General features: G+C 39.1%; 41 protein-coding genes and 1 riboswitch. Of the genes, 2 read left to right on the top strand and 39 right to left on the bottom strand.

Annotated elements, in window-relative coordinates; translation table 11 throughout:
* Nucleotides 1-110: 110 nt before the first annotated feature.
* From V7266_RS16645 to V7266_RS16460, 38 genes are all read right to left on the bottom strand, one after another.
* A complete protein-coding gene (locus V7266_RS16645; protein ID WP_335469203.1) occupies nucleotides 111-1,007 on the bottom strand; it encodes a carbohydrate ABC transporter permease in 897 nt (298 codons plus the stop codon).
* 18 nt (nucleotides 1,008-1,025) lie between these two features.
* Complete coding sequence (locus V7266_RS16640) at nucleotides 1,026-1,901, bottom strand: carbohydrate ABC transporter permease (protein WP_335469202.1); 876 nt, start codon at nucleotides 1,899-1,901, stop codon at nucleotides 1,026-1,028.
* Nucleotides 1,902-2,023: 122 nt separating this feature from the next.
* On the bottom strand, nucleotides 2,024-3,322 hold the full coding sequence (locus V7266_RS16635; RefSeq protein WP_335469211.1) for an extracellular solute-binding protein: 1,299 nt from the start codon (nucleotides 3,320-3,322) through the stop codon (nucleotides 2,024-2,026).
* Nucleotides 3,323-3,460: 138 nt separating this feature from the next.
* On the bottom strand, nucleotides 3,461-4,246 hold the full coding sequence (locus V7266_RS16630; protein ID WP_335469201.1) for a response regulator transcription factor: 786 nt from the start codon (nucleotides 4,244-4,246) through the stop codon (nucleotides 3,461-3,463).
* Nucleotides 4,239-5,987, bottom strand: a complete 1,749-nt coding sequence (locus V7266_RS16625) for a sensor histidine kinase (protein ID WP_335469198.1) — start codon at nucleotides 5,985-5,987, stop codon at nucleotides 4,239-4,241. Before V7266_RS16625 ends, V7266_RS16630 begins: the two co-directional genes overlap by 8 nt.
* Before the next feature lie 142 nt (nucleotides 5,988-6,129).
* Entirely contained in the window at nucleotides 6,130-6,741 is a 612-nt protein-coding gene (locus tag V7266_RS16620; RefSeq protein WP_335469210.1) for a polysaccharide deacetylase family protein, read from the bottom strand.
* Between the two features lie 90 nt (nucleotides 6,742-6,831).
* Nucleotides 6,832-7,815 carry an aldo/keto reductase gene (locus V7266_RS16615; RefSeq protein ID WP_335469196.1) on the bottom strand — a complete coding sequence of 328 codons (984 nt, stop codon included), beginning with the start codon at nucleotides 7,813-7,815 and terminating at the stop codon, nucleotides 6,832-6,834.
* 52 nt (nucleotides 7,816-7,867) lie between these two features.
* Nucleotides 7,868-8,524, bottom strand: a complete 657-nt coding sequence (locus tag V7266_RS16610) for an SGNH/GDSL hydrolase family protein (RefSeq protein ID WP_335469193.1) — start codon at nucleotides 8,522-8,524, stop codon at nucleotides 7,868-7,870.
* A 58-nt stretch (nucleotides 8,525-8,582) separates the two neighbouring features.
* Nucleotides 8,583-12,002, bottom strand: coding sequence for a glycoside hydrolase family 2 TIM barrel-domain containing protein (locus V7266_RS16605; RefSeq protein WP_335469191.1), 3,420 nt, complete (start codon nucleotides 12,000-12,002; stop codon nucleotides 8,583-8,585).
* 98 nt (nucleotides 12,003-12,100) lie between these two features.
* The gene (locus tag V7266_RS16600; protein WP_335469189.1) at nucleotides 12,101-12,796 is read right to left on the bottom strand and encodes an SDR family NAD(P)-dependent oxidoreductase; all 696 of its coding nucleotides are present in this window, start codon (nucleotides 12,794-12,796) and stop codon (nucleotides 12,101-12,103) included.
* Nucleotides 12,797-12,888: 92 nt separating this feature from the next.
* The gene (locus V7266_RS16595; protein ID WP_335469187.1) at nucleotides 12,889-13,950 is read right to left on the bottom strand and encodes an NAD(P)-dependent alcohol dehydrogenase; all 1,062 of its coding nucleotides are present in this window, start codon (nucleotides 13,948-13,950) and stop codon (nucleotides 12,889-12,891) included.
* A gap of 27 nt (nucleotides 13,951-13,977) precedes the next feature.
* Nucleotides 13,978-15,588, bottom strand: a complete 1,611-nt coding sequence (locus V7266_RS16590) for a glycoside hydrolase family 43 protein (protein ID WP_335469185.1) — start codon at nucleotides 15,586-15,588, stop codon at nucleotides 13,978-13,980.
* Nucleotides 15,589-15,729: 141 nt separating this feature from the next.
* Nucleotides 15,730-16,731: a Gfo/Idh/MocA family protein gene (locus V7266_RS16585; RefSeq protein WP_335469183.1), complete on the bottom strand. Its 1,002-nt coding sequence runs from the start codon at nucleotides 16,729-16,731 to the stop codon at nucleotides 15,730-15,732.
* A gap of 95 nt (nucleotides 16,732-16,826) precedes the next feature.
* The gene (locus tag V7266_RS16580; protein WP_335469180.1) at nucleotides 16,827-18,200 is read right to left on the bottom strand and encodes an MATE family efflux transporter; all 1,374 of its coding nucleotides are present in this window, start codon (nucleotides 18,198-18,200) and stop codon (nucleotides 16,827-16,829) included.
* A 47-nt stretch (nucleotides 18,201-18,247) separates the two neighbouring features.
* A complete protein-coding gene (locus tag V7266_RS16575; RefSeq protein ID WP_335469178.1) occupies nucleotides 18,248-20,356 on the bottom strand; it encodes an alpha-glucuronidase family glycosyl hydrolase in 2,109 nt (702 codons plus the stop codon).
* A 65-nt stretch (nucleotides 20,357-20,421) separates the two neighbouring features.
* Nucleotides 20,422-21,477, bottom strand: coding sequence for a mannonate dehydratase (gene uxuA / locus V7266_RS16570; protein WP_335469176.1), 1,056 nt, complete (start codon nucleotides 21,475-21,477; stop codon nucleotides 20,422-20,424).
* 14 nt (nucleotides 21,478-21,491) lie between these two features.
* Nucleotides 21,492-22,187, bottom strand: a complete 696-nt coding sequence (locus V7266_RS16565; protein WP_335469173.1) for a YesL family protein — start codon at nucleotides 22,185-22,187, stop codon at nucleotides 21,492-21,494.
* A gap of 195 nt (nucleotides 22,188-22,382) precedes the next feature.
* Nucleotides 22,383-24,041, bottom strand: a complete 1,659-nt coding sequence (locus V7266_RS16560) for an ABC transporter substrate-binding protein (RefSeq protein ID WP_335469170.1) — start codon at nucleotides 24,039-24,041, stop codon at nucleotides 22,383-22,385.
* 59 nt (nucleotides 24,042-24,100) lie between these two features.
* Nucleotides 24,101-24,973 (bottom strand): carbohydrate ABC transporter permease, encoded by an 873-nt coding sequence (locus tag V7266_RS16555; protein ID WP_335469168.1) that lies wholly within the window; start codon nucleotides 24,971-24,973, stop codon nucleotides 24,101-24,103.
* 14 nt (nucleotides 24,974-24,987) lie between these two features.
* Complete coding sequence (locus V7266_RS16550; RefSeq protein ID WP_420491428.1) at nucleotides 24,988-25,950, bottom strand: ABC transporter permease; 963 nt, start codon at nucleotides 25,948-25,950, stop codon at nucleotides 24,988-24,990.
* Between the two features lie 293 nt (nucleotides 25,951-26,243).
* Nucleotides 26,244-27,038, bottom strand: a complete 795-nt coding sequence (locus V7266_RS16545; RefSeq protein ID WP_335469165.1) for a Nif3-like dinuclear metal center hexameric protein — start codon at nucleotides 27,036-27,038, stop codon at nucleotides 26,244-26,246.
* A gap of 63 nt (nucleotides 27,039-27,101) precedes the next feature.
* Nucleotides 27,102-28,208 (bottom strand): Gfo/Idh/MocA family protein, encoded by a 1,107-nt coding sequence (locus V7266_RS16540; protein WP_335469162.1) that lies wholly within the window; start codon nucleotides 28,206-28,208, stop codon nucleotides 27,102-27,104.
* A gap of 22 nt (nucleotides 28,209-28,230) precedes the next feature.
* Nucleotides 28,231-29,385 carry a Gfo/Idh/MocA family protein gene (locus V7266_RS16535; RefSeq protein ID WP_335469159.1) on the bottom strand — a complete coding sequence of 385 codons (1,155 nt, stop codon included), beginning with the start codon at nucleotides 29,383-29,385 and terminating at the stop codon, nucleotides 28,231-28,233.
* A 47-nt stretch (nucleotides 29,386-29,432) separates the two neighbouring features.
* Nucleotides 29,433-30,278, bottom strand: a complete 846-nt coding sequence (locus V7266_RS16530; protein ID WP_335469158.1) for an SDR family oxidoreductase — start codon at nucleotides 30,276-30,278, stop codon at nucleotides 29,433-29,435.
* Nucleotides 30,279-30,346: 68 nt separating this feature from the next.
* The gene (locus tag V7266_RS16525; protein WP_335469156.1) at nucleotides 30,347-31,351 is read right to left on the bottom strand and encodes an endo-1,4-beta-xylanase; all 1,005 of its coding nucleotides are present in this window, start codon (nucleotides 31,349-31,351) and stop codon (nucleotides 30,347-30,349) included.
* A 257-nt stretch (nucleotides 31,352-31,608) separates the two neighbouring features.
* Complete coding sequence (locus V7266_RS16520) at nucleotides 31,609-33,270, bottom strand: ABC transporter substrate-binding protein (protein ID WP_335469154.1); 1,662 nt, start codon at nucleotides 33,268-33,270, stop codon at nucleotides 31,609-31,611.
* Nucleotides 33,271-33,528: 258 nt separating this feature from the next.
* Nucleotides 33,529-35,079, bottom strand: a complete 1,551-nt coding sequence (locus tag V7266_RS16515; protein WP_420491426.1) for an alpha-N-arabinofuranosidase — start codon at nucleotides 35,077-35,079, stop codon at nucleotides 33,529-33,531.
* Nucleotides 35,080-35,237: 158 nt separating this feature from the next.
* On the bottom strand, nucleotides 35,238-37,214 hold the full coding sequence (locus tag V7266_RS16510; protein ID WP_335469151.1) for a glycosyl hydrolase family 28-related protein: 1,977 nt from the start codon (nucleotides 37,212-37,214) through the stop codon (nucleotides 35,238-35,240).
* A gap of 115 nt (nucleotides 37,215-37,329) precedes the next feature.
* Nucleotides 37,330-38,259, bottom strand: coding sequence for a carbohydrate ABC transporter permease (locus V7266_RS16505; protein ID WP_335469148.1), 930 nt, complete (start codon nucleotides 38,257-38,259; stop codon nucleotides 37,330-37,332).
* A gap of 11 nt (nucleotides 38,260-38,270) precedes the next feature.
* Nucleotides 38,271-39,140, bottom strand: a complete 870-nt coding sequence (locus V7266_RS16500) for an ABC transporter permease (RefSeq protein ID WP_335469205.1) — start codon at nucleotides 39,138-39,140, stop codon at nucleotides 38,271-38,273.
* 254 nt (nucleotides 39,141-39,394) lie between these two features.
* The gene (locus tag V7266_RS16495; RefSeq protein ID WP_335469144.1) at nucleotides 39,395-41,053 is read right to left on the bottom strand and encodes an ABC transporter substrate-binding protein; all 1,659 of its coding nucleotides are present in this window, start codon (nucleotides 41,051-41,053) and stop codon (nucleotides 39,395-39,397) included.
* 82 nt (nucleotides 41,054-41,135) lie between these two features.
* Nucleotides 41,136-42,935: a sensor histidine kinase gene (locus tag V7266_RS16490; RefSeq protein WP_335469141.1), complete on the bottom strand. Its 1,800-nt coding sequence runs from the start codon at nucleotides 42,933-42,935 to the stop codon at nucleotides 41,136-41,138.
* 5 nt (nucleotides 42,936-42,940) lie between these two features.
* On the bottom strand, nucleotides 42,941-44,527 hold the full coding sequence (locus V7266_RS16485) for a response regulator transcription factor (RefSeq protein ID WP_335469140.1): 1,587 nt from the start codon (nucleotides 44,525-44,527) through the stop codon (nucleotides 42,941-42,943).
* 366 nt (nucleotides 44,528-44,893) lie between these two features.
* A complete protein-coding gene (locus V7266_RS16480) occupies nucleotides 44,894-46,042 on the bottom strand; it encodes a glycosyl hydrolase family 8 (RefSeq protein WP_335469137.1) in 1,149 nt (382 codons plus the stop codon).
* A 28-nt stretch (nucleotides 46,043-46,070) separates the two neighbouring features.
* Nucleotides 46,071-47,570, bottom strand: a complete 1,500-nt coding sequence (xylB, locus tag V7266_RS16475; protein WP_335469134.1) for a xylulokinase — start codon at nucleotides 47,568-47,570, stop codon at nucleotides 46,071-46,073.
* 87 nt (nucleotides 47,571-47,657) lie between these two features.
* Entirely contained in the window at nucleotides 47,658-48,992 is a 1,335-nt protein-coding gene (xylA, locus tag V7266_RS16470) for a xylose isomerase (protein ID WP_335469132.1), read from the bottom strand.
* Between the two features lie 224 nt (nucleotides 48,993-49,216).
* Complete coding sequence (locus V7266_RS16465; protein WP_335469131.1) at nucleotides 49,217-49,855, bottom strand: YesL family protein; 639 nt, start codon at nucleotides 49,853-49,855, stop codon at nucleotides 49,217-49,219.
* Nucleotides 49,856-49,961: 106 nt separating this feature from the next.
* Complete coding sequence (locus tag V7266_RS16460) at nucleotides 49,962-52,112, bottom strand: glycoside hydrolase family 52 protein (protein WP_335469128.1); 2,151 nt, start codon at nucleotides 52,110-52,112, stop codon at nucleotides 49,962-49,964.
* A 228-nt stretch (nucleotides 52,113-52,340) separates the two neighbouring features.
* On the opposite strand from V7266_RS16460, the gene V7266_RS16455 reads away from it, so the two are divergent.
* Together V7266_RS16455 and V7266_RS16450 are read left to right on the top strand one after the other, a co-directional pair.
* On the top strand, nucleotides 52,341-53,501 hold the full coding sequence (locus tag V7266_RS16455) for an ROK family protein (protein WP_335469127.1): 1,161 nt from the start codon (nucleotides 52,341-52,343) through the stop codon (nucleotides 53,499-53,501).
* Between the two features lie 119 nt (nucleotides 53,502-53,620).
* Nucleotides 53,621-54,670, top strand: a complete 1,050-nt coding sequence (locus V7266_RS16450; RefSeq protein WP_335469124.1) for a lactonase family protein — start codon at nucleotides 53,621-53,623, stop codon at nucleotides 54,668-54,670.
* A 227-nt stretch (nucleotides 54,671-54,897) separates the two neighbouring features.
* Here the strand turns inward: V7266_RS16450 and V7266_RS16445 are convergent, their stop codons facing one another.
* The gene (locus V7266_RS16445; protein WP_335469123.1) at nucleotides 54,898-55,020 is read right to left on the bottom strand and encodes an anti-repressor SinI family protein; all 123 of its coding nucleotides are present in this window, start codon (nucleotides 55,018-55,020) and stop codon (nucleotides 54,898-54,900) included.
* Between the two features lie 28 nt (nucleotides 55,021-55,048).
* Nucleotides 55,049-55,132, bottom strand: a riboswitch (cyclic di-GMP riboswitch).
* Between the last annotated feature and the right edge of the window lie 86 nt (nucleotides 55,133-55,218).

Genomic DNA, 55,218 nt, shown 5'->3' with positions numbered 1-55,218 from the left:
AATAATAGACACTCATTTTTCTATACTCAGAAAAGCAAGTGTCTATTATTTATAGAAATTCTTCTGTATGCTTATGTTTTTATTTCACGAATTAAAGCAGGAAGTTTTAATTATCCTTTCACAGATCCAGCCGCAATGCCTTCCACAATTCTGTCACTAAGAATAAAGAAAGCTATAAGAACTGGAATAATACTAATCATCAAGGTTGCACCAATCGCGCCCCAATCAGTTAAATATTGTCCTACAAAGTTATTAACTCCAACCGTGATCGTCTTCCACTTATCAGAACTCAAGAAGGTATTAACAAAGACGAATTCATTCCAGTTGTAAATCATGTTAATGATAACCGTTGTTGAAAGTACAGGTACGGTCATTGGAAGTGTAATCTGGAAAAAGATACGATGAATTGAACAGCCATCAATTACAGCTGCTTCTTCTACCTCTCTTGGAAGTGATTTGTAAAATCCACTTAGGATCATGATGGTAATCGGTAAATTGAACGCTACATAGGATAATATGACTGAAATAGGATTATCTATTAAATGGACTGTTTTAAAGGTATTAAATAACGGAATTAATGTTGAGTGAAGTGGAATCATATATCCCGCCATAAACAAACCTAGAACTAACCGGCTAAGCTTCCATTGCATTCTTGTAATCGCGAATGTTACAAAGCTAGCTAGAATAACAGTTAAAACAACAGCTACTACGGTGTAAATTACACTATTTAAAAAGTAAGCATCGATGTGCCCGGCATTCCAAGCTTTTAGATAGTTGCCCCACTGTGGATGTTGAGGCAATGAGAATGGGGACATGCCAAAGACCTCTTGATTGGTTTTTAAGGAAAAAAGGAATAACCATATAAGTGGATAAATCTGGATAATAGCAATAATTCCCAGAATTAAATAGAGAATTCCGTAGCCAATTTTTTTTCCAAGCGTATTACTAGTTTTATATGAAGCAGATAGGGTCGTATGTGTTTGATTTTCATATGCCACTTTGCTCATCTTATTCACTCCCCTTTGTTAGTAATCCACATCTTTAGTAGACAGTAGTTTTTGAATCAACCAGGTCATCAGCATACAGATAACTAATAAACCAAATCCAATCGCACTTCCGTAACCAAAATTATATTTAGTAAATGCTTCTGTGTACATGTAGGACGCCATAACTTCACTCGCATGGTTAGGGCCGCCGCCAGTCAAGACGAAAATCAAGTCAAAATACTTTAATGAACCAACGATAGCCAAAATGACCATCACTTTTATGACCCCTGCAATCAGAGGAACTTTAATTTTATAAGCAATTTGAATCGCTGTGGCTCCGTCGATTTTCGCCGCTTCGATCAGTTCTTCTGGAACATTTTTTAAAGCAGCATAGAAAATGATGATATAAAAACCAGCGTACTGCCAAACGATTGGAATAAACAGGGCATATAAAACGATGTTCGAATCCGCTAACCAAAGCGGCGGATTTTCCACACCAAATGTCATTAACAATCGGTTGATCATTCCGTTTGATGGATCAAAAATTTTGGCCCATAACTGTGCAATGGCAACGGATGATAACAACATCGGAATGAGATAAATCTTTCTTAAAAGGTTAGCACCTTTTATCTTACTTGCTAAGATCAACGATAAAATTAAGTAACCAATCAAGCTTATTGTGGAAAAAATACCGAGAAGTAAGGAATGCCATGTACTCTGCCAAAACATTTTGTCGTGGATTAGATTTTTGTAGTTCTCTAAACCAATAAACTTCATCTTACCGATGCCGTTCCAGTCCATTAATCCATAATAACCGGTCTGAAAGATTGGGATATAAATTAAAAATAGAACAAGAAGTAACGCGGGAAGTACATAAAGGGTGATGGCTAACTTGTTCGACATTACGTTTTTCATTTTTTATACTCCCTTCATTAAAAGCGTAAGCGCCTCGTTCAGGCGCTGAAGCTGGATAGTCTAAATTTATAGAGGGCATAACTTGTATGCCCTCTATGTTTAAGAGAATGAATTACACTAAATTACTTTTGTTCTTTTGCAAGAGCGTCTGCTTGTTGCTTAACAAAATCTTTCGGCGTAACTTGTTTTCCAAATAGAGCTGTAACTAAATCATGGTGTAATTCGGAGACAGCTGGGCTAGATTGTGTATCAAAATAAGTCGTAACGTTTGATGCTTCACTCAAATCCTTCAAAATATCAATGTACATTGGAGAAAGTTTCAAATTAGATGTGTCTACTTTCGTTGCCGGAATAACACCAGCATCTGTAACTGATTTTTTACCCCATTCTTTAACTAAGAATCCAACGAAATCTTTTGCTTCTTTCTTCACTTTAGAATCTTTCGCTACGAATAAACCAACACCAGGACCACCAACATAGCTGTTGATATCAGTTCCTTTTCCGCCTTCATAAGTTGGGAACTTAAAATAACCAACCTTATCTTTAAAGTCCTGTTTTACATCAGGGCTTGTTGTATAGTTCGGCAATTCCCAAGTAGCTGTTAAGAACATCGCAGCTTTTTCATTCATGAAATAACCTTTAGCATCATCATTGGATAATGCGCTTGAACCTTTAACAAAACCGCCCATGTTTACTAGGTTTTGTACTTCTTGTGCTGCTTTAACAATAGCTGGGTCGGTCATTTTGGCTTTTCCATGAATAACATCAGTTAAAATCGTAGGGCCGCCGATACGGTCTGCTAGATACATAAACCAGAATGAGGCTGGCCAGCCGTCTTTTGCTCCTACAGTAGCAGGGATAACGCCATTTTTCGCTAATGTTTTCACGACATTTTTATATTCCTCAAATGTTTTTGGAACTTCAAGATTATATTTCTTGAAAATTTCTTTGTTGTAGAAAACGTATGAAATGTTCAACTCTAATGGTAAACCATATGTTTTCCCATTAACTGCATAAGATTCTTTTACACCTGGGATAAAAGCATCTTTAAGAGCTGGATCTCCATTTACGATATCGTCTAATGGCTCTAACATGTCACCTTCTACGTAAGGCTTGATAAAACCGTCTGACCAAGTCATACCAATATCCGGTAATTCATTAGATGAAGCTAAAACTTTTAGCTTGTCTCTGTATTGATCTGGGTTTAAGATTTCTGTTTCAATTTTTACATCTGGATGTTGTTTTTCGTAATCACTGATGATATTTTTTACGATGGAAAACTGTGCATTTGAACTGCCTTCCGGCCATAAATGCATAAATTTAATGACTTTCTTGCCGCCGCTTGAAGCGCTTTCTTCACTAGACGAACTTGATGAAGAACAGCCAGCAAGTGCTAATGCAGCTAGCAATACTAAGGACATTAAGACTGAAATCGTTTTCTTTTTAAACAATTGTTATTCCCCCTATGACCTTTTATTCTGTGTTTGTTTACATTTATAGCTTAACATTCTGATAGTTTTGAAAATAGGTCACAATGATTAGGAAAAATACCACTTTTTTTAGAAAGCCCTTTCATGGTTATTTTTACGATAAGAACTAGGTGTGATCCCCTCAATTTCTTTGAAAATTTTAATAAAATATTTGGCGGTTTTGTACCCAGATTCCTCAGCAATATCATTGATTGGCAAATTAGTAGAGACCAACAATTCCTTTGAACGTTGAATTCTTCGTCTAGTAACATATTCACTGAAGGTGAGCTTGACATGTTCTTTAAATAAGACACTTAAGTAGCTTGGGTTTAAGTGAACATGGTCCGCAACTTCCTTTTGAGTTAATTCATTCTTTAGATTATTATTGATATAATCAAGTGCTTCACGGATGGGGACCCGATTGGAAGGATTTTGAGCACTTACATCCACGAGTTTGGTATCCACGACTTTTTCAATCATCCCTGCCCGCTCTTGTTTTTCGACAGTTTTCAATGCATCTTCCACCGCTTCGATGAGATCTTTTTTACTAATCGGTTTTAGTAAATAATCAATAACCCCTAACCGAAGTGCCTCATGGGCATACTCGAATTCTGAGTATGCCGAAATAACGATAATAACCGGAGACATATTTTGCTCCTTTATTATTTTTAGCAGCTGTAAACCCGTCATTTCCGGCATTCGGATATCAGTTAACAGGATATGCACCTTATGCTCCTGCATGAGTTGGATTGTTTCTGCCCCGTTAGAAGCCGTGATAATTTGGTATTTCCCGTTCGCCCATGTATCTAATGTCTTCTTAAGTCCTTGCCGTGTTCTTGGTTCATCATCAACAATTAAAATCGTTTTGCTATACATGGCTGTTCTCCTCCGAATTCATAGGTATTTCAAAAGAAATGGTTGTACCCATATTCACTTCACTAGTAATTGTTAATCCTCTTTTTAACCGTTCATGATAAAATAATTGGAGCCTTTTATATACATTGGCTATGGCCATTCCATTTCCCTTTACAGAAGTGCCGCCTCCTGCTTGCATAGACTGTCTTACATAATTCAACTTTTCTTGATCCATCCCTGGACCATCATCGTTAACAAGTATCTCTAAATACCCATTATCCATTGAGGGCTGAATCGCAACAGTAACCGTGCATGGATGGACCGTATTCCCGGCACCATGCAGAACCGCATTCTCTACTAAAGGCTGGATCAATAATTTTGGTATTTTTACATGTTCTAACTCGGATGATAAATTTAAATTCCAGTTTAATTGATCACCAAAGCGCATTTTCATAATTTCCATATAGTCCTGAATATGTTTAACTTCCTCATTAATTGGTACCCAATCACTATCCGCTTGTTTTGTAATGGTATAACGGAATAGATTTGACATCGCAATGACGAGCTCTGCTAGTTCCTCTTCCTCTTTATCATCAAGCGACCATCTGAGTGCATCTAATGTATTAAAAAGAAAATGTGGATTAATTTGCGCTTGAAGTGCTTTTAATTCACTCTGGCTGCGAATAATCTCTTTTTGGTAAACCATTTTGATTAGATGATTGGTTTCTTTAACCAATTGATTATAGGTACTATTCAATTCCTTAATTTCATTGACCGTTGGGACATAGGGATTCAGCGTTAAGGAGCCTTCGCTTGCTTTTTGCATGGTTTTTGTCAACTTTATAATTGGTCTAGTAATAATCGTTGATAGAAAAAATGAACTAATAAAAAAGATGAAAAATCCGATAATTCCCGAAATAATAATTCCCATCCGCAACATACTTAATCCATTAGTAAGCGCTTTTACTGGCGTTAAAATAATCACTGTCCATCCAGTATCTTTAGAAGACTGTTTCGTAACCATATAATCCTTGTGGTGTAATGAAATATAGGCACCGGCATTGTTGATAATAGGTTTTAAAGGGCTCTTATAGTTTGATAAAATAGGCTTTAAATCCTTATCTAATAGCATTGAATATTGATTTGTATTGTTATCCTGGTTAGCGAACTGGAAATAGTTATGATAAATCCTAACTAAAAGATAACCGCCATTAGCGAAACCATGATTCATTAAATTTACACGTCTTAGAGCTAAAACATAATCGGAATTGCTAGGGTCTTCTCCGATCCAGACTAGACGCCCCTTTGCTTCATTCGCTTGTTCGATCCACTGCTTGTCAATTCGAGTAGTTAAACTCGTGTCATCAAATGGTAATAAGCGGTTAAGCTGTGGTGTAAAAAGCTCAAATGAAAAAATTCCTTCCGTATTTGCTTGAAGAGTATTAACATTTCCCTTTGCTTTCTGCAGATCAGCAAAGGTTACTTTTCTTCCTATATAATTGTTTGTCAAGATTTCCTGAATGGCATCATTTGTCATGACAAGTTTGGAAGCTGTGTTAATTTGTTCATATAATGATTCAAGTCTTCCATTTGCTTCAATGGCAGTCTGCTGGATTTGTTTTTCTCCATTATTTTTCAACATATTGGAGACTTGTTTAAAAGTTAGAATGCTAACAATCAATAAAACAATCGCCATTACGATTAAAAATACAACTAAGATTTGATTTCTTAACGTGTTCCATTTTTGTAATTTTGAGATCATTTATGCCGCCTTCTATCTAAGGAGAGTATTTTACTAATATAACTCATTTTTTCAGAAAAATTAATACGTTTTCATAGAAAAGCAAAAAAAGGAAATCCCAATCTACCAAGGTGTGATTTCCTTTTTTCTATTTACTCTCCTGTCATTCAGGAGCTGACAGCTTTAATAATTCACTAACAGTTAGTAATTGATAGCCTTCGGATATTAACCAAGAAACAAGTTCCTTGACTGCTTGGATAGTTTGAGATCGATCACCAAAACCATCATGGAAAATTAAAATACTTCCATTTCTCACACAGTTCCTTGAGATGGTTAGAATATGTTCCACTCCCGGCTGCTCCCAGTCTTGGGCCTCTAAATTTAGTGCTCCGATCATAGAATAACCCTTATCACTTACGATTGAAATAGTGTCATTATTATAATCGAGGTAAGGAGGCCGAAAGACTCCTGGAGTTTGTCCAATCAGTTCCTGGATGATTTTTTCATTTTGTTCAATCTCCGTTAAACAATCAGCAGGAGTTATCTCGGATAATTTGGGATGTGAATAGGTATGATTGCCGATTTCATGTCCTTGTTCTGCCACTAGTTTGACAAGATCAGGATGAAGATTCATTTGCTCACCAATCATAAAAAATGTCGCTTTTCCTTCTGCCTCTGAAAAAATCTCTAACACTTCTGGTGTATAAGTCGGGTTCGGTCCATCATCAAACGTAATGGCTACAGCTTTTTTGAATGTTGAAATTTCGTTAATCATTGTTAGCTCGGACAATTGGATTCACTCCTACTAGAAAGTTATAAACAAGGGAAGCCCCTAGTGAAGTATAATCACTTGGGGCTTAATAGATTAATAAGGTCCTCTAATATAGTTCCTTACTTTTTCCTGGTAGAAGCTTTGAAGCTTTTGCATTTCTTCTACAGTGAATGGTTTTGTATCCAAGGCTGATAAATTGTCCTCGACTTGTTTCACGTTTTTAAATCCAGGGATGATACAAGTAATCTCTTTCTGGTCTAAAATCCAGCGCAGTGCCGCACTGGCCATTGATTTCCTTCCTTCACCAATCCATTTTAATTGATCAGCTAATTCCACACCTTTTTGGAAACCAAGTCCGGCAAATGTTTCTCCTACATTGAAGGCCTCACCATTTTCATTAAAGCGGCGGTGGTCGTCTGCTTCAAACATATGGTTACTTGTGAATTTTCCAGTAAGCAGGCCGCTTGCAAGTGGTAACCTAACAAGAAGTCCTACTCCTTTTTTATACGCTTCTGGGATTAACTCTTCTAATGGCTTCTGACGGAAAATATTAAAAATGATCTGGAGGCTTTTTACGTTAGGATATTCCAAACAAATAAGGCCTTCTTCCACCGTTTCCACACTAACTCCGTATTGCTTGATCTTTCCTTCCTGCTTCAAACGATCAAGTACTTCAAATACACTGCCATCCCGTAAGATATCTGTTGCCGGGCAATGAATTTGGTATAAATCAATCGCTTCCCGTTTTAAGCGGCGGAGGCTGTTTTCACAATAGGCACTAACCTTTTCATAGCTATAATTCTGCGGGTCAAAAATATCCCCTTGACGGCAGAACTTTGTAGCGATATGGATTTGATCTTCCTTCCCTTTTGTCGCTTTTGCCAACAGCTCTTCACTATGACCGTCCCCATATACATCAGCTGTATCAAAGAAGTTAACACCTTGTCCAATCGCATAGTCAAGGGATTTCAAGGCCGCTTCGTCACTAGTCTTCCCCCAAGAGCCGCCAATCGCCCATGTTCCAAAACTAACTTCACTGATTTTAATTCCTGTATTTCCTAATTCACGATAGTTCATGTTAATCTCTCCCCCCAAAATGTGATTGAATTGATTAGACTTAGGTTTAAACTTAAGAGCGGTCCCACTCAAATCCGATTGCCTTCAGAAATGCTCTTGCCAAAACCATATGTCCTGCAGCAGATGGATGAACACGATCCCAGGCGATAGTTGCAGGATACAGTTCCGTTAATACCTGATTAAAAGCCACTTGTGTATCAACAAATATACAACCAGTCTCTTCTGCAATTTTTCGAACGATTTGGCCATATTGATCCATCGTTTGCCGCATCCGATCCTGTTCGTTGCTTTCTAAATAAAATGGAGTCATGAGGACAAGCCCCTTTGTGAGAGGCTTCGTTTCTGATACCAACTTCCGAAGTGTTTCTTCATATTCGTTTGCATACACATGCCATTCTTTAATGAAAGGCGTATCATACTGCCGCCAAACATCGTTGATGCCAATCATAATCGATAACCAATCTGGCTCTTGCGTGATGACATCTTCTTGCCATCTATTTTTTAAATCACGAACCGTATTTCCGCTGATTCCTTTATTCACCACCCGAATGCCAAACTCCGGATAGACAGTCTGCAACAGTGCCTCAACGTAGGACACATAGCCCTTCCCAAGAGCACCAAATAATCCTTCTCCTTCAGGTTTCGCTCTCTCACAATCCGTTACAGAATCACCAATAAATAATAGTTTCTGTGCTTTTTCAAGCTTCATTTATTTTCTCTCCGCATCCATTAAAATGATTGACTAAAAAATTTGAGGGCGTCATACTCTACCTTTCAAAACGGAACCAGCCAAAATCAAAATTACTTCCCGGCAGGAAGATAAAGGTTACTTTTTGGATTCCAGTGATTCTTTCCAATTCAAAAACTCGCTCTTCATAGTTATCTGATTGCGTGAATTCGACGAGTTGATTAGATTCTCCAGCTTCGTTTGCAAAGCGGATATGAATGGTATTTTTATCAATCGACGACCTTCCAAAAACGACCAGTTTCGTTGCCCCTTCACCATTAAAATCCAGCTGTTCAAACTCTAACGAAACATTATTTCCGATTCCTTCAACTTTATTTTCATTTACTGTAAACGTATCCCCATAGATATGGTCACTTTCCGCAGCAAGATTTCTTTCAAAGGCTCTATTCTGCTTTTCAAAAGAAAATCCTTTAATATGAACCTTCTTTTGTAGGACAAAACAAATGGAAGTAATGCCTCGAAGTCGCTTGGACAAGCGATACGTTTCTTCTTGATACACATTCCACTTGGATTCTTTTTGATAAATAACATCCGCCAGTAACTCACTTCCAGCTTCATCAGGCATTCCTTCCCAAATTTGCAAGGAATACTCTTCACTTGATAAGGCAAAAATCGGAATCGTTATCGTATCAGATCCATACGTTCCAAAGTCAATTCCTCGAAACCCTACCTGAGTTTCACCATCTCTAGCTGTCGCCACTCCTCTTTCGTTTCCGTTTCCAACTTCACCTTTACTATAATCATAGAGTCCTGCTGAGATAAATCCATATGGATCTTTATAGGCAGTCCCAAGGCCCTCAACCATAAACTCCAGCTGAGAGATTAGTTTTGTCTTGTCTGTTCCATTCTTACTTGTACAACGGACGCGGAATTCTCCGTCTCCTAATGCTGTAATCTTTGCTTTCTGACCAAACGCTTCGACTTTGGCAATATTGGACTCAATACCGGTTTCATTGACTACGCTCCACTCAACTTCTTGATAAGAAGTATTTTCCGGGAATAATCTTGCTCTTACGATCATCTCTTTTTTTGATTCATTAAACACTTGTCCTTCTTCGCTGAGGATTTCAATCTTACGAAGAGGGACATCTTCGCTCTTACCCATTACAATCGGCAGCTCCTGATTCCTCGTACGAGCAGAGATTCCTTCGACTCTTCCCTCTTTTATTGGTAAGGATTCAAAGTCTACTTTCTGGCTATCTAAACCTACGGAGGACACTTCAAGTTGAATCGCTCCAGGTTCTAATGTGGCTCCGATAATGGCCATTAATTTACCACTGAACAATTTTCTGCTTACGCCTTTATACTGGTCATAATCGGTGCTGTCCCCATTATCAAGGCCAATCAAGCGGCCTGCTCCGCTCACATCCACACGTACACGATTGTTGGCATTATCCACCGGAGTTCCATTCTCATCTTCCATGGTAATTTCAACAAAAATTAAGTCTATACCATTTGCAATTAACTGTTTCTTATCCGCATGCAACCTGATTCTTTTAGCATCTCCAAATGATTTCTTTACATCCGTTGCAATAATGCGGTCTTTTTCATCATAGGCGATTGCTGTTAATTCCCCTTCTTCATAAGGAATCTTCCACCAGCCAACAAGCTGTGTCCCATTTTCATGATCAATTTCATGAGTTCCGATGGTCATCCCATTGAATTGAAGTTCAATTTTCGGTGCATTCGAGCACACTCGCACATCAACCATTTGTCCGGTATTAAAATCCCAATAAGGCAAAATATGAACCATTGGCTTTGTTTTGTAATCTGTCCATGCTGATTGATAAATGAAATAGGAATCCTTCTTAAATGTAGCCGTATCAATCTGACCAAAATAGGAGTTCTTCGTATGGTAGGGTGTAGGTTCCCCGATATAATCAAATCCCGTCCAAATAAATTGACCAAGGGAGAATGGTGTATCCCTTTCGGCTAGAATACAGGCTTCCGCTGACTTAGCCCCCCAGCTCGTTGAACTATTTCCAAGGGCGGAACATTGTTCGTCATCATCTGCTAGAATCGACTTTTCAAATGGGAAATGATAGATTCCTCTGCTTTGAACGACAGAGGCAGTCTCGCTGCCATAGATGATCCAATCCGGATATTCCTCATGATGGTTTTGATAATATTTTTCCGCATAATTATAGCCAGCCACTTTCACCAAATCTGCACATTTTTGAGCATTTTCCCACGGCATATAATTCGATCCGATGGTTATTTTGGCATTTTCGTTTGGATCATATTTTCGTACTTCATCCATGAGCATTTTTGTTACTTCTTGCCCTCTTTCATCTGCATGGGTGTCATATATTTCATTTCCAATACTCCACATTAAGAGACTCGGATGATTTCGGTCACGCCTGACCCAGCTTTTTACATCAATTGCCGCCCAAGCTTTAAAAAACCTTGCGTAATCATACGATGTCTTAGATCTTTCCCACATATCAAATGCTTCTGAGACGATCAGAAACCCCATCTCATCGGCTAAGTCCATCAGTTCTTTTGCGGGCATATTGTGAGCCGTTCGGATCGCATTTACGCCCATTTCTTTTAATATCACGAATCTTCTTTTCAAGGCCGTTTTGTTGAAGGCTGCACCCAAAGCCCCTAAATCATGATGTTCACAAACACCATTTAATTTCATTTTTTTACCGTTCAATATGAACCCTTGCTTAGTGTCAAGGGTAATCGTACGAAACCCGATATTTTGAGAAACAGACTCGATTTCCTCATTTGTTTGAACTAGTTTTAATTGAGTGATCAGCTGATAAAGATTTGGCTCTTCCGTACACCAAACAGCCGGATTTTCTACAAACAGCCTTTGTTGATTATGTAAACTGTAGTCATTTCCTCTAACCATCTTCTCTGAAGAAGCAGCTATGATATTATCCTTATACATGATCGTATGTGAAAGCTCCGCATCTTCGTAGAGGTTGATTTCTGCGTTAACTTCAACTTGCCAGCCATTCAAGTTTGGTTTTGTTGTGACGTAGATTCCATCCGTTACAATATGATTTACATCTCTTGTTTTTAGCCAGACATTCCGATAAATGCCGGCACCAGAGTACCATCGGCTATTCGGACTTTGATGCACGACTTTGACAAGAATTTCATTTTTCCCTTCCACGAGGAAGTCTGTAATATCATGTTCAAAAGAAGAATATCCGTATTTCCATTCCCCTGCAAACTGTTGATTCACATAAAGAGAAGAATCCATATAGACACCATCAAAGCACAAGAGAATCTGCTTTTCTTCTTGAGTATAGGAAAAATTCTTCCGATACCAGCCAATACTGTTTTCATAAAGATTCAGTGAATTATAGATAAGCCAGTCATGCGGAAGATCAACAGGTTCAAACTCAAGAACAGAGCTATCTTGAACAGCTAAGCTACTTTTGGCAAATTCCCATCCATCATTAAAAAGTATTTTCGTATTCATATTTGGTTTACTCACCTCTTATTATGTAGTTTCTTTTGGAACGTGTTTTGGACAGATATCTTAAAGAGAGCTGACTTTTTCAGCCAGCTCTAAATTTACTAAATTGCCATTGGTTTTCCTTCATGATTGATAAAAACATATTTACTTTCTAATTTGAGTCGTGTTTCGATGAGTTTGAATATTCCGTTTGCCGTATCAATAGGATTTCCTGGGGCATTACTTCCACCCATATCGGTCCTGATCCAGCCAGGATGGACAGCGTAAACCTGAATATTTTTCCCATTCACATATTGGTTTAATTGCTGTGAGAACATATTAAGGGCCGCTTTAGATGCTGCATAAGCATAATCTCCGCCATAAGCGTTTTCAAAACTTCCTGCTTCAGATGAGATATTGATAATGGACGAACTGTCCCCCAATAATAATAAAGGAAGGAAATGTTTCACGACTCTCATCGGGCCGAACAGATTCACATCAAAGGATAGCTGGACCTGTTCGAGGTTCAATTCCTCAATCTTTTTATCACGTTCCAGCAGAATACCTGCATTATTAATAATCACATCTACCGTCCCAAATTGCTCCTTTACCAAATTGGCAGCCTGGATAACAGAATCTTCTTTTGTTACATCTAAGGGAACAATAGAAATAGACTTTGAGAATTCAAGTTCAGATATTTTTTCCATCGCCTGCTCTGAATCTCTAACTCCTGCAACGATATGATGACCTCTTTCTGCCCCAATTTGGGCAAGTGCTAACCCTAGGCCTCTATTGGCACCTGTAATTAAAATTCTCATATTCCATTCACCTGCCTAAAATTAACTTTTAATCATTTAACAGCAAAAGGAAATCGTTTTTTCATGATCTTTTTCTAAAACTCTAACATCATTTATACATTTTTCTTATCTGGATAAATCATGATCTTGATGCTGGTATCCTTCTGGGTTCTAGCCATTTCAACAGCCTCTTTAATATCAGAAAGTGCATATTTGTGTGTGATGATCTTTTCAATCTTACTCCCAGATTTTCCTAACGCCTGAATAGCAGCAGGATAGGTGTTGGCATATCGGAAGAGACCATAAACATCTATTTCGCCATCAATTAACTGATTGATATCAAGGGGAATTTCGTTTGTCGTTGGCATTCCAACGAAAACAATTCTGCCGCCACGATTGACCACTTTTACTGTGTCCGAAATAGCCCTTTGATTACCCGATGATTCCACAACTACCGTAATACCTTTTCCACCAGTTAGTTCTTCAAGCCGCTCTTTCACATTTTCATTAAGTGGATCAAGCACATCCGTTACTCCCATTTCCAGAGCAAGTTCTCTACGGAAAGGGACCACATCACTTGCATAAATCTCCGTTACACCAAACATTTTAGCTGCCTGAATGGCAAGTAAGCCAATCGGACCGAGTCCGCTGATAAATACGCGGTCTGCTTGTGTCACCCTTCCACGATTCATCGCATGAAACCCTACTGATAACGGCTCAAGCAAGGCACCTTCCTCATAACTCATGGTATCTGGCAATTTAAACAGCATATCGCTTCGAATAGTGATATACTCAGCCCAAGCACCATCCACCGGCGGGGTGGCCAAAAACACAACATCAGGGCATAAATTATACCTTCCCGACTTACAATAATCACATCTGCCACAAGTTACCCCTGGTTCTACTGCTACTCGGTCACCCACGGATACATTGGTAACAGTATCTCCTACCTTGACCACTTCTCCGGCTAATTCATGTCCTAGAATAATCGGCTCTTTTACCACATAACGGCCAATTTTTCCATGTTCATAATAATGGACATCCGAACCACAGACACCAATACAATACACTTTGATTAATGCCTCGTCTTCCTTGGGCTCAGGAATGCTGATTTGTTTTACTTCAATATCGAGTGGCTTTGCCATCACTGCGGCATCCATTAAACTTGTTGTCATATCCTATTATCCTTTCTCGAGGTACGTTTATTTTTCATCTCGTTCACGGTAGGTAAAAAAGTCAAAATCCGCATGTTTTTTCCTGCCGCTCAAATCTTGGGCACATAAGCCAATAAATGCGCCAGTAAATCCTTGGTCGAGTAATGTACCGCCCTTTTTTAGTTCCACATTATCATCAGATATTTTGCTGGCATCTAAGACTGGGCCGATTTTAGTCCAAGTCACACCGTCTTTAGAAAAGTAGAATTGCAGTTCCTCATAATGAAGATCGGCTTTTAAGAACACCTGATTCCAACCGTCTATTGAAACAAGCGTTTCAACCGGCTCTGTGTATACACCCCGGTCACTCGCCATAATTCCGAGGCATTTGCCCAACTCTTCGTCATGACTAATCCAAAGATAGTAGTAATTCCGACTGTTGTAATAGTAAACAAGTCCGGCCATCTGTTGAAAAGTTTCTGGTTCAAATTCCACAACAGTCTCAGCTGTTACCGAAAAGGCCTGCTGCCTGCGGGCAATCAAGCTTTGTCTATGTGCGGAACTAAACGATTCTCTTCCTTTTAATCGTAAATATCCGGCTTTTTCTGTAACGGAAACCCAATCTTCTGTAAATGGTACTCGTAGGGAACTAAAATGAATATTTAGTTCTTCCCCATCAAAGTGATCGGTTTCAGGCTCACTTTCAAAAGGGTGTTCAGGTAAAGAAGGAAGTTCCACTCTTGCGTCAGGACTATTAGTCCCATTGGCAAGCCTTAGCCATCCATCTTCCGTCCAAACTCCTTTTTGAAGCGCTGTCTCCCTGCCAAGATTACAGTTCATCGAAGGCTTCAAAGGGCGTCCTGTTAGATGAACTAAATACAGCTCATTATTTTGGGTATGAACGATGCTGGCATGCCCCGCCTTTTGAAGTTCGAGCTCCGGTTTACCAGACGACGTCAAAATCGGTCCTGTTGGGTCAACCTCGTAAGGGCCAAATAATGACTTGGAGCGGGCCACTGTGACTGCATGCTCATATCTCGTCCCGCCTTCAGCAGTCATTAAATAATAATAGTCATTGTTCTTATATAAATGGGGGGCTTCTGTTAATCCTAACTTTGTTCCTTTAAAGATATTATGGATCGGTCCGATTAATTTCTTCTCCTCCGGGGAATATTCCTGGAGTAAGATGCCGCCAAAAGAATTTTTATTTTTCCGGTGATCCCACACCATATTTACAAGCCATTTCCTTCCATCGTCATCATGAAATAGGGATGGATCAAATCCACTGCTATTTAAATAAATCGGTTCGGACCATGGGCCCATAATATCGTCAGCAGTAATGAGATAATTGTGGGTATCTTTAAATGGTCCAATATGACTTTTCACATCGGTGAAGATTAAGTAAAATGTTCCATTATCATAGCTCAAGCATGGAGCCCATACCCCTCCGGAATCCGGATCCCCAAGCATATCTAGTTGACTTTTACGTGATAATGGATGGGTTAGTAATCTCCAATTCTTTAAATCTCTTGAATGATGGATTTGTACCCCGGGAAACCATTCAAAAGTGGAAGTTGCAATATAATAATCATCTTCGACTCTTAGTATGGAAGGATCCGGGTTAAACCCTGGCAAAATCGGATTCTTAACGAAAGACACTACATTCTCCTCCTAAGTTGATAGAATCATTACGTCTATTAAAAAATCTACTTTTATTATATCATCACTAACTTTGTTTGCGTAATCAACAAACTAAGTTTTCTGGAAAATATTAATAAAATTACCAATGAAATTATAGTTTTAAATAAGTAACACTCGCTGTTTATTATTTGCAGATACTATACAGGCATCGATGACTTTCATATTTCTGATAGCATCTTCCGATGGAAAACGGGGCGATGTACCGCCAAGAATACTTTGGCAAAATTCATCCACCTGGAAGGTATACTGATTAAGTTCTTTACTTAGTTCGGTTCGTGTTTCCCCATCAACGGTAACTTTAAAATCCCCCCCTAAATCGGAATTCACTATAAAGGCGTTTGGAATATCAATTTTCCCTTTTGTTCCGACAATTTGGAGGGTATTTTGAAAATGAGCCCACATGCCACACATAAAGGTTACTCCAATATTTTCAGGGAATTCAATTAGGCCTGATACCATCATGTCAACATGATCATGTTCGGGTGAGTAAAAAGCTTGTACCGTAACCGCTTCTGGTTCCCGCTCCAATAAATATCTTGCGGCACTTATCGGATAACAGCCGACATCGTAAATGGCCCCCCCGCCCCATTCAGCACGATAGCGGACATTGTCTTTGTCTGCGGCATTATTAAAGGTAAAGGTCCCATGCAGTGCGCGAATGATTCCTATTTCTCCGGAATTTAAAATTTCCTTAATTCGGTCATATCGAGGGTGATAACGGTACATAAATGCTTCGCCCAATTTCACCCCAGCCTCTTTGCATGCCCCAACCATCTCTCTAGCTTCTTCTTGATTTAGGGCAAGCGGCTTTTCACATAGAACGTGCTTTCCTGCTTTTGCGGCTTTTATGGTCCATTCTTTATGCAGATGATTTGGCAGAGGAATATAAACCACGTCGATTTCAGGGTCTTGCAAAAGCTCTTCATAACTACCGTATGCTCGTTCAATGCCTAATTCAGCAGCAGTCTTTCTGGCTTTCTCTAAACCGCGGCTGGCAATCGCGAGCACCACACTAGTTTCAGAGTTTTTAATTGCTGGAATTACAGAATGAATGGCAATATTGGCACATCCTAAGACTCCCCAGCGCAGCTTCTGTTCCATTTTATTTTCCTCCTATTAAACAAACTTATGAAATTATGGACATGCTCCTAAACGTTTGTTGAACGACTAAATAAAGTGTATAAATAGCTTCTTTTTTAGGCAGTTGGTGATACTTGATCATGAACTAAGATTTTTTTCTCCCAAGCCCTGCTTTTCCATCTAAAGTACATCATAATCCCTCTAAACCACTCATCGACAATAAAAGCAATCCAAATACCAGGCAAACCGAATCCAAGATGGATGCCTAAGAAGTAAGCTAGTGGCACGCAAATCCCCCACATCGAGATAACGGCCATTTTAACGGAGATGGTGGTATCACCAGCTGCCCTAAGTGAACTAATGACAACTAAGTTAAACGTTCGGCCCGGCTCCAGAATGAAACAAAACAATAATAATTTGCTTCCCATAGAAATAATCTCTTTATTATTCGTAAAAATCGAAAGGAGGGATTCCCGGAAGAAACAAATAAGTACGGCAACCGTAAAGGTGAGAGTAAAGCTGTATTTTAAACTTTTTAATAATTGGCGATAGGCACCATCGAAATCATGGGCACCTACCTTATAACCTATTAAAATCTGTGTTCCCTGTCCCATGGCCAAGCCAAATAAAACAATATAAGAATTGACACTTTGAGTATAAACACGGGTGGTTAAGGCGGCCGCACCAAGAACAGCGATCATGGAGGTTATCACCAACTGACTGGCGTTGTAACATAGTTGTTCACTAGCAGCCGGAATACCAATCTTTAAGATTTTTTTTACTTGTACTACATCACTTGTTAGATAATCCTTTAATTTGATACTCATTGGAATCCGTTTATACATAATCGAGAGGATCACCAATAGGGCTACTGTCCTGCTTATTCCTGTTGAAATAGCCGTCCCTTTCACGCCCAGTTGAGGGAATCCCAATAGACCAAAAATCAAAATACTATTGATGGCTAAATGAATCACGTTCATGAACATTGACACAAACATTGCATCTCGAGTGTAGCCATTCGCCCTTAAAATTGAAGATACCGTTTGCAATAATGCCTGTATAAAAAGCGTTCCGCCTACAATGGAAAGATACTGCTTTCCTAAACTGGCAAGATGTTCTGGAAGATGAAAGAATGCCAAAAATTCACCTTTAAAGATGACCATGATGATACTAATAATGAAACCCATGATGAAATTTAGCTTGATTGACATGGTCATTACTATTTTAGCCTGTTCACGTAAGCCCGCTCCTAAATACTGTGAGAGGACTACAGCTGTCCCCATTGAAACAAAATTAAAGATGAGGATGGTAAAGAAAACAAGTTGATTCGATACCCCAACGGCGGCTACTGCATTATCAGAGACATGGGACAGCATGATCGTGTCCGTGCTGCCCATAATCACTTGTAGAAATAGTTCAATAAAAATGGGCCATGTTAACCTGAGCAAACTAATTTGCGGCGCGGTCCCCTGGCTATTTGTAATTTCCATTACAGATCCACCTTTGAGATGAAGGTAAAAAGCATTAACACATCGTTTTAATAGATTCTTCTATTTTGTTCATCTGCAATGCCTGATTTTCTGTAAAAATAGGTGTTAATGATATCCCGCCACTCTTTAGAATGTGATACTTGTTCTTCCAATCTAATTAAAATATCTTCATAACGCTCCGAATCAATTCTGCCTTCTAACGTTGACCATTTTTCCTTTAATTCCTCAGCTTCATTAACGCCTTCAAAGTGAGTATTGTAAATATGCTGAATCACTGTCACACCTGATTTTAACTTATGTGTATAAGGAACATGGTGGAAGAACAACAACAATTCATCTGGACAAGCTTCAAGTGATTCATACATGTCGGCATTCTCTGTAAAATACTGTGCCGAGTAACCTGTACCTGTTTTTACGGTACGGTCAACGCCAATGCCATGACAATCAGCAAAATGATAGGTACCCCAAACCGAATATTCATAACCATCAACATTCGGTCCATAGTGATGGTGCGGATTCACCATCCAGCCAACTCCAAGTGGTGAGGTATAATGTTCATAGATTTCCCACGATTTAAGAAGCATCTGACTGATTTGATCGTTAACCAACTCATCTTGGCCAAATGTTTGCCCAATCCATTCTTTAGTAATGGTTTCTGCTTCAAGGTCGGGGTTCCATGTTAAACGGCCAAAACCATATAGGTTCGCTTGTGCTAATGTATGTCCAGTCCAGTTGTAGTCATTCCCAATATTCGAAACAGCTGCGATACCTGAATAACGGTACGGAAACAAAGAACCGTCGACGACATGTTTTACAGGTGAACCTTCTCCATTTGCATAGGTGTCAAAATCAAGGATTTCCTTCCACTGAGGAACAAGGTAACATAGATGTCTTTGCTGTCCTGTGTATTCTTGTGTAATTTGGAACTCCATCATTTGATTCGTTTGCGGCATAGCGCCAAATAATGGGGAAACGGCCTCTCGTACCTGGAAATCCATCGGTCCATTTTTAATCTGCAAGATTACGTTCTCATGAAACTCCCCATCTAATGGTTTAAAGTGGTCATAGGCTGCCCTTGCACGGTCGGTTGAGCGATCACGCCAGTCCTGCATGCAGTTATAGACGAAACATCTCCAAATAACCAAACCGCCGAATGGCTCTAATGCTTCAGCTAACATATTGGCACCATCTGCATGATTTCGGTTATAAGTAAATGGACCAGGCCTATGTTCGGAGTCTGCTTTTACTAGGAAGCCCCCAAAACCAGGAATATACTGGTAGATTTCTTTTGTTTTATCTTTCCACCATTCTTTCACTTCAGGATCTAACGGGTCTGCCGTGTCCAAATCTCCCAATTGAATCGTACTCGCATAATTAATACTTAGGAATGTTTTAATTCCGTAAGCCCTAAAAATACTGGCAACCTCAGCTACTCGAGGAAGTAAGCTGCTTGTAATTAAATTGGTCTCGACTTGATGAACATTTACGTTATTAATAGAGATCGCATTGATCCCGACAGAAGATAGTAATCTAGCATAATCTTGAATTCTGTTTAGCTCCTCAGAGAATACGTCATTTTTGTAGAAAATCGATTTTCCTGCATAACCGCGTTCAATGCTTCCATCCATGTTATCCCACTGATTAATCATCCTTAATTGATTCTTAGGAGATTCCACGATGTTTAAATGATCTAATTTCTCACGATTCTGCATGAGCCTTAAAAGGTGAAAAGCGGCATATAATACTCCGGTATCCTTTTTTCCTAAAAGATAAATCGTGCTTTTTTCGTCAGCGGTAACTGTCTTGATAAAATAACCATCTTCATTGATTTGATTAAAATTAACGTCCATTTTGGTTAGCAAATTTAATTCCTTCTTGGTTGCTAACACAATGCTATTTTTGGATTCAATGCCAGAAGAAATTTTTAGTTGTTTATCGAGCATCGATGAAAAGGCAGTAATAAGTTCATTTTGTGCAGATTGAATCACGATAGAATCTGCGAGGCTTTCTATATTGGAAACCCATTTTTGGTACTCTTCCACCAATACTGCATCATCTATTTTTTTGTATTGAAGCCATGCGGCGTAGCTCTCTTTGTGATTGATTTTGTATTGTTCGGTTAGATTAATTTCTATATTGTCGATTGTGCTCTTCATTATAATTATCCTCCATTATAAATAATGTCTATTGCCAAGTAAGTGAAGGTACATTACTCATTCATTTATTGATTTAGCGCATCCCAAGCACCTAATAGATACATAATGCCTAAAGCACGATCATACAAACCATAGCCAGGGCGGCACTGTTCATCCCAGATATGCCGGCCATGATCCGGTCTGATATATCCTTTAAAGCCGCTTTCAAGATAGGCTTTCATGATTCCAACAATATCTACTGAACCATCTTTTGTTCGGTGGGAGGTCTCAATAAAATCACCATTTTCATAGACCTTCACATTACGAACATGGGCAAACGGAATCCTCTCCGCAAATTCCTTAACCATTGCAACAACATCATTGCTGCAGCTTGAACCTAATGCCCCGCTGCAAAGTGTGACCCCATTGTATGGACTGTCAACAAGCTTTAAAATCCGGCGGATATTTTCCTGATTGGTTACAATCCGTGGTAAACCAAATACAGACCATGGTGGATCGTCCGGATGAATCGCCATTTTGATATCATGTTCCTCCGCGACTGGAATAATCGCTTCAAGGAAGTATTGCAGGTTATTAAATAAATCTTCTTCTGTTACATTTTTATATGCTTCAAATAGATTCGTCATATTTTCTAAGCGCTCAGGTTCCCATCCAGGCATAGTAAAGTCAGGGTTCATCGCGATTTTATTCACTAATTCCATCGGGTCAATATCATCCACTTTTGCTTTTTCATAGAAAAGGGCGGTGGAGCCATCTTCATGAGCTTTATATAAATCAGTCCTGATCCAATCAAACACAGGCATAAAGTTATAACAGATGACCTTTACTCCCACGTTAGCCAGCTTTTCAATTGTACGTTTATAGTTTTCTATGTATTGGTCCCGAGTAGGGTACCCAAGTTTTATATCCTCGTGTACGTTAACACTCTCTACCACGTCGATATTAAAACCATACTGGTCTGCTTGTCGTTTTACTTCCAGGATTCGATCCATCGGCCATTCTTCTCCGGCCTGCATATCATGAAGCGCCCAAACAATCGTCTCTACTCCTGGTATTTGTTTAATATGATTGAGGGTTACAGTATCATTGCCCTCACCATACCACCTAAATCCCATCTTCATTCTTTATCCCTCCGTTAATTTGCACTCTCATTCGGTTTACAAAAGTTCACTTTTAAGTCTTCGAGAACTTCCCTGCTATTAAGTAAAAATACATAACAAACTATACTTGCCGTAAATAGGATGAAAAAATTCGAAGTAATGGTCGTTAAAAATAAGGTGATAATAACAATGCTAATATTCCCAAAGGTAACCTTTACTTTTTTGAAGCTATAATAAATGGATAGTTTCCAAATATCTTTTAATCTAAATGTAAAGCCCGCATTAATTAAAAAGGCATACATCATAAAAATCAGCGTAACGACAATCCCTATGAAGAAGACAACTGATAAAATGTGATGAAGTACGGATGGATTTGAATTAAAGTATTGCAGGTCAACAAAAAGAATATATAGAACAAGAAGAAGCGGCAGCCAAAACTTCATGGTGTCTTTAAAATTTATTTTATATCCGTGGAAAAAGTCTTTTAATGGAGAAAGTTCCTTTTCCCGGATTAGTTTTCCCATTGAATAAAAGAGTGCTGAAATCGAAGGTCCAGTTAGGATAAGAGCGAGAAAGTAAATCGTAATATTGGAAAAAGTCGGTTCTAACGTCATAAAAAAGAATAGGAAAATGGCATTACAAAGTACAAAATAAATATTTGTAATTAACAGCCAATAAATATTATTTGTTACTGAAAATAAGGTGCCTTCACCAAACTCTCTTTTTCTCATAAAAAATCCACCCATCAAGTTCATTTTGATTGTGATATTTCTCTAATAGAGAAAAATGGTTGTGAACGTGAGAAGTCCCCTATCTCTCCACAACCATCACATATGATCATTTCGTTTTTAGTGAATGATATGACAACTGCCTGTAATTCTATTTAAAAGTATTACAGGCAGCAATCACACAATCACTTAATCTAATTACTTATTTTTCTTTTGATAATCACTATAGGCTTTATTAACCATATCTAAGTATTTATCCATACCTTTTGCTTTTAATTCAGACACATAGGCATTCCAATCAGATAAAGAACGTGTACCTAAAATGAACTTCGCGGTATTTTGTTTTACCGTATCCGTTAATGGTGTAGAAATAAGTGTTGCTTGCTCTTGATCAGTTGCACTCATTGGATATGGAGGATTTACAGGCAATACTTCCTTATCTTTGTGCATGCTATCCTGGAATTTAACTTCTTCCTCGCTCATTGTGGATTGAAGTAAATCGGTTGTACCGCCATAAGCAAATGAACCTGTTCCAAAACCATAATCCACACGTAAATCTTTCTTTCCTGCAGGATTTAGACCAAGGAAGTTAACATCTGGCATTAGTACACGCTTACCGTTTTCCTTCTTATAAGTTGTGCCCTCAACGCCCCACTTAGCTAATTCTTCACCTTCATCGCTGTACCAGAACCAGTCAATAAATTGCAGCAATGCCTTAAAGTTCGGATCATCTTTTGCTTTCGCACTAATCATGATTCCGTTTTCCAATCTTGTTCCAGCAATAACGTTGCCTTTAGGGCCTCCAGGTACGTCAATTTTTGCGATTGAGTATTTACCTGCACCTAGAGTTTTGTCCATACTATTACGCATCGTAACGATTTCTTGAGAGTTTGTACTAATAACAAATGATTTACCATTGACAAATTTTTCAATCGCTTGATCATCACTTTGTGATAAGCTTTCTTTGTCCAATAAGCCGTCTTTAATCAGTCCGTTAAAATAAGTCAACATTTCTTTGTATTCTTTTGTTGCTCCTGCAAAAACAAATTTGTTTTTGTCTTGGTCAAACGTTACATAGTTTGATGTACCCCAGCCGCCAACTGTCCCAAAGGTAGGAGCTGCATATTGTAATAATGCACCTAGCGGACTAACGGATCCAGATGTACTCCAACGATCAGAGAATGGTGTCACATCAGGATAGATTTCTTTTAATTTTTTCAATGCAGCTTCAAATTCATCCCATGTTTTAGGAATCGCAATATTATTCTTTTCGAAAATATCAGTTCTTACTGCAAGTGTATAATCTGGCCATACCTCTTCGTGTAAACCAGGGAGTACGTAGTATTTACCATCAGCTTGTTTTAAATTATCAAGTTCTGGTTGCAGTTTCCATTTTTTCACTTTATCCATAAAGTTAGGCATGTATTTCACATAATCACTAATTGGAAGAATGGCACCAGAAGAAACAAATGGAGTTTCTTGACCTGGATACGTTTTAGGGATAATTAATGGTGCATCCCCAGAACTAATTAATAAGCTTCTTTTTTGGGCGTAATCACTCATTGGTACAACGGTTGGTTTTAAAGTAACATTGGTTCTCTTCGTAATTTCATTCCATAGCAGCCAATCCTTTTTATAGGCATACCATGCAGCATCATTGTACATCGTTGTAAATGAAATCGGCTTACTTGCTTTAAATGTTTTTCCAACGCCATAGTCTGCCATGGCAACTCCCTTATCTTTAGGAGTTGAGGCAGTTGAGCTAGTGCTTTTATCACTGCTGCATCCAGCCAACAAGCTGCTGAGAGCGGTAACAATTGCAACTAAAAAAGCAAACTTCTTTAAAATCTTTGCCATTGGAGTTCCCCCACTTTAATGTTTTTATAATGAACTTATGTAAATAAGTTGCATCCAGGTTATTGTTTAACAGATCCAAGCATGATGCCCGAAACAAAGTATTTCTGAACAAACGGGTAGACCATTAAGATTGGCAATACGGTTAACACCATGGTTACCGCCTTGATATTAGCGCCAATTTGTGTCAAATCATCTGCAGAGGTTGCACCAGCCGATTGCCCTGATGTTGCTCCCGCTAAAAGATTTCTCAAGTAAAGTGTCACTGGGAACTTGTCGGACTGATCCAAGTAAAGAAAGGCACCAAACCATGAATTCCAGCTCCCTACCGCATAGAACAGAACCATTGTAGCTAAAATCGGCTTTGATAACGGTAAGATAATTTTTAGAAATGTTCCATAAGTTGACGACCCATCAATCGAGGCTGCCTCTTCCAGTTCCTCTGGCATGGCTTCAAAAAATGATTTCATAATCAGCATATTAAAGATACTGATGGCACCAGGGATAACAATGGCCCAAATGGTATTGGTCCAGCCAAGATTTTTAATTAAGATATAGTTTGGTATCAATCCACCGTTAAAAAACATCGTGAAAATGGCCATTGAAGTAAAGAATTTACGACCCATAAGCCGCTTTTTCGACAAAACATAAGCGAACGTGGTCGTCATAGCCATTGCAATCAGGGTACCTAGAACCGTATAAACAATGGTATTCCGATAGCTGGTCCAGAATGTTTTGTCATGCAGAATGGTTTGATAGGTTGTAAGATTAAAGCCCTTTGGAATCAGATTCACCTTACCTGCATTAATTTCCGCCTGACCACTAAATGACTGAGCCACGACATTCAAAAAGGGAAATAATGTCACATAGATAACTAATAACAAGATAAGCACATTAATGACTTTAAATATTTTGTATTGTACCGTTTCCTTCACTGGTCTCTCCTCCCTTACCACAATCCATTGTCTGTAAACTTTTTAGATAGAAAATTGGCAGAAAAGACTAAAACCAATCCAATGATGGATTCAAACAAGCCAATTGCAGTCGCATAACTAAAGTTGCTCGATTGTAAACCAATCCGGTAAAGATAAGTAGAAATAACATCAGAAGTTTCAAAGTTTAATGGGTTATAGATCAATAAGATTTTTTCAAAGCCAACAGCCATAAGATTTCCAATATTCAGAATAAGTAGTGTAATCACCGTTGGAAGAATTCCTGGAATCGTAATATGAATGGTTTGTTTCCATCTGTTTGCACCATCGATTTTGGCTGCTTCATATAGCGAATCGTCGATATTTGTTAGAGCAGCTAAATAAAGAATCGCTCCCCAACCCATCGTCTGCCAAACTTCTGAAGCAACATATACAGGTCTAAACCAGTGCGAATCTTGCATAAAAAGGATCGGTTTCCCACCAAAGAATTCAATCAATGCATTAAACGCACCACTTGTAGAAGTCATCTGTAAAATCATTCCGCTTATAATTACTACTGATAGGAAGTGCGGTAAATAAGAAGCGGTTTGTACGAATTTTTTGAATTTTTTAGATTTAATTTCATTTAGTAGTAACGCAATAATAATTGGTGCCGGGAAACAGAATAGTAATGTTAAACTGCTGGTAATTAAAGTATTTTTAAATACTTGCCAGAAGGCTGCGTCCCCAACAAACATTTGAAAGTAATGAAGACCAACCCATTCTTCTCCAAAGATATTTCCACCGGGAACAAATCTTCTAAAGGCAATAACGTTACCAATCATTGGTATGTATTTGAAAATAATCAAATAAAGGATTGGTAAAACAAGTAGAGAATAGAGCTGCCAATCTTTTTTAAGTGCTTTTAGTACCAAGGATCTTTTAGGAGTGGTAATAACAGGCACCTGGAATTCTGGTGTTTGCTTTGATAACTCGACTATCTGCTTCAATGATTTCCCTCCTTAAATTTTTTAAAGGCCATGGTTAATAAATAAAGAAAGATTGCTATATTTACCATTTACTTGCAACATAGTTCGTCTATCCTACAAACTATCTAAACTGAAAATTCCCCTATTAGTTAAATGATAATTCCAGTTTGTTTGTTTGTTATACAAACTATGTTTATGTAATTATTTTAACACCACTAATATATAGGTGCAAGCGGTTTCAGACAAAAACTTTCAATTTTTTTATTAATCTATTACATTTTTATTAATCTATTAAATCAGGCTTTTTAAACCACTTGGAAAATTGGCTTTTCTGGTATGTATTGAACAGGAATCCCAGGGAAAATAGTCTTGATCCATTCTGCCAAATACTTCATACCAGGTGCTTCACTTTCGGCATGTCCTATGACCATTAATGCCTTTTGTTTTCCTTGATAAACGGCATCCCTAATAAACTCTGGAGTCTCCCACTCAGGGCCTTCTCCTGAAATGATTAAATCAAGTTCCTCCTTTTCGTAGAGTGGCATGGATAAAGCCCCGCCTCCTCTATATCCTGCTAACAGGCCGATACGAGTACAAGTTCCCTCTAAATCTCCTACTGCACGGACAAACTCGATACCAAGTTTCCCCTTTACATACTCTGCAATTTCCCGCAAAGACATGGAAGGAACCTTTACGATAGTAGATGCCGGGTGATTCTTCTCTACGTAGGGATTCCACCCCAAAGCCTCAATCAGCCCTACCATTATCCCATCAGGTTGATACCTATGAATATAATCATGAATCCGAAATATAGCCATTCCGGACTCTTCGATGAGCCGACGCTTTTCAAGATAAACTGGGGATTCTTCCACTATTTCTGCCTGATCCATATGGCTGTAAAATAGACCCTCATGGGTAATCAAAAGATTGATTCCCAGGTTGATGGCCTGTTGAATCACCTGTTGTGTCGCCATAAATGTAGTGGCAATTCCCTTTACTTCCATGTTGGGATCACCAAACTTAAGGGTGTCTACGGTGTTTTGAATTTTGTCTACTGGCTCCATTATTTTAACTATGACATTTTGAACAGTGATCGCCATTTTATCCACCTCTCTTTATAGAACGAGTTGCCACCCTCTGGCAACTCGTTCTATATTTGAACTTTATTTTTTTGTCACTAAAGAGTTCTCTGCTGTCTCAACCCAAATCGCCTTTTCCTGCGCTTCAATACATAATTCAGCCGCTCTAAACGTATGTTCTTGGGTCATGGCATTTTCTGTACCGTTTAAACAATCCAGGATGAATTCGCCAAAGAACGGGCAGCCAACTTTCCCTGATAGCTGGAAGTGCTTTTCTCCTTCATGATTTACTAGATATAGCTGATCCCCCTTGGAATCTCTAGCAATGTCAATATATTTCCGTACTTCAATATAACCCTCTGTTCCTAAAATAAGGACACGGCCATCTCCCCATGTACCGAGACCATCTGGGGTAAACCAATCTACACGGAAATAGAAGGTGGCCCCATTATCGGCTACTAAAGTAGCATCCCCGAAATCTTGAAACATCGGATACTCTTTAAAATGGTAATTGGCTATTTTACTATGCAGTATCTTCGCATCTTTTGCGCCTGTAAAGTGCAGGAATTGTTCGATTTGATGACTTCCGATATCACAAAGAATACCACCATAATATTCTGGATCAAAAAACCAGTCAGGCCTGCTTTTGGGGTTGGCTCGATGCGGTCCAGTCCCAATGACTTGAACGACTCGGCCAATTGCACCTTCTTCAATTAATTGTCCGGCAAAAATTGAACTTTCAGAGTGCAGGCGCTCACCGTAATAGATTCCCCATCTAAGACCAGTCTCCGCTACTTTTTCTCTTGCCTGTTTCACCTGATCCATTGTGGTAAACGCAGGCTTATCCGTAAAATAATGTTTACCATGATCAAGGACACGGAGGCCAAGTGGACCACGATCCGAAGGAATATTGGCACTGGCAACTAGTTTAATAGCTGGGTTGGAAAGAATTTCTTCTTCGGAAGAAGCAATAGTTGCTTCAGGGTATTTTGTAACGAAGCCTTGGACTTTTTTGGGATCTGGATCATACACACCCACTAATTGGCCTCCTGCTTCAATTAAGCCGTTACACATCCCGTAAATATGACCGTGGTCTAAGCCGATGGCAGCAAATTGAAAGGCTCCTGGCTCAACGACAACCTTTTTAACCAAACCTTTAGGTGCATAATTCATCCCATCATTTCGATCCATTTTTTCCGCTCCTTTTTCAAAATTATTCATACTTGCCGCCTGTTGTAATTGCATTCTCTGCAAAACTCACGACATGGTTCTTCTTTTCATAGAAATGGGTAGCATTTTGTAAAACACCATCCCTTGTATAAAAGGGACTCTTTTCATCTAGTGGAAGTTTTACCGTTTTCCCTGTACTGGAAGATTGATAGATGGCTGTAATGAGTTCCAGCGTTTTTCTGCCTTCCTGTCCATCAACCAATACTTCTTTCTTTCCTTCAATGGCAGATAGAACATCGTCAATTTGGGCGGTGTGACCCTCATATTCCAGATTGGACAATTGCTCATAGGCCGCTTGAAGTTTTGCTTCTAATTCTTGATCCTTTTCCGGGAACCCATTTTCCTTCGATCTTGATGCAGTTACCTTCCATGGTACGGAAACACGCGCATTTTTCCCTTGGAAGATTAGCTGCTGTTCTTCTCCGTGATGTACAACGGAACTCGTAATTTGGGCCAAACTTCCATTCGGATAGCGGCAGATGGCCACTGACAAATCCTCCACCTCGGCGTTATCATGTGATGTATTGCTTGTAATCGCCGTTACGTCAGCAGGCATCCCATTCATCCAATGGAAAATATCAATATGATGAACGGCATGATTCAAGGTACAGCCGCCCCCCTCTTTTTCCCAGGTTCCCCGCCACCACAAATCATAATAACTATAGCCCCGCCACCAGAAGGAATCGACCTGCGTATGGACAATGGGACCCATCAGCTTTGTATCAAGAATCGACTTTAACTTCATCATTGGGTTGGTAAAGCGGTTTTGTGATACAACTGATAAAATTTTGCCGCTCTTTTTTTGTGCCTCATTCATGGCATCACATTCTTCCAATGAAGATGCCATTGGTTTTTCAACCAGTACATTCTTGCGTGCCTCTAAAAAGGCAATGGATAATTCAGCATGTGTATAGGGAGGGGTACAAATAGATACCAAATCAATGTCCGGGCGTTGCAACAACTCTTTGTAATCGCTGTATATATCTACTTTTATATTGTGAGTCTGAGCGCTTTTTACTGCTTTTTCAGGATAGATATCACAAATGGCGACGATATTACATCTTCCTAAAAATTGTTGATAGGCTCTAATGTGTGCTGACGCAATGGCTCCTGTACCAATTATGGCTACCTTAATCATTTATCTACCAACCTTCCAAACTCGTATTTTTTACTGATAACACATTCTTAGACACCTGAATAGGACATAAAGCCGCCATCTACCGGCACGCTTATGCCTGTGACGAAGCCGCTTGCATCCTTGTCAGCAAGCCATAGCAAAGTCCCAAGTAAATCTTCAGGTTTTCCTAGGCGCCTCATCGGTGTATGGGCTAAGATTTTATTGGTTCTTTCTGTATTCGTTCCATCTGGATTCGTTAACAAAGCGCGATTTTGTTCGGTTAAGAAAAACCCAGGTGCAATCGCATTTACCCGGATACCTGTCTCAGCAAAATGGACCGCAAGCCATTGTGTAAAATTTTCAATTGCCGCTTTTGCTGCACTGTACGCCGGCACCTTTGTCATTGGACTAGGAGCACTCATCGAAGAAATGTTAATGATCGAGCCTTGATTATGAATCATTTTTTTGGTGAAAATTTGAGTAGGAATTAATGTACCAATAAAGTTTAGGTTAAAAACATAACCAAATCCATCCGTGGTCATATCAAAAAAGGTCGTTAAATCTGATTTTTCAAGATCATTTAGTTCAAAGATTTCCTTTGTGGTGATCCCTTTTGGATGATTTCCACCTGCCCCATTAATTAATAGATCACAGCTTCCATATTCAGAAGTGACGATCTCTTCAGCTCTTTTTACGCTATCAACGTTTAATACATCACATTCGATGGCGAGAGCTTCCCCGCCAACACTTTTTATTTCATCTGTCACTTTTAAAGCTTTTTCATAGGTGCGATTTAAGATCGCCACCTTCATTCCTTGCCGGGCTAACTCCTTCGCCATACAGCCGCATAAGACTCCGCCGCCGCCTGTAACTACTGCAACTTTTCCTTTTAAATTCTGGTTTAATGGTAGCATAAGTTCTGTATCCTCCTTGTTGTTCTATTCTGTTTAAACGCCTTCAAGTTTTCTCCTTCTAAAATACATTAAAAGCTAGTAACCTTCCAAAACGCTTCCTTTGGCTGATGCTTTTCATCAAATAAAAATGGCCAGTTTTTACGACCCCTTACTGGAAAATCATTTAACCATGTATAATCATCGGCAGCACCCCAGAACGTTACGGCCGTAATTACCTCTCGATATTCTCTAAGTAATTCGAATACCTGTTGATATCTTTGTGTCTGCAGTTCAACCATTTCTGCTGTTGGTTCGGTAAGGTCTGTGCGCTTGTCTTCATGGTTAAACACAGATATATCTAATTCTGTCAGCTGAAGTTTCAATCCAAGGGATGCATAACGATCAATGGCCGCACGAATGTCATCAAGGCCTGGGTTTGTTAAATTCCAGTGCGCCTGAAGACCCACCCCATGAATAGGGACTCCTTTTTTAACCAACGATTTCACAAGCTGATAAATCTTTTCCCGCTTCCCTGGGTTGGATTCATTATAGTCATTGTAAAAAAGCAATGCATCCGGGTCGGCGGCATGTGCAAATTCAAAGGCTTGTTCTATGTAATCTTCACCGATGATGTCGAGCCAATTAGTTTTTCTGTACAATTCAGGCCCTTCGTCAGTTACTGCTTCATTGACTACATCCCAGGAGTATATTTGTCCTTTGTATCTCTTCATAACAGTGGTCATATGGTCTTTCATCCGTTGCAACAATTGATCCCTGGTTACTTTTTCTCCATCAGAATTCTGGAAAACCCAGTCAGACGTTTGATTGTGCCAAATTAATGTATGCCCACGCATCTTCATCCCACGGCTTTGTGCAAACGCTGCCAATTTATCGGCTCGTTCAAATGTAAATTTTCCCTCTTCCGGTTGTAATAACTCAAATTTCATATCATTTTCGGCTGTAATACTATTAAAATGCTTTGCCAATAAATCTTGCTGTGTTTCAATTGTATGAAGGTTTACGGCTGCACCAATGTTAAAATAGCTTTCGTAGACTTTCTGTAATGAAGGTACCTCAGCACTTGTCTTTGCCATTATGGACCATCTCCCATTAACATTTGGATTTGTAGTTTGTTTATACAGTCAACAAACTAACTATATGTCTATCATATAAGATTTATAATCCATTGACAATAAAAAAACAGAGTTTTTTCAAAAAACTCTGTTAACAGTTTTTCTATTTTTGTTTAATTGCATCAACCTTTAACTACACCCAATGTATACCCTTTAAAAATCAACAAAACCGATATTGCCAATTTGGCGATATCGGCCTTGTTTGCCATTTCTTTATCCTACTTTTGTGTCGCTAATTTAATCCGATCTTGAACCACTTTATTCATCGTTTTTTCATATGATTTAATATCCAGCCCATTGAATTGTTTCTCATACTCATTCCATAGCGAATTAAATTGGGACGGTTTTGCTAATACCAATTTAGCCATATATTTCTTTTCCAAATCCGATGCCTTCTGGTCAAAAATCTGGGCCGGAGAGCCTTGTTCAAGCGGTGAGCTCCATGCCGGGAACCACGGGCGGTCTTCCGGTTTCGCAAACAGGTCGGAGAATACTTTTAAGCCGTATGCGTCCAATAATTTTTTATCACCCTCGGTGTAGGAAGCTTGCGCAACTTCCTGTTGTTGTGCCGGGATCCAAGCGTTACCATCTTTGTAAAGTCCGCCACCGACAGGCCAGTACCAATCAAAGGTTGTAAAGCCAAACTTGTCATTAAATTTCGGATCTTGCGTTTTTGCAATTTCTTCCGGTGTACGATAGAATCTGCCTTTGTCGTTGACTTCATAAGTTTGTCCCTTAATTCCCCACTCAACCAGCTTTTGATTGTCTTCTTTACAAAGAGCGTCAAGATATTTAATAATCCGGACAGGATCTTTCGCACTGACGGTAATCCCGACACCGCGATTGTTGACAAAAGTCGGAGGGTCGATATAGGCATCTCTTATGCTAGCATCAAAGGTAATTGGCAATGCCATGTAACGTAAATCGTCATTGCCAGCCTGTGTCAGACTATTTAAAGCCTGGGCAGCCTGCCATTGATAATCAAAGAATCCCAGGACACGCCCTGAAGCAATCTTCGCAAGATATTCGTCATAATTGGAAACGAATGCTTCTTGATCAAATACTCCTTTAGCATTAAGATCATTTAATTTTTGCAGATAGGTTTTCATCCAATCCTTGTTTGCATAAACAGAGGCTTTCTGTGTCTTGGCATCGACAATAGTATTGGCGCCATCATTTCCATAACCGGCTGCATGCCTTGCACCATCACGGATTGTAAATCTCCAATCATAGTTTAAGGATGTATAGCCGATCGTAGGAGATCCATTCGTCTGTGGATGTTTTTTCTGGAAGTCTTCTATTAATTTGAAATATTCATCAATTGTCTTTACTTTTGGATAGCCTGCTTCCTTCAGGACATCACGCCGGATCCAAAATGCACTTTGCTGAATATCCGGGTATGCTGCATATCCCTGGTTCGCGCCAAATGGAATAAAATAAATTTTCCCATCCTTCTGATCTTTCATTTGATTTAAGTAAGGGCCGTATAATTTTTTAAGATTCGGGGCATATTTATTAATTAGGTCAGTTAAATCGATAAACCCGCCTGCTTGTACGACTTTATCGATCCCTTGATCGGGAACAAGTAGGTCTGGATATTTTCCGCTGGCAATCATGGTTCCTATCTTTGTATTAACGTCACCAACAATATGTTCTACCTTGAAGTTAACGCCTGTTTGCTTCTCAAGCTCTTTTCCAATTGTTGTTTCGTTCGTATTCAAGTCTTTCCCTGCTGCACCGGCATTAAAATAAGTAAAAGTTACAGGTGATTTGTCATTCTTGTTGGAACTTGTACTTGCACTTTGATCATTTGTACATCCTGCTGCAGTAAATAACATGGTAGCCATAATGGGTACAACTAAAAGGTTTCTTTTTTTCATTTGCTATCCCCCTTTATATTTTGTAAGCACTTTCATTATAAGTTGTAAGAGCTTTCACCAATACCTTAAAAACTTTAGTTTTTACTTAGGAAACTATATTTTTTTCGAAAATTTCCGACTATTTAATTGATAGAGGATTTTTATTGATTACAATTGCACCGTTAAAATTTACAATAAAACGGCTAAGGCTTCATTCATTTATAACCTACTAAAATAAAAAACCTGAAGATCGGATACAAGGTCTTCAGGTCTTTCCCTTTATTTAAACGATATTTCTATTGCTAATACAGATTTTGCTGGCAATACTATGGAAATCTCATTTTCCTGGGCTTTAATATCATCAAAATTACAAGGTTTAATTTGTTCTGGTTGTTCAAACGTGTTACACACATTCATCGCTGCAGCTGTTAAAATTCGAGCATTCACACTTGAAATTGCGTTTTCTCCTTTTAAGTTACAAGTGATCTCTTCGCTCCGATTTGGATCAAGGTTACATAATGTAATATGAACCTTTCCTTCCTGATTACGTGAAGCGGAAGCGTTAACAACAGGAATATTGCCATCACCAAACAGGTAATCTCTTGTTTCTAAATCAAGAGGAATAAGGGTTGAATCCTGATGATCCTTATACATATCAAAGACATAATATGTCGGAGTTAAGAGCATTTCAGATCCATCAGTTAGAATTAAAGCCTGCAGAACATTAATTAACTGCGCTATATTGGCCATTTTAACCCGATCGCAATGATTGTTAAAAATATTTAGGGTAACCCCGGCGATTAAAGCATCGCGCAATGTATTTTGTTGAAATAAAAATCTTGGATGTGTCCCTGGCTCAGGTTGATACCATGACCCCCATTCATCGACTACTAGTGCGACTTTTTTATCTGGATCATATTGATCCATCACATTAGAGTGATTGGTTATGAGTTCATCCATATAAAGTGTTCTTTGCATGTATTCAAACCACAAGCTTTCATCAAATTTCGTTGCACTCGTATACTTTAGACGATTTCTAACATAGTAATGAAGACTAATTCCCCACATTTGAGGTCGATAGTATTCCCAAACGGAATGGATTGGTTTATCATGTGTTGAATTTTTCAGTTGCTGTGTCTCGTTCATACATTCACGCAAGATTACTTCTGTCCAATGGTAATCTGCTTCGCTGGGGCCACAGGCAATTTTAAGGATATTATTCCCGGAGTAATTATTGACATAGGTCTGGTATTGTCTGTACTTTTCGGCATATGTTTCTGCTTTCATATGACCCCCGCAACCCCAGTTTTCGTTACCTACTCCAAAAAACTGAACCTTCCAGGGTTCATCCTTACCATTTTTTTTTCTTAAATTGGCCATTGGGGATTGACCATCAAAGGTTAAATATTCAACCCATTGCTGCATTTCTTGTACAGTACCGCTGCCAACATTACCACAAATATATGGTTCAGTCTCAAGTTGTTCACACAAATCCATAAATTCATGTGTACCAAAATGATTATTTTCTACCACATGCCCCCAGTCTGTATTAACCATGCACGGCCGATCTTCACGTGGTCCAATCCCATCTTTCCAATGGTAATTATCAGCAAAGCATCCCCCAGGCCAACGCAAATTTGGAATCTTAACTGCTTTTAAGGCTTCCACTATATCATTTCTAATTCCACGAGTATTAGGAATTGGGGAATCGTCGCCAACCCAAAGTCCGTTATAAATACAGCGGCCAAGATGTTCAACAAAATGACCATAAATATGTTTACTTATTACGTCTTTACCTTTGCTTAAATCCAAATCAATAAATGATGTCAAATGTATTCCTCATCCTTTCGCTTCTCTCAAGGCACAAAAAGCAGAATTATATATTTTGTACCTTGAGCTATGTTCTGTATGTCGATTTTTATACAGTCTACACAAGAGAAATCATTAAGAGAAACTTGCAATTGAATAAAGGCTTTTTAATTCCTTAATTAACAGTTTACGTGAAGGGTGCCAATCTCCTGATCCTTGATAAACAGGTTCCTGTCGATCAGAGCAGAGTTGGTAAAAGGCGTTGGTCCGATACTGAAACAGTGTATCCCGTTAATGGTCAGGTTCTTGCAATTCTTGATTAAGGTTGCGTTTGGATGCTGAATCTCGATAGCCTGTACCCTATATTGGAACAAATTGGCGATCTCGAGATCCCAACAATTCTCGATGTGGAGCGAAGAAGCGTATTCGCTTCCAAGGTTCTCTTCCGTCTGCAGCGCAACAATCTTCCAGTTGGAGACATTCTCTAACACCACCTCCACATCCAGATGGTGCTCAACAGATACCATCCAAATCTGACCTGGAGCGGAAGTGTTGCTGATATGGAAGCCATCCTTGGTCCAAACGTCGGGCATCCAAATGTTCTTGAACACCCCCGCACCATCATCGTGGATATAAACACCATAATAACGGTCGCGGCCTTTCTTGGTGCTGCCATGACCGCCAAAGTCAAAGAGGCAGTCTTCCATAATGGAGGATGGATCGCCCAACCATTCTACCTGAATGACACCTTTGTTCTTACCGCCATCGAAACAGATGCCGGAAATATGGTTCAAACCTCCCTTTGGAATTTTGAACATGGCGGCAGGAGCTCGATCGTTGTCATATCCCGTGGAATGATCCTTCAGTTTTAGCCTGGTCTTCGAACATTGAAGACCGAGAATGGCTGTATCCTGTTTTAGTTCAAGCCCTCTGGTGATCAGATATTCACCCTGCGGCAGATAGATTGCCTGATGTCGAGCAATAGCGTTCTCAAACACCTCTGTATCATCCGTTACACCGTCCCCTTTTGCTCCCAGATCTTTGATGTTTACCCAATCCGAAAACGCTGGCATTGGTACATAATCGGGACTGGACGCATCAGGAAGACTTTCTTCCGGCTCTACATGATACCTTAAATCAAAACGGCGGTTGATGTCCTGATTGTCGACATCAATACGTAAGCCCATGTCGATGTTTACGCTGTAGCATTCCGAAGTCGACTCAATGTGGGGCACGCCGATGTGGTGGTTATACTGATAGCCGAAGGATTCAAAGAACCGCGGCACATTTTTGCAGTGAATATCTTTGGCATGCAGCCAGTTCTGCGGATATCGTACCATGTTCATACTGATGCCGGCTTCTGTCAAATTTTCAAGACGGCAATCCTGCATATATAACCGTTCAAATTCTTCAATATAGTGATTGTCCCGCTCCTTATTGGGGACGTATACACCGTATGGGGCATTGGACAGTGTATTTCGCAGCATGGTCATGCCGGCACGATAAGTTGAGATGCATGCCTTGGACTGACCGGTGAAAACACAGTCACCCAGATAAAAAGGCCAATAAGGGACGGTTTCACCGGTGAGAATGCCGAACTGCCCGCCAAAGAAGCGACAGCGTTCCATTTCGTTACCTACCATCTCTACAGCTGCACGATTGTCTTCCATATAGAAGTCGACATCCTCGATGGAGCAAAGCTGAGCCACACGGAAACGACAAGCGACCAATCCGGGGTTACCCTTGCCTAGTTTGAAGTCTATGTTGCGAATGCCGCTGTAAAAAGTAGTGTTCTGTGCATCCCGCAGCTCTTCGCCGGGGTCCGGCTTATTCACCCGGAAATGAAAGATGTATTTGGAATCCGGTCCCTGAAAGGCCGGGGTGTTTTCCGCCACTGTGAATATCGGACGTTCGGAACCAAAACCGATAAGACGGATGCCCCGCCACAAATTCACCGTGCCCTCGAATCGATAGGTGCCTTTCGGGATAAAAATAATTCCGTTATCTACTTCAGCTTCCAGTTTGTCGATCACTCCCTGCATTGCGGTTGTATTATCACCTTTACCGCTTGCGTCGGCGCCGAACTCCTCTGCAGTAAACACATAGGCCTTCGGATCATCCGGTTGAACTGGAAAAATTGATTCGCCATATTCCAAAATTATTCATCCTTTCTTAGCCTTTTTTACTAACATTTATAAAGAATTTAAAAAAAGGACATTTAGTCCTTTTTTTACACTTTTCACACGTATCGCATTTATGAGTTTTATAGAATCATCCTTTAACCCCGCCAAGCGTTAAACCTTTAACAAAATATTTTTGCAGGAACGGATAGACCATGATAATCGGCAAGCTGGCAATAATCGTCATCGTTGCCCGAATCGAAGTAGGCGTTACCATGTTTGCTTGTGCAGTTGTATTCGCCATAGCATCTGATGCTGTTTTCCCCGACATCGAGGCATTCGAATTCTGCAGAATTTTCATCAGCTCGTATTGTAGGGTACTTAAATTTGTATCTGATGAATTGTATAAGAAAACATCAAACCAGGAGTTCCATTGACCAACTGCCACGAACAATGAAACCGTAGCCAATACCGGCAGAGACAAAGGAAGAACAATTTTGATAAAGGTAGTAAAATCGCCTGCACCGTCGATTTTTGCTGATTCAAATAAACTATCAGGAATTCCCTCAATAAAAGAGCGGATAACAATGAGATTAAATACTCCGATAATTCCTGGGATAATATATACCCAAAAGCTATCCAATAAACCAAGGTCTTTGATGAGCAAATAATTTGGGATCAGCCCGCCGTTAATATACATCGTAATAACAAAGGCGATCGTCACGAATTTTCGCAGAACATAATCCTTTCGACTGATTGTATAAGCCACCATTGCCGTACAAAGGACGGAAGTCAGTGTTCCGATTACCGTTCTTAAAACCGAAATAAAGAAGGCATGAAAAATACTGGACTCGCCAAATACATACTTATAATTTGCCCAGGTAAATATTCTTGGCCATAAAAAGATTCCGCCCTTTAAGGAATCTGTGGCTTCATTCAAAGAAACAGCCACCTGATTTAAAAACGGATAGAGCATAACTATGCAAAGAAAAACCATAAATGTATAGTTAAAAATATCAAAAAGATAATCGCCTGCTCCGCTATGATTTCTTGTTGCTTTAAAGAATTTCCTTTGTTTCATAAGTCTCCCCCCTAAAACAGCCTTGGCTGATCAAACTTTTTAGCGATATGGTTAGCAGTAAACAGGAAGATGAAACTAACGACTGTTTTAAAAATACCCGCTGCCGTGGCAAGAGAAAAATTCCCCATTGAAATCCCGTATTTTAATACATAGATATCGAGGTTTTCCGAGTAGTCAAGGTTCATTGGATTCCCAAGTAAATATTGCGCCTCAAAGCCTGATTCCAAAATATAACCCAAATTCATGATCAGCAATATAACGATAGTTGGTTTTAAAGAAGGAAGTGTAATATACTTGATTCGCTGCAGCCTGGTTGCACCGTCAATATCTGCTGCTTCGTATTGTTCCGGATCAATCATCGTAATGGCAGCCAAGTAGATGATTGTATTCCAGCCGACATTTTTCCAAACATCGGAAACCCCGTTTATTCCCCAGAACCACGTTTCCTTTCCAAGCCATAGGATCGGCTGATGAATAATACCCAGTTTCATTAATACAATATTGACAATTCCCGTATCTGTGGAAAGAGAATAAGAAATGATGCTTGCCGCCACCACCCATGAAAGAAAGTGAGGCATATAGCTGATGGTTTGAACGATTTTCTTAAATTTGCTATGTCTGATTTCATTTAAAAGTAGGGCAAGACCAATTGCGGTGACAAACCCCAATACAAGATTAATAACACTCATGCCCAGCGTATTGCGAAGCACCCGGTAAAAGTTTGCGTCATCGAATAAAAACCTGAATTGCTTTAATCCACTCCATGTTTGATCAAACATGCTTAATGCCGGTTTATAATCCTGAAAAGCAATGCTCCAGCCCCATAAAGGGACGTACTTAAAAATAAACAACCAAATCAGGAATGGAATACTCATGGCCATAAGTGCCTTTTGGGTCTTCAATCTTTTGAAAAATAGCCCCTTTTTCTTATTAGACTGTATGGAAACTGAAGATTGAATCAACTCATCGGCAACTTTCGTTTCTGCCTGCATTACTAGCCCTCCCTTTAAGAAAAGTACCAAGTCGCTTTTCCTTCAAATGTTTATAAAGCTTCACTTAATAAAAGTCTACTAAAATGGTCAAGGCCGATATAGTCAATTTGGCAAATATCGGCCTTGTTTGCATTCTCTTCATCCTACTTTTGCTCAGCTAATTTAATCCGATCTTGAACTACTTTATTCATTATTTTTTCATATGGTTTAGAATCCAGGGCATTGTATTGTTTCGTAAACTCATTCCAAAGAGAATTATATTGGGATGGCTTAGCTAATACTAATTTAGCAAAATATTTCTTTTGTAAATCCTGGCTTCTTTGGTCGTAAATTTGCGCTGGAGATCCTTGTTCAAGCTGTGCGCTCCATGCCGGGTACCACGGACGATTTTCCGGTTTCGCAAACAGGTCGGAAAACACTTTTATGCCGTATGCGGATAATAATTTTTTATCCCCTTCAGTGTAAGAAGCTTGCGCCACTTCCGGTTGTTTCGCTGGGCCCCAGGCGTTACCATCGCTATACAGACCATCACCGACAGGCCAGTACCAATCAAAGGTCGTAAAGCCAAACTGATCATTAAATTTCTGATCTTGTGTTTGTGCAATTTCTTCCGGAGTACGGTAGAATCTGCCTTTGTCGTTGACTTCGTAAGTTTGTCCCTTAATTCCCCACATAACTAACTTCTGATTTTCCTCTTTACAAAGTGCATCTAAGTATTTAATGATTCGAACAGGATCTTTTGCACTAACCGTAATACCAATTCCGCGGTTGTTTACAAAAGCTGGCGGATCGACATAGGCATCTCTTGTGCTGGAATCAAAGGTAATTGGCAATGCCATGTAACGCATATCATCATTGCCGGCTTTTGCCAAACTATTTAAGGACTGGGAAACTTCCCATTGATAATCAAAGAATCCCAAGACACGTCCAGAAGCAATTTTCGCAAGATATTCGTCATAATTGGAAACGAATGATTCTTTATCAAATACTCCTTTAGCATTAAGGTCATTTAATTTTTGAAGATAATTTTTCATCCAATCCTTGTTTGCAAAAATAGAGGCTTTTTGTGTCTTCGTATCGACAATAACGCCACCATCATTTCCATAACCGGCAGCATGCCTTGCACCATCACCTACGGTAAATCTCCAATCGTAGTTTAGTGATGTATAGCCGATCGTAGGAGCACCATTCGTCTGTGGATGTTTTTTCTGGAAGTCTTCTATTAGTTTGAAATATTCATCGACTGTTTTCACTTTTGGATAGCCCGCTTCTTTTAGGACATCACGACGGATCCAAAATGCGCTTTGCTGAATATCCGGATACGGGGCATATCCTTGGCTGGCGCCAAATGGAATAAAATAAATTTTCCCATCCTTCGGATCTTTCATTTGATTTAAGTAAGGACCATATAATTTTTTAAGATTCGGGGCATGTTTATTGATAAGATCAGTTAGATCTATAAATCCTCCTGCTTGTACTACTTTATCGATCCCTTGATCGGGAACAAGAAGGTCTGGATATTTTCCGCTAGCAATCATCGTTCCTATCTTTGTATTAACGTCACCAACAATGTGCTCAACCTTAAAGTTTACACCCGTTTGTTTTTCAAGCTCTTTACCAATGGTGGTTTCATCGGTATTCAAGTCTTTTCCTGCGGCACCGGCATTAAAATAAGTAAAGGTTACAGGTGATTTGTCATTCTTACTGGAACTTGTACTTGCACTTTGATCTTTTGTACAACCTGCTGCAGTAAATAACATGGCAGCCATTAATGGTACGGCCAAAAACTTCTTGTTAATCATTTGCTAACCCCCTATTTCTTTGTGATTACATGTTTATTATAGAATGTAAGGGCTTTCTTCCAGTACCTAAAAACTATAGGTGTTACTTAGTAAAGTATAGTTTGTTTTGCGAAATTTCAATTTTTTTGGCATTTATACTAGTTTTATAGGGAATTTTTATCGTAATAATGGTCCCTTTTTCTTTCTCGCTATCCACATAAAAGCGAAATTGATCCGCATAGTACAGCTTCAACCGATAAAACACGTTCTTTATACCCACACTTTTTCCCATTTCATCTTCATTTTCCAAGGAGTAGAGTATTTCTTCCTTTTTATCTTGACGCATTCCTACACCATTATCCATGACGATACAAGTTAATATATCTTGATTTACTGTGACTTTTACACTAATTTTTCCATTTCCCTTTAGTGGCTCTATTCCATGAATACTAGCATTCTCAACAAATGGCTGGAGAGCCATATTCGGAATCATGCAATGTTCCGCAGCGTCATCTATATCAATTTCATAATCTAGCTTATCTCCGAATCGATATTTCTGTATTTCAAGAAAACTAAGGACAAGGTTTACCTCCGATCGGACCGTTACCATGTCTTTTCCCCATGTAAGGGAGTTACGAAAAATTTTGGCCATATTATGGATAATATTAGCCGTCTCTATCTCCTCTTTCATTAAGCTTCTCATTCTGATGGTTTCAAGGGCATTAAATAAAAAGTGCGGATTAATTTGACTTTGGAGAGCACTAAGCTGAGCACGATTTCGCTTAATCTCCATCTCTTGCTTTTGGATATTAGCCATAAAAACATCTTGAATCAGTTCCTCAATTTTTTTAACCATTCGATTAAATTCACTCGTTAAGATTCCTATTTCATCCGTGTATTCTGGATCGGGAATCTTTTCAAAATTTTGATCACCCATTTTTTTCACATGCCTAAATATGCGCTGTAATCTTCTTAAAAAAGACCGACTAATTAAGATAATGATTACAATTGGAAGGATTATATTGATAAAGGCCAAATAAATAATGAACCGTCCTGACTTGTTAACTGTTTTAAGCAGCGTTTTTTCCGAGACAGTCCCGACAACTTTCCAGTTTTGAAGGTAGGCTTGATCCAAGTAGGTCGAATTTAAGAGCACCGTCTTATTTGTCTTTGAAATCTTACTAAATGGGATGAGTTTTTCTCTCCATGATAAATTCTTTTTCGTTGAATACTCAATTTCCCCCTTATTATTGAGAAGATATATATCTCCTTTAAAGGTAACATTATTGAATATTTTTTCGATGGTTGCCGGATTAATTTCGATTTTTACAATCTTTTGTTTATTATTAAAATTAAAGTAATCAAGCTTTCTTATGATACTGAAGGTTGATGTTTGATTATCAATCATGGAATTTAATACGATTGGAGACGTATAATTCGTTTCCATTAATTGTTTATACCAAGCTGATTTTTTGATTTCCTCTGTTAATGGATAGACACCGCCCGAATAGATAATCGTAGGGTTATCCGTATAAAAACGGATCGAATTGATGGAAGGATTAATAGGACTTGATTGGTTAAAGGTTCGTAAATAAGTGTCATAATCATCCACATAATCCATATCTGACGGGTAATCTTTCTCTAGAAATAGATTAATATTGGTATTGGTATAAAGAGAGGAAGATATCCCGACGGCATCGTCGATAATCTTCCCAAAATCATTGCTTATTTGGTTCAATGCCAGCTGCGAGTCGTGCATCTGCTGCTGTTTTACATTGTTGATCGTGACAGCATAAAAAATAATATTGGTTAAAACTATTGGAATAAATACAGAACAAATATACATAATTAATAATTTTTTACTTAATCGCACATTATGAAAACTGAATTTTGCTCTTTTCATGATCATCACACTTTTCTTTTCTCCAGGAGTTTATTCCGATATTCAGATGGAGTTATTTTTTCAAACTTCCCAAACATCGTTACAAAATAATCAGTATTATTAAAGCCTACTCTTTCTGCGATTTCATATATCTTCAGTTCCGATTGCCTCAACAGTTTTTTCGCCTCATTGATTCTTACTTGCAATAAATAATCCTTAAAATAAATCCCATAGGTTTTCTTAAATAGTTGTCCTAAATAGACCGGATTCATATAAAACTTTGCGGCGATGGATTTTAAACTCATATTCTCCCGATAGTGTGAGTCTACAAATTGTTTAATTTTATGGGCCTCACCATCTGAAGATTGTTTGCGAAGGATATTGATCATCTCTTTACTTTCTAGCACAAATTCAAGGAATAGTTTCCTAAGCTGTTGTAAAGTTAAATTATAGTTTTGCAGTTGAAGCATGGTCTGGAAGTTTTTTAAATTTGATACTTCCCCTTCCATATTTTTAATAATTTTTAAAATAGCGTGTACAAATCGATTGATGGATGCTTTTACTGCTACTCGGGCCATTTTTTTCGAGGCAAACTGAAGGAAAATTTTATCTATTGTTCCCATAATGGCCATGGATGTGTTTTCTTCTATTTGCTCAATTAATAGATGATAATAGGAATCCTCGAGTTCTGTATAGGTAATCGATTTATCGTTTACTATATCTTTTGAAAGAATAATATTTTTATCTTCATAAAAATACTTATACTCGCGTGCATTTTTGGCTGCTTCAAAGGAATCTTTTAACAAACATAATTTAGGAACAGCAGGACCGATATAAAAGGTAACCGCTTGAGTCATATTATTCGTAAGTAGTCCATTGATCCAGTTCACAAAGTGGCAGATTTGCCTTTGGAAAAGATTCAGATAGGTGGAAGGAATTAATAATCCATAGCTTCCTTGTTCTAATTCTTGAATAAATACCCCCACATGAGGATCACAAATATCGCGAAAAATTTTAGTTATTTTTTCTTTTACTTTAGAATCAGGAGCCGCTTCACTCGGAGATTCGGGTAGTCCGTTTACCTCCAAAATCAGATAATAATATTCTGCTGCACTGCTTAACGATAGTTCCCTTGAGAAAACGTACGATTCCTCATCATTCACTTTTCCATAAATCAGATTATCAAGTAAGACGGCTTTCTTTATTTCGATGTTCCGTTCAACAACAAGCTTTTGTTCGGTTATCGTATTAGAAAGCGATCTCAAGGTTTCTTCTATTTCTTCCTGATCAATCGGCTTTAGTATAAAATCATGAACACCGTACCGTACCGCTTGTTGGGCGTATTTAAAATCACTGTGACCCGAGATAATAATAAATTGGGGATGAATGCCCTCTTTTTCCGTCACTTGTTTAATTAACTCTAATCCATCTAAGACTGGCATTCTGATATCAGTTATGACGAGTTCGGGATGTACTTCATCAATAAGTGCTAATGCATCTTCACCATTTGCTGCCTCTCCAGTAACCTCAAATCCACTTGCCTTCCAATCTATTAAACTTCTTAATCCTTTCCGAAAAAAACTTTCATCATCAACTAAAATCACTTTGTGCATGTCGTTTCAACTCCAATTACATGAAATTAGTGAAAAGGTGCAACTAAAATTATGAAACGCTTACATTGTTAAGAAGGATCACTCCTTCTCTGATTTTTTTACTATACCACAGGATTTAATTGAGTATTGCGAAAATTATAAAAATACATAGAAAAAAGAGTTATTTTGTCAAAAGACATGATTTATTACTATTTTACCATTGAAGATTCTATAATAGTTTTCCAATTATTGTAGATTCCAACAATTTTAGAAAAGCGTAAGCGCCTTGACTTGGGCACGGGAGCTGGACAATACTCAAAATTGAAAAAAACCCCTCAGCTGCTGCATAAGGGGCTTCTTTTTGCTTCAAAATGGAAATAACTCAGTTTAAGGCATCCAAATTTTATAATTACCGCTTAATGCTAGCAAACTGAAAAAATATAAGCAGTTATCATAATACCGTCTGACCCCAGTCCGAACATGAGTATTCCAGAATAATTCCACCCATTTTAAGCGATTTGTACCATCAGCTGCAAGGGACGCCATGGCATTTGTCGCAAGCAAACCGACCGGATGGAGAGATTTTTCCTCGAATGGTTCGCCCGTTATGGTATAACGACGATAATCAGCAGGATCCTTATCGGCAAAGAATGCTTGAATCTTATTCGCCTCTTCTTTTTCCCAGACATCTCCTCTAAACCACTCGTAATCAAGACCAATATTAGCAGCTACACGATAAGCATCGCTAAAGAAATGACCATAACCTCTCTCATTGTTCGGTGTGCCATCATAATAGGCATATTCAGGGGCTAAGCCTGTTTCAGGATGACAGGAAATCTTCAAATACTCCCTGCTTGCTAAACTTGCTTCCTTCCAGAATGCGCGATCCTCTTCGTAAGCCCACAACGCAAATAACTCATAAAAATGTGGTAGATGGTAGGAAGGATCAGAGAACTCACAATTTGGAATAAATTTAATTAATTTATTATCCCTATTCCACATGGGAAAGCCGACTCCGTCTTCACCCTTATGAAGGCAAGTCCGAAGAAGGTCCTTTGCTTGAACGCTATAGTTAAAAGGCTCTGGACCATCTCCCCAGCGGTGGGAGGCAAAGAATAAGGCCATTGCAAAGAATTCTTCCCCATCCGGTGCAGGACCATAGGCATTTTTCGTCCCGTCAGGCTGGCAGGACCAGGCAAAGTAACCTGCGTTCTCCCCTGTCGTCATGTACATGTACTTCATTGTCCAGTTCCACAGTCGGTCAAAGATATCCTTATTATCCATTTGAACCGCCATCATCATGCCATAGGACATGCCCTCAGTCCGGACGTCGAGGTTTCCGGTATCGAGCATATACCCTAAATCATCGCCGACAGGATAATAGATTCTTGTATCTTCGTCACCGTTAAAAAGTTCTTCCCAATTATCCTTGATCCTTTGATTAATTTCTTCCTCTGTTTTGCCGATTTCTTTGAAGAGATTTCGATATTCCCCAGTGTAAAAAGAGCCTTCTTGCTTTTTAACTAACTCTGTCATCTGTCCCCTCCACCTATGGATCTACTACTTATCTTCTAAAATCCTTTAATTGATCATTTAGCACCTTTGTTTGTGTATAAACTTGTTGGTAAATAGCAAAAAGTTTTTTATAAGCTTCTACATTTTCCTCAATAGGATAATAGGTTTTTGACGTTTGAATAAACTTCTCTGCACACTCTTTCAGTGAGGTAAACCAACCGCAGCCATAGGCTGCTAACATCGCTGCACCCATTCCTGGTCCTTGTTCACTTGTAAGCTTCTCGATTTTGGCATTGAAAATATCCGCCTGCATCTGCAGCCATGTTTCGTTTTTCGCACCGCCTCCGATGGAAATGATGGAATCAATCGTTTTTCCGCTGTTTCTAAAAATTTCGATTGACTCGTTTAATGAGAATGTAATCCCTTCAAGGACCGCACGGGCAAAGTGCTTCCGCTCATGGCCAGCATCAATTCCAATAAAGCTGCCTCGGATAATGGAATCCGCATGCGGAGTTCTCTCCCCTACAATATACGGAGTGAATAATAATCCATCACTGCCTGCTGGTACTTCGTTAACACCTTCTAAAAATTGATCAAAGGCTTCCTCTTTCGCAAACGTATCTTTAAACCAACTTAAACTATAGCCCGCAGCAAGAGTAACCCCCATCGTGTAATAAGTATTTTCTTCGCTATGGTTAAAATAGTGCACCTTTCCTTCAAAGTCCAGGTCGTTTCTTTCCTCATAAGAAAGGACAACACCAGATGTACCAATACTGCAAAGTGTTTTACCTTCTGATAAAATTCCTGAACCAATCGCACCACAAGCATTATCTGCCCCTCCAGCAAACACCCCAGTTGCTTCAGACAATCCAGTTGCCTGTGCAAATTCAGCGGTTACCGTGCCAACACAAGCATGGGACTCTACTAGCGGCGGGCAAAGTTCAGGAGCAATTCCAAATAGATTTAAGATTTCTGGGCTCCATTCCCGTTTACTTACATTTAACATTAATGTTCCGGCAGCATCCGAATACTCCATATGAATATTGCCTGTAATACGGTAACGCAAATAGTCTTTCGGAAGCATGAATACGCTTGCACGTTTGAAAGTTTCAGGCTCCTTCTCTTTTACCCAAAGGATTTTTGGCAGGGTAAAGCCTTCCAATGCCGGGTTTTTCGTGATTTCAAGCAGTTTCTCTTGGCCTACAACATCATAAATTTCTTGACACTGCTTCGTGGTTCTTGTGTCATTCCAAAGAATTGCATTTCTTAGTACTTGGTTTGCCTCATCAAGTAAAACCAGTCCATGCATCTGTCCGGAAAAGCTGATTCCCTCTATATCCTTTACATCTCCTTGAAATGCTTGGACCAATTCAGCCAATCCTTCCGTGGTCTTTGCCACCCATTCCTCCGGATTTTGTTCACTATAACCTGATTTTTCTATAATTAATGGATAAGACTTGGTAACTTCCTGGCATACTTCCCCACTTTGATTAACAAGTAGAATTTTTACCGCGCTTGTACCAAGATCAACACCGATAACGTATTTCATCTATTAATCATCCTTTTCTACAAAAATGTGCTGGATTATTATTTTCCAGCACATTTTCCATTTTTATTCTGTTATGTTCTTAGTTGTTTATCGAACAGCCACACTTGAAAGTGTTTCTAATAGATATTGGTTAAGTGTAGCTCTTAATACTTCTGTTCTACCTGAAGTATTTTTGATTTCAGTTAATCCAAGAGCGTACTGTTCTAATTCACGGAAATTCGTTCTTCCTTCAACGATATCTAGACCAATACCTTTTGTATAGCTGCTGTAACGGTCGTCAATGAAGTTTTCGAATACACGGTCTTCTAGTAACTTGTTTGCTACTTTTAAGCCGATTGCAAAAGCATCCATTCCAGCGATGTGAGCGTGGAATAAATCTTCAGGATCGAATGAGCCTCTGCGTACTTTCGCATCGAAGTTCGTACCGCCTTTTCCTAGGCCGCCATTTTGAAGAATTTCATACATTGCTAATGTTGTAGAATATAAGTCAGTTGGGAATTCATCAGTATCCCAGCCAAGTAGTGTATCCCCTTGGTTTGCATCGATTGATCCAAGCATACCATTGATACGAGCCACACGAAGTTCATGCTCGAAGGTATGACCAGCTAATGTCGCATGGTTTGCTTCAAGGTTGAACTTGAAGTAATCAGTTAAGTCATATTTTTGTAAGAAAGCAAGTCCTGTTGCTACGTCAAAGTCATATTGGTGTTTTGTTGGCTCTTTTGGTTTTGGCTCAATTAAGAATGGAACGTTTAGCCCGATCTCTTTTGCATAATCAACCGCCATATGGAAGAAACGCGCTAGGTTGTCTTGCTCAAGCTTCATATCAGTATTTAATAGTGTTTCATATCCTTCACGGCCGCCCCAGAATACATAGTTTTCTGCGCCTAATTCCTTCGCTACTTCTAAGCCCTTCTTAACCTTCGCAGCAGAGTAAGCGAATACATCTGCATTTGGAGCAGTTGCCGCACCATGTGTATAGCGAGGATTTGTGAACATATTAGCCGTGTTCCATAGAAGCTTTGTCTTGCTTGTTTTCATGTATTCTTTAATCATAGAAACGATAATGTCTTGGTTTTTGTTGCTTTCAGCTAGTGTGTCTCCTTCAGGAGCGATATCAACATCATGGAAAGCAAAGAATGGAACATTTAATTTTTCAAAAAGTTCAAATGCTGCTTCCACGCGTGCTTTTGCTAAATCAAGTCCTGTTAAGTGGTTCCAAGGACGAATCGCAGTACCAACACCGAATGGATCTGTTCCGTCTGCTGTGAATGTATGCCACCAGGTGACAGAAAAACGCAATAATTCTTCCATTGTTTTTCCGTTGATAACTTCTTGTGGATTATAATACTTAAATGCTAAAGGATTAGTTGAATTGCCACCTTCAAATTGAATGTTCTTTACATTTTCAAAATAAGCCATGATTGGATTCCTCCTATTTTTTAACGGTCTTAGACTCGGATGTGTAAATGCTTACAAAAGTTATATATTCTTGCGTCTTTAACCTTTGTTTAATCAAATTATATCACCCAAAACTTCGTTTGTCTATCGGATAAACAAAGATTTTTAGAAAATATTTTGAACAAGTTTTGACAAAGAAAAAAGCTGTACCATTTGAGGTGACAGCTTTTTCGATAGGGGGTTTATTAATTTTGTACACTGAGCCTTTTTTGTTTGGCTTCAATCCGATTAAAACTTTGTTTAGCTCCCGTCATCACCATAAGAGAGAATAAACTTATGCTAAAAAACGGAACAATCCCTGGAATATAACTATACAGAATACCTATCAAGATAGTAGCGGCAATCATCAAAATAGTGATATGCATATTAATGATTCCAATATAAAAGGAATTCTTAATATACTGGATCAAGCGTAATTCGTAATGGACATAAACAGGAAAAAGATAGAGCATGGTAATAAAGAATAAGATCGAAACAATCAACAGCGGGATGGCGAGCACATATTGAATCGTTCCTCCAACTGTGATCAGATACTTAAAATCGAGATACAGGAACATTCCGATCAGTGCCATTAACCATCCAAGCTTGTTTGCTTTAATAAACTCTTTTTTATAGGTATCCAAAAAGGTACGAAAGATCGGTACATCCGTATCATTCATCAGCCATTTTCTTAAAATCGTAAACAATGCTGCGGATGCAGGTGAAATACCGAGAAAAATTAGACCACCCAATGAAAAGAGCACCCATAAAATATTTACATAAGCTAGTTTCATAACCCATTCACAACCAGTGTATGCCTTGCCAACTACCCAATTAAATTGCATGTTCTTTCACCTCTTGATGAGTACTATCTTTATTATAAGACTACTATAGCATTACTTCTATTAAAAAATAGGACTGTCCAGTTAATACCAGACAGTCTCGATTCCTTTATTCAGTCATCACAGAAGCCGCTAAGGCGACCGACTTTTTGCTTTCCTCGAGCCATAAAATACTTGTAACTCCACGAGGGTAATATTTACTTCCAGCAATTTCACCAGAAATAATTTGATCGCTCCAGCTCCAAACCGATAGAGTTGGATGGGTGAGCCAAGCTACATGGGCAGCATCTGCGTTTGCCCCTTTTTCATCCCACTCAAGCCCAAGAATTTCACGGGCAATAAACTGGCTTAAGTAAACCTTACTTAACCAGGAGTTATTGCTTGTAGACGAAATCTTCCAGCCGCCATCTTCAAACAAGCAAACACCTTCCGTTAATACGGTTGTTAAGTGCTTTTTCAACACTTGAATGTAGGTTCCAAAACGGCCATTAGGATCTAATGCTTCCTTATTGTTGGTATAGTAAGGGAAAATTAAACCTTCAATAGCTGGAATAATCTTAGAATCATTGCCTTCCTTAATAACCGCAGGGATATAGCCGCCAGGCGTCATATGGCCTGCAATCGTGGATGCACATTTTTCCGCTAGCTCTCCAGCCTGTTTCGACAAGTCCGCTAGTCCATTCTCTTTAAAGATTTTCTCTAAAGCCACATAGGATGCCCATGTCTTGCCGGCTAAATAAATATTGTTTCTTGCCTGACCTAGCGAAACATCTAAACTATCATAAGTCGTAATCTCTGCACCGCCCATTACGCGTGTGGAGTCAAGACCCATAATGCCATCCCGCTTATCTGCTTCAGGATGATCACGATTGATCATGCTATCAAAGCAGCGGACAACTACATCCAAATTAGCCTTTAACCACTCTGTATCACCGGTTTGTTCCACATATACCGATGCACACAATACCCAGTTAACTAGCTGTTCATAGGTCATATGGGAAAAACAGCCATCCAAGCCATATAGCTCGTAGGATGAATAATGCGGACGAGAAACCGTATTGGCAACCCCCATATCATGGGTAAAGCTAATACCGCCAGGATACTCGGTTTCATCTCCTGGGAAACGAACTTTATCTTCATAGCTGAACCGGCTGACGAACATGTCCAGCTCATTCTTTACGGTCCATGGATTCATTTTTAATTCAAAGAAAATTTGGTCAACGGTTAAGTCAAAGGTGTTCATCATTCGATATTCACCTTCGTTTACCACCCAGAACGGCTCTCCATCGACATCAAGCAATTGGGTAGATCCATAATAGCTGCGGATTGAGTGGATCATCATAAACCTTTGATCATCTGATAAATCTCCATCACTTACTAAGCTATTGGATTCTTTTGCAACGGCTGTAAATTGATCAAAATTCTCTAACGCAAATGCCGCTACAGATTCGATATTTGGAAAATATCTTGTATATAAGTAGGAAGCATCTAACCCTGCTGTTACATAGCCCCCGCGGTAGAAGCAGACAGCAAATTTATAAGTGCGTTTTTGCCCGGCAGGAACATCCACCACCAGTGCACCGACTGGTCCTAAACCGAAGGTCCAGTTTTCTTCAAACGGAGTCGTTAAAATATTTTCTAAACTAAAGTGCAGAGCCGACTTTACTTCAGGGTCGTTTGTGGTAATCGCTGTTAAGCGGCCTTGACCAATGCCGGCAATCCCATCACAGGTATCATCCATACGACGCATCGAGCTGTATGAATCACTGCCTTGATAGCCAAAAAAGGCGCGGCGGCTTTTTGTTCCTTGCGTGTTATCAATAGTAAGCTCTGCCCAAACAGCTGGGATTAAAGTGTTTTTCAGTTCTTCTTCTGTGGCTGTAGCCGGATTTGGTACAGACTGGACTTGTGAATAGACGGTAAAAGTTAAATCGCCGGCCTTCCAAGAATCTGTTCCCAGCTGGAAGTTTCGCTCTATTTTTTCCTTCTCAAAAGGTAAAATGATGCGCGGTTTGTCTGGGTTTGGGTCCATATTTTCAATATCATAGCGCTTACTTTCATCATCTTCTAGTTCAAAGAATGGAAGTGCTTCATAGATTCCTTCACGTTCCGAGGATTCCACACCCACATAGACATTTTTTCTTGGAGAACGGCCAAGCTCTAAATCCAGCCCCCCGCCATTTCCATAAAAACCAAGTGTAAAACTTGAAAAGGATCCGATTGGTGAATGATGTGCGTTGAAAAACATATTTTTTGACATATAATTCCCCTGCTTTCTCTAGATAATATTTAAATGTTTCAGAGATGTCCTTAAACTAACTTTACTTCACGGTTGGCTTGTAACGAGGAACCGATTACACACCAAGTTTGTGGTCATTTCTTACCGTTTACGTATGTATTATATCACGCTTTTCTTTGTTTGTATATCCAATAAACTAAGTTTGTGGTAAGATAAATATACAATAACGAACATGGGGAGATTTTTTCATTGACAACCATTACATGGAACCAGCAGGTAGTAAAAAGAAACAATAAATCTTTGGTACTGCAAATGATTATCGAGAAAGAACCGATCTCACGTGCTGACATTGCTCAGGTAACTGGTTTAAATAAGGGCACGGTTTCTTCTATGGTGAATGAATTATTAGAAGAGGAACTCATATATGAGTCTGGCCCCGGTGAGTCCAGCGGCGGCAGACGTCCCGTTCTTCTCCACTTTAATAAGGCAGCGGGATATGCAATTGGCATTGATATCGGGGTTAATTATATCCTGAGTGTGTTAACCGATTTAAAGGGGAATATTATCATTGAAAAAAACCAGCTCATACAGGATTCCAGTTTTCCTGCTGTCAATGAGTTAGTCAAAACAGGTATTCATGCCCTTTTACATGAAATGCCTCATAGTAAATATGGTGCAGTTGGTGTGGGATTGGGTGTGGCAGGTATTGTTGATAAAGAAGGAATGGTATTACTTGCCCCTAACTTAGGCTGGAAATACGTTACACTAAAGTCAGAGATTGAGGAAGTCTTTAAACTTCCAGTGATTATTGAAAATGAAGCAAATGCCGGCGCTTATGGGGAAAAACAATTGGGTGCAGGTCAACAGTTTGAAAATATCATCTATATTAGTGCCGGAATCGGGATTGGGGTTGGAATCATCCTGAATGGTGAGTTATACCAAGGGAATAACGGCTATTCTGGAGAATTTGGCCATATGATTATCGATGTAGATGGAAGACCATGCGGCTGTGGAAGCAGAGGCTGCTGGGAGATGTATGCCTCGGAACATACCCTATTAAAGCTGACAAACCATAAGGGTGCATCGCTTGAATCATTAATCGAATTGGCTGAGAAAGGTGATAAAGAAACACTTGAACTTTTTGAAGAAATTGGCTGCTATCTCGGTTACGGCATTAATAATATTATTAATACATTTAATCCACAGCAAGTCATTATTGGGAATAGATTAGCCAAAGCAAAGAAATGGCTTGAAGCACCTATTAGAAGAACCATTAAAAACCATACCCTATCGTTTCACCAGAATGAAATGGAAATCCATTTTTCATCACTTTCCATATATTCATCGGCCCTAGGTGTTACGGCCTTCGCTGTAGAAAACTTTATTAAAGATATTGTCATAACACAGTAATAGGCCGTATTTTGCTTTATTGGAAATACGCTAACAGATAAAGCTTTGGTTCTTTAATTGAGTAATAATTGGTAATGTTTGATAAAATAAAACGAAACCAATTCAAGGGAGTGTAAATAATGGCCAACTATAAAGGTTATATCGGAACCTATACAAAGGGAGATAGTAAAGGAATCTATTCCTTTACCCTGAATACAGATGAAGCAAAAATCGAAAATATTAAAGTGGCGGCTGAATTAGGGAACCCTACCTATTTAGCAATCAGCAAAGACAATCGCTACCTTTACTCGGTTGTAAAAGAAGGAGATACTGGCGGTATCGCTGCTTACTCTATCGGTGAAACAGGAGACCTAACAGCCATTAACAGCGAAGTTTTGGCAGGAGCGCCGCCATGTTATGTGAGTGTTGACAGTAAGAATCAGATGGTGTTTGGTGCCAACTATCACCAAGGACTTGTTCAATCCCATCTTATTAACCAAGAGGACGGTTCAGTGTTACCTTATGCTTCTATCAGAGAGCATGAAGGATCCGGTCCTGACCCAAGACAAGAAAAGCCTCATACCCATTATTCTGAATTAACACCTGATGAAAAGTATCTTGCTGTGTGTGAATTAGGTATTGATGCACTTATTACATATTCTGTAGAAGAAGATGGCACTCTTACAAAGGCACATCTTTTGCCATTAAAAGCGGGAAGCGGCCCAAGACATCTTGTCTTCCATCCAAATACAGACATGGCTTATGTAATGACTGAATTCAGTTCTGAGGTGATTGTTTTAAACTATAATCCAGAAAATGGCCGTTTTAGTGAGGTTCAATATATTTCTACATTGCCAGAAGATTTTAAAGAAAATAATCAGGGCAGTGCGATCCATATTTCTGCAGATGGCCGTTATGTGTATGCGGGTAATCGCGGGCATAACAGTATTGCCGTTTTCAGTGTGGATCCAGGATCTGGTGAGCTTACGTTTGTGGAGCATACTTCTACTGAAGGAGATTGGCCAAGGGATTTTGAGATTGATCCTAGCGGGAAGTTTGTGGTGGCAGCAAATCAGGAGTCAGGTAATGCGGTGTTGTATTCAAGGGATGAAGTTTCGGGTAGATTGACGTTGATTACTTCAGATATTACGGTTCCTTATGGGGTTTGTGTTAAGTTTTTGAATTATTAATTTATACTAAAAAACAGCTTAACTAATTGGTTAACAATTGGTTAAGCTGTTTTATTGTGTTGTAGGGCATTTATTAACATTTCTCCTTAATAAAAATACTGTGTGTAGTGGCAGAATTCCTATCAAATATTGTGAATATTATGAAAAATCGTTGCGTAGTACCCCTTATGGATTGTTTAGTATATTGAACTCTATAATCTGCTTTTAAAACTCTTCAAAGGAATATATTACTTAGGATTTGATATAAAATCCCTAATTTCATCTATGGAAAGTCCTAGATTTTTAGCCTCATTAATTAGGTTTAACCATTCACTATCTAGTTCTTTTTCATCAGTAGTTAATACGGACACAATTTACCCTCCTAAAAATGTTACTATTTTAGGTAACTCAGCCATCCTAGTTAAAAACCTTAGACCTGTAGCTTTGCGTCCCATTCTTTCGAATGGTTTGCCATTATCTTGTATAGTATTAAAGTGTTAGAGTTTTAAAGCATTAAATATTTAAATAACTATACTAATAGTACTATAGTCTTTTTTAAATCTAAATGA

Origin of the sequence: Neobacillus drentensis, from assembly GCF_036965645.1 — a bacterium.
Classification (GTDB): Bacteria; Bacillota; Bacilli; order Bacillales; family Cytobacillaceae; genus Neobacillus; species Neobacillus drentensis_D.
The sequence above is the reverse complement of the archived record's forward strand: the minus strand, read 5'-3'. Positions and strand labels throughout refer to the sequence as shown.

Coding starts and splice junctions, on each gene's coding strand:
- V7266_RS16575 (WP_335469178.1), bottom strand. CDS start 20,356: ATGAAGAGCACAATCGACAATATAGAAATTAATCTAACCGAACAATAC.
- V7266_RS16485 (WP_335469140.1), bottom strand. CDS start 44,527: ATGCACAAAGTGATTTTAGTTGATGATGAAAGTTTTTTTCGGAAAGGA.
- V7266_RS16585 (WP_335469183.1), bottom strand. CDS start 16,731: ATGGAACAGAAGCTGCGCTGGGGAGTCTTAGGATGTGCCAATATTGCC.
- V7266_RS16530 (WP_335469158.1), bottom strand. CDS start 30,278: ATGCTACCATTAAACCAGAATTTAAAAGGAAAAGTTGCAGTAGTTACA.
- V7266_RS16465 (WP_335469131.1), bottom strand. CDS start 49,855: ATGCAATTTAATTGGGTAGTTGGCAAGGCATACACTGGTTGTGAATGG.
- V7266_RS16460 (WP_335469128.1), bottom strand. CDS start 52,112: ATGTCAAAAAATATGTTTTTCAACGCACATCATTCACCAATCGGATCC.
- V7266_RS16610 (WP_335469193.1), bottom strand. CDS start 8,524: ATGAAGCTTGAAAAAGCACAGAAACTATTATTTATTGGTGATTCTGTA.
- V7266_RS16565 (WP_335469173.1), bottom strand. CDS start 22,187: ATGAGAAAAAGAGAGTTTGGTGAAGGCACCTTATTTTCAGTAACAAAT.
- V7266_RS16535 (WP_335469159.1), bottom strand. CDS start 29,385: ATGATTAAGGTAGCCATAATTGGTACAGGAGCCATTGCGTCAGCACAC.
- uxuA (WP_335469176.1), bottom strand. CDS start 21,477: ATGAAGATGGGATTTAGGTGGTATGGTGAGGGCAATGATACTGTAACC.
- xylA (WP_335469132.1), bottom strand. CDS start 48,992: ATGGCTTATTTTGAAAATGTAAAGAACATTCAATTTGAAGGTGGCAAT.
- V7266_RS16595 (WP_335469187.1), bottom strand. CDS start 13,950: ATGACAACAAGTTTAATGGATGCCGCAGTGATGGCAAAGCCACTCGAT.
- V7266_RS16620 (WP_335469210.1), bottom strand. CDS start 6,741: ATGATTAACGAAATTTCAACATTCAAAAAAGCTGTAGCCATTACGTTT.
- V7266_RS16520 (WP_335469154.1), bottom strand. CDS start 33,270: ATGAAAAAAAGAAACCTTTTAGTTGTACCCATTATGGCTACCATGTTA.
- V7266_RS16645 (WP_335469203.1), bottom strand. CDS start 1,007: ATGAGCAAAGTGGCATATGAAAATCAAACACATACGACCCTATCTGCT.
- V7266_RS16490 (WP_335469141.1), bottom strand. CDS start 42,935: ATGAAAAGAGCAAAATTCAGTTTTCATAATGTGCGATTAAGTAAAAAA.
- V7266_RS16605 (WP_335469191.1), bottom strand. CDS start 12,002: ATGAATACGAAAATACTTTTTAATGATGGATGGGAATTTGCCAAAAGT.
- V7266_RS16625 (WP_335469198.1), bottom strand. CDS start 5,987: ATGATCTCAAAATTACAAAAATGGAACACGTTAAGAAATCAAATCTTA.
- V7266_RS16525 (WP_335469156.1), bottom strand. CDS start 31,351: ATGGCAAAGACAAGTGCTGAGGTACCTTCATTACAGAAAGTCTACGAA.
- V7266_RS16630 (WP_335469201.1), bottom strand. CDS start 4,246: ATGTATAGCAAAACGATTTTAATTGTTGATGATGAACCAAGAACACGG.
- V7266_RS16545 (WP_335469165.1), bottom strand. CDS start 27,038: ATGGCGATCACTGTTCAAAATGTCATAGTTAAAATAATGGAGCCAGTA.
- V7266_RS16540 (WP_335469162.1), bottom strand. CDS start 28,208: ATGGATCGAAATGATGGGATGAATTATGCACCTAAAGGTTTGGTTAAA.
- V7266_RS16560 (WP_335469170.1), bottom strand. CDS start 24,041: ATGGCAAAGATTTTAAAGAAGTTTGCTTTTTTAGTTGCAATTGTTACC.
- V7266_RS16495 (WP_335469144.1), bottom strand. CDS start 41,053: ATGATTAACAAGAAGTTTTTGGCCGTACCATTAATGGCTGCCATGTTA.
- xylB (WP_335469134.1), bottom strand. CDS start 47,570: ATGAAATACGTTATCGGTGTTGATCTTGGTACAAGCGCGGTAAAAATT.
- V7266_RS16580 (WP_335469180.1), bottom strand. CDS start 18,200: ATGGAAATTACAAATAGCCAGGGGACCGCGCCGCAAATTAGTTTGCTC.
- V7266_RS16600 (WP_335469189.1), bottom strand. CDS start 12,796: ATGAGAATTTTAATTACAGGTGCCAATAGAGGCCTAGGGTTAGCACTT.
- V7266_RS16500 (WP_335469205.1), bottom strand. CDS start 39,140: ATGGCCATGAGTATTCCATTCCTGATTTGGTTGTTTATTTTTAAGTAC.
- V7266_RS16450 (WP_335469124.1), top strand. CDS start 53,621: ATGGCCAACTATAAAGGTTATATCGGAACCTATACAAAGGGAGATAGT.
- V7266_RS16480 (WP_335469137.1), bottom strand. CDS start 46,042: ATGACAGAGTTAGTTAAAAAGCAAGAAGGCTCTTTTTACACTGGGGAA.
- V7266_RS16640 (WP_335469202.1), bottom strand. CDS start 1,901: ATGAAAAACGTAATGTCGAACAAGTTAGCCATCACCCTTTATGTACTT.
- V7266_RS16505 (WP_335469148.1), bottom strand. CDS start 38,259: ATGAAACAAAGGAAATTCTTTAAAGCAACAAGAAATCATAGCGGAGCA.
- V7266_RS16615 (WP_335469196.1), bottom strand. CDS start 7,815: ATGAACTATCGTGAATTAGGAAATACAGGAATTAAAATCAGTGAAGTT.
- V7266_RS16635 (WP_335469211.1), bottom strand. CDS start 3,322: ATGTCCTTAGTATTGCTAGCTGCATTAGCACTTGCTGGCTGTTCTTCA.